The organism is uncultured Limimaricola sp., assembly GCF_964022235.1.
GTDB lineage: Bacteria > Pseudomonadota > Alphaproteobacteria > Rhodobacterales > Rhodobacteraceae > Limimaricola.
In genome coordinates, this window is the sequence record NZ_CAXHZL010000001.1 from 274,153 (window position 1) to 329,363 (window position 55,211).

At 66.5% G+C, this 55,211-nt stretch carries 58 protein-coding genes (2 of these 58 only partly in view); 21 read left to right on the forward strand and 37 right to left on the reverse strand.

Annotation, left to right across the window (positions count from 1 at the left end; all coding sequences use genetic code 11):
• The 11 genes from lpdA to AADJ02_RS01485 all read right to left on the reverse strand — a co-directional run.
• Positions 1-91 carry the beginning of a dihydrolipoyl dehydrogenase gene (gene lpdA / locus AADJ02_RS01435; protein WP_341211209.1) on the reverse strand. It extends 1,298 nt beyond the left edge of the window, so only the first 91 of its 1,389 coding nucleotides appear in the window; the start codon lies at positions 89-91; its stop codon lies beyond the left edge, outside the window.
• Between the two features lie 19 nt (positions 92-110).
• Complete coding sequence (locus AADJ02_RS01440; protein WP_341211210.1) at positions 111-521, reverse strand: MAPEG family protein; 411 nt, start codon at positions 519-521, stop codon at positions 111-113.
• 19 nt (positions 522-540) lie between these two features.
• Complete coding sequence (locus AADJ02_RS01445; RefSeq protein ID WP_341211211.1) at positions 541-927, reverse strand: MAPEG family protein; 387 nt, start codon at positions 925-927, stop codon at positions 541-543.
• Between the two features lie 81 nt (positions 928-1,008).
• Entirely contained in the window at positions 1,009-1,251 is a 243-nt protein-coding gene (locus AADJ02_RS01450; protein ID WP_341211212.1) for a hypothetical protein, read from the reverse strand.
• Positions 1,252-1,312: 61 nt separating this feature from the next.
• The gene (odhB, locus tag AADJ02_RS01455; protein WP_341211213.1) at positions 1,313-2,557 is read right to left on the reverse strand and encodes a 2-oxoglutarate dehydrogenase complex dihydrolipoyllysine-residue succinyltransferase; all 1,245 of its coding nucleotides are present in this window, start codon (positions 2,555-2,557) and stop codon (positions 1,313-1,315) included.
• A complete protein-coding gene (locus AADJ02_RS01460; protein ID WP_341211214.1) occupies positions 2,554-5,523 on the reverse strand; it encodes a 2-oxoglutarate dehydrogenase E1 component in 2,970 nt (989 codons plus the stop codon). Before AADJ02_RS01460 ends, odhB begins: the two co-directional genes overlap by 4 nt.
• A gap of 109 nt (positions 5,524-5,632) precedes the next feature.
• A complete protein-coding gene (sucD, locus tag AADJ02_RS01465; protein ID WP_341211215.1) occupies positions 5,633-6,514 on the reverse strand; it encodes a succinate--CoA ligase subunit alpha in 882 nt (293 codons plus the stop codon).
• A 5-nt stretch (positions 6,515-6,519) separates the two neighbouring features.
• Positions 6,520-7,713, reverse strand: a complete 1,194-nt coding sequence (gene sucC / locus AADJ02_RS01470) for an ADP-forming succinate--CoA ligase subunit beta (RefSeq protein ID WP_341211216.1) — start codon at positions 7,711-7,713, stop codon at positions 6,520-6,522.
• Between the two features lie 229 nt (positions 7,714-7,942).
• The gene (mdh, locus tag AADJ02_RS01475) at positions 7,943-8,905 is read right to left on the reverse strand and encodes a malate dehydrogenase (RefSeq protein ID WP_341211217.1); all 963 of its coding nucleotides are present in this window, start codon (positions 8,903-8,905) and stop codon (positions 7,943-7,945) included.
• 157 nt (positions 8,906-9,062) lie between these two features.
• Complete coding sequence (locus AADJ02_RS01480; protein WP_341211218.1) at positions 9,063-10,313, reverse strand: PRC-barrel domain-containing protein; 1,251 nt, start codon at positions 10,311-10,313, stop codon at positions 9,063-9,065.
• Between the two features lie 195 nt (positions 10,314-10,508).
• Positions 10,509-10,814, reverse strand: coding sequence for a hypothetical protein (locus AADJ02_RS01485; protein WP_341211219.1), 306 nt, complete (start codon positions 10,812-10,814; stop codon positions 10,509-10,511).
• A gap of 143 nt (positions 10,815-10,957) precedes the next feature.
• On the opposite strand from AADJ02_RS01485, the gene AADJ02_RS01490 reads away from it, so the two are divergent.
• The 10 genes from AADJ02_RS01490 (at position 10,958) to AADJ02_RS01535 (ending at position 18,391) form a co-directional block, all read left to right on the forward strand.
• Positions 10,958-11,812 carry a CoA ester lyase gene (locus tag AADJ02_RS01490; protein WP_341211220.1) on the forward strand — a complete coding sequence of 285 codons (855 nt, stop codon included), beginning with the start codon at positions 10,958-10,960 and terminating at the stop codon, positions 11,810-11,812.
• Entirely contained in the window at positions 11,809-12,363 is a 555-nt protein-coding gene (locus AADJ02_RS01495) for an NnrU family protein (RefSeq protein ID WP_341211221.1), read from the forward strand. The genes AADJ02_RS01490 and AADJ02_RS01495 overlap by 4 nt, the downstream gene beginning before the upstream one ends.
• A complete protein-coding gene (locus AADJ02_RS01500) occupies positions 12,360-12,563 on the forward strand; it encodes a DUF1737 domain-containing protein (protein ID WP_341211222.1) in 204 nt (67 codons plus the stop codon). Before AADJ02_RS01495 ends, AADJ02_RS01500 begins: the two co-directional genes overlap by 4 nt.
• A 268-nt stretch (positions 12,564-12,831) precedes the next feature.
• A complete protein-coding gene (gene sdhC / locus AADJ02_RS01505; protein WP_341211223.1) occupies positions 12,832-13,215 on the forward strand; it encodes a succinate dehydrogenase, cytochrome b556 subunit in 384 nt (127 codons plus the stop codon).
• A gap of 11 nt (positions 13,216-13,226) precedes the next feature.
• Positions 13,227-13,598 carry a succinate dehydrogenase, hydrophobic membrane anchor protein gene (gene sdhD / locus AADJ02_RS01510; protein ID WP_341211224.1) on the forward strand — a complete coding sequence of 124 codons (372 nt, stop codon included), beginning with the start codon at positions 13,227-13,229 and terminating at the stop codon, positions 13,596-13,598.
• Positions 13,599-13,612: 14 nt separating this feature from the next.
• Positions 13,613-15,418, forward strand: a complete 1,806-nt coding sequence (gene sdhA / locus AADJ02_RS01515) for a succinate dehydrogenase flavoprotein subunit (protein ID WP_341211225.1) — start codon at positions 13,613-13,615, stop codon at positions 15,416-15,418.
• Positions 15,418-15,705, forward strand: coding sequence for a hypothetical protein (locus AADJ02_RS01520; protein WP_341211226.1), 288 nt, complete (start codon positions 15,418-15,420; stop codon positions 15,703-15,705). Before sdhA ends, AADJ02_RS01520 begins: the two co-directional genes overlap by 1 nt.
• Positions 15,702-16,766, forward strand: a complete 1,065-nt coding sequence (locus AADJ02_RS01525) for a polysaccharide pyruvyl transferase family protein (RefSeq protein ID WP_341211227.1) — start codon at positions 15,702-15,704, stop codon at positions 16,764-16,766. Before AADJ02_RS01520 ends, AADJ02_RS01525 begins: the two co-directional genes overlap by 4 nt.
• A 3-nt stretch (positions 16,767-16,769) precedes the next feature.
• On the forward strand, positions 16,770-17,549 hold the full coding sequence (locus tag AADJ02_RS01530; RefSeq protein WP_341211228.1) for a succinate dehydrogenase iron-sulfur subunit: 780 nt from the start codon (positions 16,770-16,772) through the stop codon (positions 17,547-17,549).
• Positions 17,549-18,391 carry a DUF1989 domain-containing protein gene (locus tag AADJ02_RS01535; RefSeq protein ID WP_341211229.1) on the forward strand — a complete coding sequence of 281 codons (843 nt, stop codon included), beginning with the start codon at positions 17,549-17,551 and terminating at the stop codon, positions 18,389-18,391. The genes AADJ02_RS01530 and AADJ02_RS01535 overlap by 1 nt, the downstream gene beginning before the upstream one ends.
• Here AADJ02_RS01535 and deoD read toward each other — a convergent pair.
• The 3 genes from deoD to AADJ02_RS01550 form a co-directional block, all read right to left on the reverse strand.
• Entirely contained in the window at positions 18,388-19,092 is a 705-nt protein-coding gene (deoD, locus tag AADJ02_RS01540) for a purine-nucleoside phosphorylase (RefSeq protein WP_341211230.1), read from the reverse strand. The two genes, AADJ02_RS01535 and deoD, sit on opposite strands and share 4 nt — an antisense overlap.
• A 57-nt stretch (positions 19,093-19,149) precedes the next feature.
• Complete coding sequence (locus AADJ02_RS01545; RefSeq protein ID WP_341211231.1) at positions 19,150-19,470, reverse strand: H-NS histone family protein; 321 nt, start codon at positions 19,468-19,470, stop codon at positions 19,150-19,152.
• A gap of 96 nt (positions 19,471-19,566) precedes the next feature.
• Positions 19,567-21,117, reverse strand: a complete 1,551-nt coding sequence (locus AADJ02_RS01550) for a methylmalonyl-CoA mutase family protein (protein WP_341211232.1) — start codon at positions 21,115-21,117, stop codon at positions 19,567-19,569.
• Between the two features lie 294 nt (positions 21,118-21,411).
• Between AADJ02_RS01550 and AADJ02_RS01555 the strand changes: the two genes are divergently transcribed.
• The gene (locus tag AADJ02_RS01555) at positions 21,412-22,830 is read left to right on the forward strand and encodes a 1-acyl-sn-glycerol-3-phosphate acyltransferase (protein ID WP_341211233.1); all 1,419 of its coding nucleotides are present in this window, start codon (positions 21,412-21,414) and stop codon (positions 22,828-22,830) included.
• On the opposite strand, the gene AADJ02_RS01560 is transcribed toward AADJ02_RS01555, so the two are convergent.
• From AADJ02_RS01560 to AADJ02_RS01635, 16 genes are all read right to left on the reverse strand, one after another.
• Complete coding sequence (locus AADJ02_RS01560; protein WP_341211234.1) at positions 22,802-24,337, reverse strand: AAA family ATPase; 1,536 nt, start codon at positions 24,335-24,337, stop codon at positions 22,802-22,804. The two genes, AADJ02_RS01555 and AADJ02_RS01560, sit on opposite strands and share 29 nt — an antisense overlap.
• A gap of 50 nt (positions 24,338-24,387) precedes the next feature.
• A complete protein-coding gene (locus tag AADJ02_RS01565; protein ID WP_341211235.1) occupies positions 24,388-24,570 on the reverse strand; it encodes a hypothetical protein in 183 nt (60 codons plus the stop codon).
• Between the two features lie 99 nt (positions 24,571-24,669).
• Complete coding sequence (locus tag AADJ02_RS01570; protein ID WP_341211236.1) at positions 24,670-25,431, reverse strand: TIGR02186 family protein; 762 nt, start codon at positions 25,429-25,431, stop codon at positions 24,670-24,672.
• Positions 25,428-26,345 carry a sulfite exporter TauE/SafE family protein gene (locus AADJ02_RS01575; RefSeq protein WP_341211237.1) on the reverse strand — a complete coding sequence of 306 codons (918 nt, stop codon included), beginning with the start codon at positions 26,343-26,345 and terminating at the stop codon, positions 25,428-25,430. The genes AADJ02_RS01570 and AADJ02_RS01575 overlap by 4 nt, the downstream gene beginning before the upstream one ends.
• A gap of 144 nt (positions 26,346-26,489) precedes the next feature.
• A complete protein-coding gene (locus AADJ02_RS01580) occupies positions 26,490-27,293 on the reverse strand; it encodes a purine-nucleoside phosphorylase (protein WP_341211238.1) in 804 nt (267 codons plus the stop codon).
• Entirely contained in the window at positions 27,277-28,245 is a 969-nt protein-coding gene (locus AADJ02_RS01585) for an ABC transporter permease (RefSeq protein ID WP_341211239.1), read from the reverse strand. Before AADJ02_RS01585 ends, AADJ02_RS01580 begins: the two co-directional genes overlap by 17 nt.
• Before the next feature lie 4 nt (positions 28,246-28,249).
• A complete protein-coding gene (locus AADJ02_RS01590; RefSeq protein WP_341211240.1) occupies positions 28,250-29,371 on the reverse strand; it encodes an ABC transporter permease in 1,122 nt (373 codons plus the stop codon).
• 1 nt (position 29,372) lies between these two features.
• Positions 29,373-30,974, reverse strand: a complete 1,602-nt coding sequence (locus tag AADJ02_RS01595; protein WP_341211241.1) for an ABC transporter ATP-binding protein — start codon at positions 30,972-30,974, stop codon at positions 29,373-29,375.
• Positions 30,975-31,075: 101 nt separating this feature from the next.
• Positions 31,076-32,071: a BMP family ABC transporter substrate-binding protein gene (locus tag AADJ02_RS01600; RefSeq protein WP_341211242.1), complete on the reverse strand. Its 996-nt coding sequence runs from the start codon at positions 32,069-32,071 to the stop codon at positions 31,076-31,078.
• A 192-nt stretch (positions 32,072-32,263) separates the two neighbouring features.
• Entirely contained in the window at positions 32,264-32,680 is a 417-nt protein-coding gene (locus tag AADJ02_RS01605; protein ID WP_341211243.1) for a GNAT family N-acetyltransferase, read from the reverse strand.
• Positions 32,677-33,255, reverse strand: a complete 579-nt coding sequence (gene tsaB, locus AADJ02_RS01610) for a tRNA (adenosine(37)-N6)-threonylcarbamoyltransferase complex dimerization subunit type 1 TsaB (RefSeq protein ID WP_341211244.1) — start codon at positions 33,253-33,255, stop codon at positions 32,677-32,679. Before tsaB ends, AADJ02_RS01605 begins: the two co-directional genes overlap by 4 nt.
• Positions 33,255-33,827 (reverse strand): NifU family protein, encoded by a 573-nt coding sequence (locus tag AADJ02_RS01615; protein ID WP_341211245.1) that lies wholly within the window; start codon positions 33,825-33,827, stop codon positions 33,255-33,257. The genes tsaB and AADJ02_RS01615 overlap by 1 nt, the downstream gene beginning before the upstream one ends.
• Before the next feature lie 92 nt (positions 33,828-33,919).
• Positions 33,920-34,375: a universal stress protein gene (locus AADJ02_RS01620; RefSeq protein WP_341211246.1), complete on the reverse strand. Its 456-nt coding sequence runs from the start codon at positions 34,373-34,375 to the stop codon at positions 33,920-33,922.
• A 10-nt stretch (positions 34,376-34,385) separates the two neighbouring features.
• Positions 34,386-35,609, reverse strand: a complete 1,224-nt coding sequence (locus AADJ02_RS01625) for a hypothetical protein (RefSeq protein ID WP_341211247.1) — start codon at positions 35,607-35,609, stop codon at positions 34,386-34,388.
• A gap of 1 nt (position 35,610) precedes the next feature.
• Positions 35,611-36,474 carry a branched-chain amino acid aminotransferase gene (locus AADJ02_RS01630; protein WP_341211248.1) on the reverse strand — a complete coding sequence of 288 codons (864 nt, stop codon included), beginning with the start codon at positions 36,472-36,474 and terminating at the stop codon, positions 35,611-35,613.
• Positions 36,475-36,571: 97 nt separating this feature from the next.
• Positions 36,572-37,054 carry a VOC family protein gene (locus AADJ02_RS01635; RefSeq protein ID WP_341211249.1) on the reverse strand — a complete coding sequence of 161 codons (483 nt, stop codon included), beginning with the start codon at positions 37,052-37,054 and terminating at the stop codon, positions 36,572-36,574.
• 186 nt (positions 37,055-37,240) lie between these two features.
• On the opposite strand from AADJ02_RS01635, the gene AADJ02_RS01640 reads away from it, so the two are divergent.
• Positions 37,241-37,792, forward strand: coding sequence for a L,D-transpeptidase family protein (locus AADJ02_RS01640; protein ID WP_341211250.1), 552 nt, complete (start codon positions 37,241-37,243; stop codon positions 37,790-37,792).
• Positions 37,793-37,925: 133 nt separating this feature from the next.
• Here the strand turns inward: AADJ02_RS01640 and trpS are convergent, their stop codons facing one another.
• Complete coding sequence (trpS, locus tag AADJ02_RS01645) at positions 37,926-38,942, reverse strand: tryptophan--tRNA ligase (RefSeq protein ID WP_341211251.1); 1,017 nt, start codon at positions 38,940-38,942, stop codon at positions 37,926-37,928.
• 77 nt (positions 38,943-39,019) lie between these two features.
• Between trpS and AADJ02_RS01650 the strand changes: the two genes are divergently transcribed.
• Positions 39,020-39,733, forward strand: a complete 714-nt coding sequence (locus AADJ02_RS01650; RefSeq protein WP_341211252.1) for a rhomboid family intramembrane serine protease — start codon at positions 39,020-39,022, stop codon at positions 39,731-39,733.
• Here the strand turns inward: AADJ02_RS01650 and murJ are convergent.
• Genes murJ through AADJ02_RS01665 form a run of 3 tightly spaced genes read right to left on the reverse strand, consistent with a single transcriptional unit; the run spans position 39,730 to position 45,276 of the window.
• Positions 39,730-41,316: a murein biosynthesis integral membrane protein MurJ gene (murJ, locus tag AADJ02_RS01655; protein WP_341211253.1), complete on the reverse strand. Its 1,587-nt coding sequence runs from the start codon at positions 41,314-41,316 to the stop codon at positions 39,730-39,732. The genes AADJ02_RS01650 and murJ overlap by 4 nt on opposite strands.
• A complete protein-coding gene (locus AADJ02_RS01660) occupies positions 41,313-44,087 on the reverse strand; it encodes a [protein-PII] uridylyltransferase (protein WP_341211401.1) in 2,775 nt (924 codons plus the stop codon). Before AADJ02_RS01660 ends, murJ begins: the two co-directional genes overlap by 4 nt.
• Before the next feature lie 4 nt (positions 44,088-44,091).
• A complete protein-coding gene (locus AADJ02_RS01665; RefSeq protein ID WP_341211402.1) occupies positions 44,092-45,276 on the reverse strand; it encodes an ABC transporter substrate-binding protein in 1,185 nt (394 codons plus the stop codon).
• A gap of 109 nt (positions 45,277-45,385) precedes the next feature.
• Here AADJ02_RS01665 and rsmI point away from each other — a divergent pair, with 109 nt between their 5' ends.
• The 3 genes from rsmI (at position 45,386) to gshB (ending at position 47,864) form a co-directional block, all read left to right on the forward strand.
• A complete protein-coding gene (gene rsmI / locus AADJ02_RS01670) occupies positions 45,386-46,237 on the forward strand; it encodes a 16S rRNA (cytidine(1402)-2'-O)-methyltransferase (RefSeq protein ID WP_341211403.1) in 852 nt (283 codons plus the stop codon).
• Between the two features lie 184 nt (positions 46,238-46,421).
• Entirely contained in the window at positions 46,422-46,814 is a 393-nt protein-coding gene (locus tag AADJ02_RS01675; RefSeq protein ID WP_341211254.1) for a YraN family protein, read from the forward strand.
• Positions 46,815-46,919: 105 nt separating this feature from the next.
• Positions 46,920-47,864, forward strand: a complete 945-nt coding sequence (gshB, locus tag AADJ02_RS01680; protein WP_341211255.1) for a glutathione synthase — start codon at positions 46,920-46,922, stop codon at positions 47,862-47,864.
• On the opposite strand, the gene AADJ02_RS01685 is transcribed toward gshB, so the two are convergent.
• From AADJ02_RS01685 to cobU, 3 genes are all read right to left on the reverse strand, one after another.
• Positions 47,861-49,372 (reverse strand): YifB family Mg chelatase-like AAA ATPase, encoded by a 1,512-nt coding sequence (locus AADJ02_RS01685; RefSeq protein WP_341211256.1) that lies wholly within the window; start codon positions 49,370-49,372, stop codon positions 47,861-47,863. The two genes, gshB and AADJ02_RS01685, sit on opposite strands and share 4 nt — an antisense overlap.
• 64 nt (positions 49,373-49,436) lie before the next feature.
• Entirely contained in the window at positions 49,437-50,003 is a 567-nt protein-coding gene (locus AADJ02_RS01690; protein WP_341211257.1) for a histidine phosphatase family protein, read from the reverse strand.
• On the reverse strand, positions 50,000-50,524 hold the full coding sequence (gene cobU / locus AADJ02_RS01695) for a bifunctional adenosylcobinamide kinase/adenosylcobinamide-phosphate guanylyltransferase (protein ID WP_341211258.1): 525 nt from the start codon (positions 50,522-50,524) through the stop codon (positions 50,000-50,002). Before cobU ends, AADJ02_RS01690 begins: the two co-directional genes overlap by 4 nt.
• A 108-nt stretch (positions 50,525-50,632) precedes the next feature.
• Between cobU and AADJ02_RS01700 the strand changes: the two genes are divergently transcribed.
• The 5 genes from AADJ02_RS01700 to AADJ02_RS01720 form a co-directional block, all read left to right on the forward strand.
• Positions 50,633-51,511, forward strand: a complete 879-nt coding sequence (locus AADJ02_RS01700) for an RNA polymerase factor sigma-32 (protein ID WP_341211259.1) — start codon at positions 50,633-50,635, stop codon at positions 51,509-51,511.
• 64 nt (positions 51,512-51,575) lie between these two features.
• Positions 51,576-52,799: a bifunctional phosphopantothenoylcysteine decarboxylase/phosphopantothenate--cysteine ligase CoaBC gene (gene coaBC / locus AADJ02_RS01705; protein ID WP_341211260.1), complete on the forward strand. Its 1,224-nt coding sequence runs from the start codon at positions 51,576-51,578 to the stop codon at positions 52,797-52,799.
• A gap of 6 nt (positions 52,800-52,805) precedes the next feature.
• Positions 52,806-53,288, forward strand: a complete 483-nt coding sequence (dut, locus tag AADJ02_RS01710) for a dUTP diphosphatase (RefSeq protein ID WP_341211261.1) — start codon at positions 52,806-52,808, stop codon at positions 53,286-53,288.
• On the forward strand, positions 53,285-54,346 hold the full coding sequence (locus AADJ02_RS01715) for a HesA/MoeB/ThiF family protein (RefSeq protein ID WP_341211262.1): 1,062 nt from the start codon (positions 53,285-53,287) through the stop codon (positions 54,344-54,346). The genes dut and AADJ02_RS01715 overlap by 4 nt, the downstream gene beginning before the upstream one ends.
• 22 nt (positions 54,347-54,368) lie before the next feature.
• Positions 54,369-55,211 carry the 5' portion of a M3 family metallopeptidase gene (locus tag AADJ02_RS01720; RefSeq protein ID WP_341211263.1) on the forward strand. Its footprint extends 1,173 nt past the window's final position, so only the first 843 of its 2,016 coding nucleotides appear in the window; its start codon is at positions 54,369-54,371; its stop codon lies off the right edge, out of view.

A 55,211-nucleotide genomic window follows, 5' to 3' on the forward strand; every position in this document is an offset into this window, starting at 1 on the left:
CCGCGGTCTTGAGGCCGAGCTGGGCCGCCTTGATGGCGCAGACATAGCCGCCGGGGCCGGCGCCGATGACGATGAGATCGTAGGATGCCATGGAAAACTCCTGTGGGGTGTCAGACGAGGGCGAGGCCGATCATCGCGATGGTGGCGCAGAACCCCACCAGCCAGATCAGCGATCGCCAGGGCCGAAGCCCGAAATAATAGGCGGGCACGTAAAGGATGCGCGCCGCGAGATAGGTCCAGGCGAAAAAGCCCGAGAGCGCCGTGGTCTTGTCGCCGAGGATCAGCACCACGACCGCGAGAGTGAACAGGATCAGCCCCTCGAAATGGTTGTTCAGCGCGCGGTAGAGCCGCCCCGTGCGCGGGCTGGCAAGCTCCTCGAGCCGACCGCCAAGCCGCTGTGGATCGCGCGGCGACAGCGTCTTGGCAAAGCCCAGCTCAATGTTGGCGCGCACCGAGAGCCAGCCGAACTGTGCGGCCTGCAGCAGCCCCGCATAGGCCAGCGCTTGAAGCTCGGGGGCCATCAGCAAAGGCCCTCAAAGCTCAGAACGCCGCGATGTAGAGATACAGCGTGGCGAGAAAGCCCAAGGCCCAGACACCGGTGCGCGCCCAAGGCGTGCCCGCAGGGTAGAGCACCGCATAGGCCAGCCGCGCGATCAGGAAGACCTGAGCGGCCAGCAGCGTGCCACCGCCGGTCTTCTCGAGCAGCACAAGGATCAGCACGGCGGGCGCGAAGAGTGCCATCGCCACGACCGAGTTGGCCAGACAGCGCTCCAGCCGCCCGGCCACGCCGGTCAGCCGGGGCATGTCGTCGCGCGGCCGTGCCAGTGTCTTCAGTCCGACCTGCCCGAGCGCGCTCAGCACCTGCACCACGGTGATGACCATCACCAACAGCCCATAAAGCGCCAGAATTCCCAGTTCGCTGGACATGGTGAACCTCCCTGAACCGATACCCACGCACGGAGCATAGCACGGGGGGGCACGCCGCGTGGTTCAGAAGGGGCAGGAGCATCAGGCGGTCTCGAGAAAGGTGCAGGTCATGGCGCCGCCAAAACCCTGTTCCTTGGAAATCCAAGCCTCGGCCCGCTTGCGGTCATTGACCTTGAACAGCACCAGCACGGTGGAGCCATGATCGGCATCGCGCCAGATCTGCAGCTGGCTCAGCCCCGCCTGCATCCGCTCTTCGAAGTCGTCGTCAAAGGCGGTCTTCCACGAGGCGTAATCGGGGGTATCGATCTGACAGAGCATCTGCATGGCACAGGGCCTTTCGGATTATGAACGGGGGCCGGGCTCAACGCCCGGCCCCGCGCAGGGTTCAGAGATCCATCAACAGGCGACGCGGATCCTCGAGCGCTTCCTTGACGCGCACGAGGAAGGTCACGGCGCCCTTGCCGTCGACGATGCGGTGGTCGTAGCTCAGCGCCAGATACATCATCGGGCGGATCTCGACCTTGCCGTTGATCGCCATCGGCCGGTCCTGGATCTTGTGCATGCCCAAGATACCCGACTGCGGCGGGTTCAGGATCGGCGAGGACATCAGCGAGCCATAGACGCCGCCGTTGGAGATGGTGAAGGAGCCGCCCTGCATGTCGGCCATCGACAGTTTGCCGTCACGCGCCTTGAGGCCCATCTCGGAGATCGACTTCTCGATCTCGGCAAAGCCCATCTGGTCGGCGTTGCGGATCACCGGCACGACGAGGCCGGTGGGGGTGCCCACCGCGATGCCCATGTGCACGTAGTTCTTGTAGACCACGTGGTCGCCGTCGATCTCGGCGTTGACGTCAGGCACTTCGCGCAGCGCGTGCACGCAGGCCTTGGTGAAGAAGGACATGAAGCCGAGCTTCACGCTGTGCTTCTTTTCGAACAGGCCCTTGTACTCGTTGCGCAGCTCCATGACCGCAGTCATGTCCACCTCGTTGTAGGTGGTCAGCATCGCGGCGGTGTTCTGCGCCTCTTTCAGGCGGCGGGCGATGGTCTGGCGCAGGCGGGTCATCTTGACCCGCTCCTCGCGGTCGGCATCCGACGAGGAGACCGGGCCGCGCGCCGCGGGCTTGGAGGTCTCGGCGGCTTTGGGCGCGTTGAGCGCTTTCAGCACGTCTTCCTTCATGACCCGGCCATCCTTGCCCGATCCCTGCACGTCGCCGGACTTCAGGTCGTTCTCGGCCATCAGCTTCTTGGCCGAGGGGGCGTCTTCGGTGTCGCCCTTGGCCTCGCCCTTCTCGGCGGGCTCGCCTTTCGGATCGCCGGAGACGTCGGTGGCCTTCTGCTGCTCCTTGGGGCCGTCCTCGGCCGGGGCCTCGGGGGCGGATTTGGCGGGGGCGTCGCCCTCGCTCACCTGCGCCAGAAGCGCGTCGACACCGACGGTGTCGCCTTCGGCCGCCACGATCTCGGACAGGGTGCCTGCGACGGGCGAGGGGACCTCGACCGTGACCTTGTCGGTCTCGAGCTCGCACAGCATCTCGTCCACCGCGACGGCGTCGCCCGGCTTCTTGAACCAGGTGGCGACGGTCGCCTCGGTGACGCTTTCGCCAAGGGTGGGGACGCGGACTTCGGTGCTCATTCTCGGTTTCCTTCGATGCTCAGCGCTTCGTTCACCAGCGCTTGCTGTTGGGCCTTGTGCTGGCTGGCGAGGCCGGTCGCGGGCGAGGCGCTCGCGTGGCGGCCGACGTATTGGGGGCGCTTGTGCGCGGCGTCGATCCGGCTCAGCACCCATTCGATGTTGGGCTCGATGAAGCTCCAGGCACCCTGGTTCTTGGGCTCTTCCTGGCACCAGACCATCTCGGCCCCTTTGAACCGCTCCAGCTCCTTCACCAGCGACAGCGCCGGGAAGGGATAGAACTGCTCGATCCGCATCAGGTAGACATCATCCAACCCGCGCGCGTCGCGCTCCTCGAGCAGGTCGTAATAGACCTTGCCCGAACACATGACGACGCGCTTGATCTCCGAATCCGGCTTCAGCTGCGTCTCCGAATGCCCCTTCTCGGCGTCATCCCACAGAACGCGGTGGAAGGACGAGCCGGTGGTGAAGTCCTCGGCATCCGAGATCGCCATCTTGTGGCGCAGCAGCGACTTGGGCGTCATCAGCACCAGCGGCTTGCGGAACGAGCGGTGCAGTTGGCGGCGCAGGATGTGGAAGTAGTTCGCCGGGGTCGAGCAATTGGCGACGATCCAGTTGTCCTGACCGCACATCTGCAGGAATCGCTCGAGGCGCGCCGAGGAGTGCTCGGGGCCCTGACCCTCGTAGCCATGCGGCAAGAGCATCACGAGACCCGACATGCGCAGCCATTTGCTTTCGCCGGACGAGATGAACTGGTCGAACATGATCTGTGCGCCGTTGGCAAAGTCACCGAACTGCGCTTCCCACATCACCAGCGCGTTGGGCTCGGCCAGGGTATAGCCATACTCGAAGCCCAGCACCGCATACTCCGAGAGCATCGAGTCGATGGCCTCATAGCGCGCCTGCCCCTCACGGATGTTGTTGAGCGGGTAGTAGCGGTCCTCGTTCTCCTGGTTGATGAAGGCCGAGTGGCGCTGGGAGAAGGTGCCACGGGTGCTGTCCTGTCCAGACAGCCGCACCGGATAGCCTTCGGTCAGCAGCGAGCCGAATGCCAGCGCCTCGGCCGTAGCCCAATCGAAGCCCTGACCGGTTTCGAACATCTGGCCCTTGGCCTCGAGCAGGCGGCTGATGGTGCGATGCAGCGGAAAGCCTTCGGGCGCGCGGGTGAGCGAGCGGCCGATCTCGGTCATGGTCTTTTCGTCGATCGCGGTCTGACCGCGCTGGTAGCTCTCGTGGTCGCGCCGGTCGAGGTGGCTCCAGCGTCCGTCGAGCCAGTCGGCCTTGTTCGGGCGGTAAGTCTTGCCGGCCTCGAACTCCTCGCTCAGCATCGCCTGAAACTGCGCCTTCATGTCCTCGATCTCGCCCTCGGGGATCAGCCCGTCCTTGACGAGCCGTTCGGTGTAGAGCGTGAGCGTGGTCTTCTGGGTCTTGATCTTCTTGTACATGACCGGGTTGGTGAACATGGGCTCGTCGCCCTCGTTGTGACCGAACCGGCGGTAGCAGAAGATGTCGATGACGACGTCCTTGTGGAACTTCTGGCGGAACTCGATCGCCACCTTGGCGGCATGCACTACGGCCTCGGGGTCGTCACCGTTCACGTGGAAGATCGGTGCCTCGACCATCAGCGCGATGTCGGTGGGGTAGGGCGAGGAACGCGAGAAGTGCGGCGCGGTGGTGAAGCCGATCTGGTTGTTCACCACGATGTGCATGGTGCCGCCGGTGCGATGGCCCGTCAGGCCTGACAGGCCAAAGCCCTCGGCCACGACGCCCTGACCCGCGAAGGCCGCGTCGCCATGCAGCAGAATCGGCAGCACCTGGGTGCGGTCGGTGTCGCCGAGCTGGCTCTGCTTGGCACGCACCTTGCCCAGCACGACCGGGTTCACCGCTTCGAGGTGGGAGGGGTTCGCGGTCAGCGACAGGTGCACCTTGTTGCCGTCGAACTCGCGGTCCGACGAAGCGCCCAGGTGGTACTTCACGTCGCCCGATCCGTCGACTTCCTCAGGCTTGAAGCTGCCGCCCTGAAACTCGTGGAAGATCGCGCGGTAAGGCTTCTGCATCACGTTGGCGAGCACCGAGAGACGGCCGCGGTGCGGCATGCCGACCACGATGTCCTTCACGCCGAGGCTGCCGCCACGCTTGATGATCTGCTCCATCGCCGGGATCAAGGCTTCGCCACCGTCGAGGCCGAAGCGCTTGGTGCCCATGTACTTGACGTGCAGGAATTTCTCGAAGCCTTCGGCCTCGACCAGCTTGTTCAGGATCGCCTTGCGGCCTTCCTTGGTGAACTGGATCTCCTTGCCATAGCCCTCGATCCGCTCCTTGAGCCAGGCCGACTGCTCAGGGTCCGAGATGTGCATGTACTGTAGCGCGAAGGTGCCGCAGTAGGTGCGCTTCACCAGCGCGATGATCTGGTTCATCGTCGCGATCTCGAGGCCGAGCACGTTGTCGATGAAGATCGGCCGGTCCATGTCGGCCTTGGTGAAGCCGTAGTTCGCGGGGTCCAGCTCAGGGTGCGGGTTGTCCTCACGCAGGCCCAGCGGATCGAGATCGGCGGCAAGATGGCCGCGGATCCGGTAGGCGCGGATGATCATCAGCGCGCGGATGCTGTCGAGCACGGCGGCACGCAGCTGCTGCTCGGACAGGCCCACGCCCTTTTCGGCGGCCTTGGCGGCGATCTTGTCGCGCGCGCCCTTGGCCTCGGCCGGGGCGGCCCATTGGCCGTCGAGCGCCGCCGTCAGGTCGTCGTTGGGCTGCATCGGCCAGTCGCTGCGCCCCCAGGAGGGGCCCGCCGCCTCGGCGCGGGCGTCCGAGCCGGCGTCACCGAGGCTGCGAAAGAACTCCTGCCAGGTCTCGTCGACGCTCGACGGATTCTCGGCATAGCGCGCGTGAAGCTGCTCGATGTAATCGGCGTTCGCGCCCTGCAGGAAGGAAGAGGCGTGGAACACGTCGTTGGGGCTTTGCTCGGTCATGGCAGGATCCTCGATCCTCGGGGCAAAAAAACGGAGGCGCCGGGCCCAGATAGGGCGCGCGGCGCGGATGTCAGGGGGAGGGGGCGCGAACGTCCCCTCCCGAAGGGTCTCAGCCGATCGCCTTGAGCACGGCTTCGCCGAGCGAGGCAGGGCTGTCGGCGACCACGATCCCGGCGCGCTTCATCGCCTCGATCTTGCTCTCCGCGTCGCCCTGACCGCCCGAGACGATCGCGCCCGCGTGGCCCATGCGACGGCCCGGAGGGGCGGTGCGCCCGGCGATGAAGCCGGCGGTGGGCTTCCAGCGCCCGGCCTTCTTCTCGTCGGCAAGGAACTGCGCCGCTTCTTCTTCGGCGGTGCCGCCGATCTCGCCGATCATGATGATCGACTGGGTCTCGGGGTCGGCGAGGAACATCTCGAGGATATCGATGTGCTCCGAGCCCTTGACCGGGTCGCCGCCGATGCCGACGGCGGTGGACTGGCCGAGGCCCGAATCCGAAGTCTGCTTGACCGCCTCGTAGGTCAGCGTGCCCGAACGCGACACGACGCCGACCGAGCCACGCTTGTGGATGTGGCCGGGCATGATGCCGATCTTGCAGGCGTCGGGGGTGATGACACCGGGGCAGTTCGGCCCGATCAGACGGGTCTTGGAATTGATGAGGGCGCGCTTGACCTTCATCATGTCGAGCACCGGGATGCCTTCGGTGATGCAGATCACCAGCTCCATCTCGGCGTCGATCGCCTCCATGATGGAGTCCGCGGCGAAGGGCGGCGGCACGTAGATGACGCTCGCGTTGGCTCCGGTGCGGGCCTTGGCTTCGTGCACGCTATCGAACACGGGCAGGTCGAGATGCGTCTGACCGCCTTTGCCGGGGGTCACGCCGCCGACCATCTTGGTGCCGTAAGCGATGGCCTGCTCGGTGTGGAAGGTGCCTTGGCTGCCGGTGAGACCCTGGCAGATGACCTTGGTGTTTTCGTCGACGAGAATCGCCATTGCTGTTATCCCTTCACCGCTTTGACGATCTTCTCGGCGGCGTCGGACAGGTTGTCCGCCGCGATCACGTCGAGACCGGAATTGTTGATGATCTCCTTGCCCTGATCGACGTTCGTCCCTTCGAGACGCACGACCAGCGGCACCTTCAGGCCGACCTCTTTCACGGCCGCAATCACGCCTTCGGCGATGACGTCGCAGCGCATGATGCCGCCGAAGATGTTGACCAGGATGCCTTTGACGTTCTGGTCGGAGGTGATGATCTTGAAGGCCTCGGTGACCTTCTCCTTGGTCGCGCCGCCGCCCACGTCGAGGAAGTTGGCGGGCTCGGCGCCCTTCAGCTTGATGATGTCCATCGTCGCCATGGCGAGGCCAGCGCCGTTCACCATGCAGCCGATCTCACCGTCGAGCGCGATGTAGTTCAGGTCGTACTTCGAGGCGGCCAGCTCCTTGCTGTCCTCCTCGGTCTCGTCGCGCAGGGCGGCGATGTCGTCATGGCGGTAGATCGCGTTGCCGTCGAAGCCCATCTTTGCGTCGAGGCACTTCAGGTCACCCTTGTCGGTGACGATCAGCGGGTTGATCTCCAGCATCTCCATGTCCTTCTCCGTGAAGAGACGGTAGAGATTGTCCATCAGCTTGACGCATTGCTTGACCTGCTGGACCTTGAGGCCGAGCGAGAAGGCGATGCGGCGGCCGTGGAACGGCTGGTAGCCGGTGGCCGGATCGACCGAGAAGGACAGGATCTTCTCGGGCGTGGAGGCGGCGACCTCCTCGATGTCCATGCCGCCTTCGGTCGAGCAGACGAAGGAGATGCGCGAGGTGGCGCGGTCGACCAGCAGCGCGAGGTAAAGCTCGGTCTCGATCTCCGAGCCGTCCTCGATGTAGATGCGGTTGACCTGCTTGCCCGCCGGGCCGGTCTGGTGCGTGACCAGCGTGCGGCCGAGCATCTTCTTGGCCTCTTCGGCCGCCTCTTCGACGGAACGGGCCAGGCGCACGCCGCCCTTTTCGCCGGCGTCGGCTTCCTTGAAGCTGCCCTTGCCGCGGCCGCCTGCGTGGATCTGCGCCTTGACCACCCAAAGCGGGCCGTCGAGTTCGCCAGCCGCGGTCTTTGCCTCTTCCGCGCGCATCACCGGACGCCCGTCGGAAACGGGGGCGCCATAGCTGCGCAGAAGGGCCTTGGCCTGGTATTCGTGGATGTTCATGGACCGGTCCTCGGTTGCCGTGATTTGGCCCCTTCAAACACATGCCAAGGCGCGAAAGAACAGGTTTCGGAGGAAGGTCGGCGGAAATCCGACATATGTGATCACACGATTTCAAAGTGTGATCACAGGCATGTCGGCCCTGCTGCGAAATGCCGCGCTGCGGCGATTCGAGCGGCAACGAAAAAGGGCGCCCCGAGAGGCGCCCTTCAAGCCGAATTCCCGTCTGGGATCAGGAGAGGCTGGAGTCGATGCCCTTGCAGGCGTCGACGAGGCCACGGACCGCCTCGACCGACTTGTCGAACATTGCCTGCTCGTCGCGGTTCATCTTGATATCGATGACCTTCTCGACGCCGCCGGCGCCGATGACGGTGGGCACGCCCACATACATGCCGTTCAGGCCGAGCGCGCCGTCGACATAGGCGGCACAGGGCAGGACGCGCTTTTGGTCCTTGAGATAGGCCTCGGCCATCTCGATGGCAGAGGTGGCGGGGGCGTAGAAGGCCGAGCCGGTCTTCAGCAGGCCGACGATCTCGGCGCCACCGTCACGGGTGCGCTGGATGATCGCGTCGAGCTTTTCCTGCGTGGTCCAGCCCATCTGCACCAGATCGGGCAGGGGGATGCCGCCGACGGTGGAGTAACGAGCCAGCGGCACCATGGTGTCGCCGTGGCCGCCGAGCACGAAGGCGGTGACGTCCTTCATCGAAACCTCGAACTCGAGGCTGAGGAAGTGGCGGAAGCGGGCGCTGTCGAGCACGCCGGCCATGCCGCAGACCTTCTCATGTGGCAGGCCCGAGAATTCGCGCAGGGCCCAGACCATCGCGTCGAGCGGGTTGGTAATGCAGATGACGAAGGCGTTGGGCGCGTGCTTGGCGATGCCCTCGCCGACCGACTTCATGACCTTGAGGTTGATGCCCAGAAGGTCGTCGCGGCTCATGCCGGGCTTGCGCGGCACGCCGGCGGTGACGATGCACACGTCGGCGCCGGCGATGTCGGCGTAGTCGTTGGTGCCCTTGAGGGCGGCGTCGAAGCCCTCGGCCGGACCGGATTCGGCGATATCCAGCGCCTTGCCCTGGGGGGTGCCTTCGGCAATGTCGAACAGCACGACATCGCCGAGTTCCTTGATCGCGGCGAGATGGGCGAGCGTGCCGCCGATCTGACCGGCGCCGATGAGGGCGATCTTGGGTCTGGCCATGAATGGCTCCTGTCGAGAATGGTTTTGCGAGGCTTTGCCTAAGCCGTGCCAGACCCTCTTGCAAGCCTGAGGCGGGCTTCAGAGCCCTGACGCCCGATGTTTGCGCAAACGCAAACGGCCGCCCCGAAGGGCGGCCGCGTGGTCGATGAGAGGTCCGTTACTGCGCGGCGGGCGCGGTCTCGGTCTCCATTTCGACGTTGGCGTCGGTTTCCATCGCCTCGGCCGGAGCTTCGTACTTCGGCAGCGCCTTCAGCTCGTCTTCGGTCGCGCTGATGTAGACGCGGATGTCCGAGCCTTCTTCGTTGCTCAGGATCTGCAGGTCCTCGAAGTTCACGGCGACCTTCTTTTCGCCGATGCCGAGGAAACCGCCGACGCCGATCACGGCCTGAGTGATCTCGCCGCTGTCGGAGGCCACGAGGTCCTCGATCTCGCCGATGTTCTCGTCATTGGCGCCGTAAACGGTCGCACCGGTGATCTCATCGGTGCTCAGATCGGTAATGGCGGTCGTGGTGTAGCCTTCACGCTCGACCATGCCGGCGGTGGTCGCACCGGCGGCCGGAGCCGTTGCGGTGTCGGTCATCGCGGCATCGCCCTCGGCCATTTCCTCGTTGGCGTCCTGCATCTCCTCGGCGGCCTCTTCCTGGCCTTCGGCCATGGCTTCGGCGGCGTCCTCGGTGTCGCCTTCGGCCATCTCGTCGGCAGCCTCGGCTTCGCCCTCGGCCAGCTCTTCAGCGGCCTCTTCCTGCTCGTCCATGGCTTCGTCGCTCGGCTCGCCGTCGACGAGCTGCTGCGTGTCCTCGGCCAGATCGGAGGCCTCGTCCGACACTTCGGCGGTCAGGCTGCCCGGTTCGGCACCGGCTTCGGCTTCGACTTCGGCCTCACCATCGGCCATCGTCGCGGTCGCGGCGGCGGTCGCCGCGGCACCGGTCTGCTCGACCATGCCCGGCTCGGCGGCTTCGCCGTCGCTCATTGCGACACCTTCGTCGGACGCGCGTTCGAAACCAGGAGCGGCTTCGAGAGCTTCCTGAGTCGAGTTGACCACTAGGAACCGCTCACCGTTTTCGTCGTCATAGGTGCGGATCTGATCCATGGTGATGGCGACGTCTTTTTCGCCAATTCCAAGGAAGCCGCCGACGCCGACAATCACGGCCTGAACCGAGCCGTCCTCGGAGATCACGAGGTCGTTGATCTCGCCGATGTCGTCCCATTCCTGGTCGGCAAAGTTGATCATGTCACCGTTGGTGCCGAGTTCCTGCTCGGAGGCATAGATGCGCATCCCCATCAGGTTGGAGGCGTAAAAGTCGTCAGCGGTAACTTCGAATGCGCCCATGCCCATGGTGTGGGATTCGGCGTAAGCGGTCGTGCCCATGACGAGCGCGGTCGCAGCGGATGTAAGAAGAAGTTTCATCGTTCCAGAACCTTTCGTCCTTCACCGGGCCCCGCTTCCCTTTTCGGGGATCACTGGCCCGTGTCTGACGGAAGAACACGCGGTCCACGCATGGGTTGCATGGCTGGAAAGATATTTTTCGACATTGAACGGAGGTGGCTGATTTCGGCGCAGCCATTGGCTCGAATCCGGCCGGATTTGGCCGAAATCCCCGGTTCAGGCCTCCGGGTCGACCGATGGCAGGGCTTCGGCCAGCATTTCGAAAGCCTGTCCCGCTGCCAAGAGGCAGCTTTGCCCATCGGCGCGGGTCACCAGAAGGGTCCAGCTGCCGGTGGTGTCGGAGGCGAACACTTCGATCACTTGGTTCGCGCCGTCGAGTGCGATGGCCTGACGGCTTTCGCCGTAGCGCTCGGCCAGTTGTGTGACGATCATGTCATGCGCGCCGCAGCGCGGGGCCGAGGCGGCGGGCAGGGCCAGGGCACAGAGCGGCAGCGCAAGCAACATCATCCGGGTCGGGGTCATCGCGGTCTCCTTGAAAAGGGATCGGCTTGGGGCCTTGGATGCAGATTGCCGAAACGGGGCGAAGATGCCGTTAACGGGGCCACCGTTGCGCCCGCGCGTTTCGCGCGGCACTGTCGGGCGCGCCCCCTGCCAAAGGTCCGTTCATGCCGTTCCGCTCTGTCTTGTATGTCCCCGCCTCGAACCTCCGCGCCATGGAAAAGGCCCGCAGCCTGCCGTGCGATGCGGTGATCTATGATCTCGAAGATGCGGTCGCCCCCGCCGCCAAGGAGGCCGCGCGCAAAAGCCTCGGGGCCGCGCTGGCTAAGGCCGGATCACAGGGCAGGACCCGGCTGGTACGGGTCAACGGCCTTGGCTCGCCTTGGGGCGACGCGGACCTCTCGGCATCGGAGGCATGGGACTGCGATGGCGTGGTGGTACCCAAGGTCGATGGCCCGGCCGATCTCGACGCGGTGGCGGTGCGCACCGCACGTCCGCTCTGGGCGATGATCGAGACCGCGCGCGGCGTGCTGGCGGCCAACGAGATCTGCGCGCATCCCCGCCTTGCGGGGATCATCATGGGCACCAACGATCTGGCCCGCGAGATCGGTCTGCGCGCCCGTGCCGACCGGATGCCGCTCTGGACCGCGCTGCAGGGCACGCTTCTCGCGGCGCGGGCGCGTGGGGTGCTGGCGATCGACGGGGTGTGCAATGCTCTGGACGACACGGCCCGTCTCGTGGCGGAGTGCGAACAGGGGCGCGACATGGGTTTTGACGGCAAGAGCCTGATCCATCCCGCGCAGATCGGGGCCGCCAACAGGGTCTTTGCCCCGAGTGCCGAGGAAATCGACCTCGCCCGCCGCCAGATCGCGGCCCATGAAGCGGTGCTGGCGCAAGGGCAGGGGGTCGCGGTGGTCGATGGCGAGATCGTCGAGGCGTTGCATATACAGAGCGCGCAGGCGACGCTCGATCTGGCCCGGATCATCGAGGCTGGGATCACGGGGAAGAAGGTGACGTCATGATACTCTTGGTGCTGGGCCTCGGCCTATGGAGTGCTGCGCATCTCATGCCCCAGCTCGCCCCCGGCCTGCACGCCCGGTTGGGAAAGCGGTCGCGCCCGGTGATCACCGTCGCGGTGCTGCTCGGCCTGCTCCTGATGATCCTCGGCTATCTCGGCTGGGACTCGGAGTATCACCGGACACCCGCTGCGTGGACGCGGCATCTCAATAACCTGATGATGCTGATTGCGGTCTATCTTTTTGCGGCATCGGGCGCGAGGACGCGTCTTGCCGTGGCGCTGCGCCATCCGCAGCTTCTGGCGGTGTCGCTGTGGTCCGGGGCGCATCTGCTGGCCAACGGGTCATGGTCGGCCCTGGTGTTGTTCGGTGGCATCGGGGGCTGGGCGGTGCTGGAGATGGCGCTGCTCGATGCGCGCAAGCCTTCCCCGATCCCGACGGCCCCCGCGACCATGGCACGGGAGTTGCGTGCCGCGATCATTGCGGTGGTGGTTTTCATCCTGATCGGGCTGGTGCATGGCTGGATCGGACCCAACCCTTTCGGAGCCATGTCATGAAGATCTACCGTTTTCTCACCGGAGATGACACCTCGGCCTTTTGTCACAAGGTCACCGAGGCGCTGTCCAAGGGCTGGGAGCTTTATGGAGAGCCCAGCTATGCCTACGACTCCGCCAACGGCGTGATGCGCTGCGGGCAGGCCGTCACCAAGGAGGCAGATGTCACCTATTCGGCGGACCTCAAGCTCGGTCAGCTCTGAACGAGAGGCGGATCGTCGCAGGATCTGGGCAAGCACATCCGCACGCCTAGTTCCCGAACATGCCGGGCCAACAGACCGCTCAGTCACCGCCAATTCGTGTGATCACAGTTTCGAACACTGTGATCACGGCCAGCGGATTCTTGCCCTCTGCGGTGAATTTTCCACGCTTTGGGCTGTCGTCACGGGTGACAGCCCGCCCAAAATCGCTAGGGATAACCCAGCCGGGGCCGCCCATGCGCAGGCCCGCACGCCAGATAAGGACGACGCCATGGCCGACGTGAACCGGGGCAACCGCCCGCTTTCGCCCCATATGACGATCTACAGATGGCCGATCACCGCGATCACCTCGATCCTGACCCGGATCACCGGCAACGCCATGATCGTGTCGGCGGCGCTGATCGTCTGGTGGTTCGCCGCAGCCGCGGCGGGACCGGCGAGCTTTGCCACGGCTGACGGCTTTCTGCGCAGCTGGTTCGGCGATCTGGTGATGTTCTTTTCGGTCCTGGGCCTGTGGTATCACACGCTGGCGGGTATCCGGCATCTGATCTGGGACGAGGTGATGCTGCTGGAGATCGACAAGGCCGAACTGCTCAGCCAGATCATCCTGATCGTCTCGGTCCTGCTGACCATCTTCACCGTCGTCGTACTCTGAGGGGCATCCGCATGGCTTACCTGACCGACCGCAAGCGTGCCCATGGCCTCGGGGCCTCGCACTCCGGCACCCGCCAGCACTGGCGCATGAGCATCTCCTCGGTGGCGCTCGCGATCCTGATCCCGCTGTTCGTCTTCACCTTCGGCGCCATTCTGGGCGGCACCTACGAAGAGGTGGTGATCTATTACCAGCGGCCGATCCCGGCGGCGATCGCCGTGCTGACCTTCGTCGTCGGCTTCTGGCACTTCCGCGCCGGTGCCCAGATCATGATCGAGGACTATGCCCAGGGCTTCACCCGCCGGGCGCTGATCGTCGGCGTGACCTGTCTTTCCTATGCTTTGGCCGCGATCGGCGTTCTCGCCCTGATCCGCCTCGCCCTCTGATCGGAGACCCCTCAATGGCAGCCTACGAATACGAGACCCACGAATTCGACGTGGTGGTGGTCGGCGCCGGTGGTGCCGGTCTGCGCGCGACCCTCGGCATGGCCGAACAAGGCCTGCGCACCGCCTGCATTTCCAAGGTCTTTCCGACCCGCTCCCACACCGTCGCGGCGCAGGGCGGCATCGCCGCCTCGCTTGGCAACATGGGCCCCGACAGCTGGCAGTGGCACATGTACGACACCGTGAAGGGCTCCGACTGGCTCGGCGACACCGACGCCATGGAATACCTCGCCCGCGAGGCGCCCAAGGCGGTCTACGAGCTCGAGCACTACGGCGTGCCGTTCTCGCGCACCGAAGAAGGCAAGATCTACCAGCGCCCCTTTGGCGGCCACACCACCGAATATGGTGAAGGCCCGCCGGTGCAGCGCACCTGCGCCGCCGCCGACCGAACCGGCCACGCAATCCTGCACACGCTCTATGGTCAGTCGCTCAAGCAGAAGGCCGAGTTCTACATCGAGTATTTCGCCATCGACCTGCTGATGGACGATGACGGCACCTGCCGTGGCGTTCTGGCGTGGAAGCTCGATGACGGCACGATGCATGTCTTTGCCGCCAAGACCGTGGTTCTGGCCACTGGCGGTTATGGCCGCGCCTATTTCTCCGCGACCTCGGCGCACACCTGTACCGGCGATGGCGGCGGCATGGTAGCGCGCGCGGGCCTGCCGCTGCAGGACATGGAGTTCGTGCAGTTCCACCCGACCGGCATTTATGGCGCGGGCTGCCTCATCACCGAAGGCGCGCGCGGCGAGGGCGGCTACCTCACCAACTCCGAAGGCGAGCGCTTCATGGAACGCTATGCTCCGACCTACAAGGATCTCGCGTCGCGCGACGTGGTCTCGCGCTGCATGACAATGGAGATCCGCGAGGGGCGTGGCGTCGGCAAGGATGGCGACCACATCCATCTCCACCTCAACCACCTGCCGCCCGAGACCCTGGCCGAACGTCTGCCCGGCATCTCGGAATCGGCGCGGATCTTCGCAGGCGTGGATCTGACGAAAGAGCCGATTCCGGTGCTGCCGACCGTGCACTACAACATGGGCGGCATCCCCACGAACTACTGGGGCGAAGTACTCAACCCGACCGCCGAGAGCCCCGATGCCGTCACGCCGGGCCTGATGGCCGTGGGCGAGGCGGGTTGCGCGAGCGTCCACGGCGCGAACCGCCTCGGCTCCAACTCGTTGATCGACCTCGTGGTCTTCGGCCGCGCCGCGGCGATCCGTGCGCGTGAAGTCGTCGATCCCTCGACGGCGGTGAAGGCCCCGGCCAAGGCCGCCATAGAGAAGGCCTTCGAGCGCTTCGACGGTCTGCGCCACGCCAAGGGCGGCACGCCGACCGCCGAGCTGCGCCTCGAGATGCAGCGCAACATGCAGGCCGATGCGGCGGTGTTCCGCACCGACAAGACCCTCGCCGAGGGCATGCACAAGATGGAGGCCACAGCAGCGAAGATGGGCGACATCCATGTCACCGACCGCAGCCTCGTGTGGAACTCGGACCTGATGGAGACGCTGGAGCTGGCGAACCTCATGCCCAACGCCCTAGCCACCATCACCGCCGCCGAGGCGCGCAAGGAAAGCCGTGGCGCGCATGCGCATGAAGACTATCCGGACCGCAACGACGACGAATGGCGCAAGCACTCGCTCGCTTGGGTCGATGGTGCCAAGGCGCGGCTCGACTACCGGCCCGTGCATCTCGACCCGCTGACCACCGAGGCCGAGGGCGGCATCGAAATGAAGAAGATCGCGCCCAAGGCGCGGGTGTACTGATGCGTGGCGCGCTCCTGCTGGCGCTGCCGCTCTTCGCGGCGGCCTGCACGCAGACCCCGCTGTCGCCTCTCGACGCGGCGCGGGTCTGCGAACAGCGCGCGCGCGCCGCGCAGGGGCCCACGGGCAGTGTCAGCGTCGGTGCCAGCTCGCGCAGCGGGCTGTCGTCGGGCATCTCGATCGGGGTGACCGACGACTACCTGCGCGGCCGCGACCCCTATGCTGTCTACGAGGACTGCGTGGTGGCGCGAAGCGGTCAGGCGCCCGTGCGACCGCCGAGGCTCAGGTGAACGCCGCGGCTCGAACCGATGGGGTGGCGTGGCACGAGGCAGGCGCCACGGCGCGCCTGCGTCATGTCCACCTGATCGACACGGCCTGTGCCTCCGACAATCTCGGCGACGAGATCATCATGGAGCGGTGCCGCGCCGAGATCGCGCCGCTGCTGCGCGACGCCTATGTTACCACCTCGGCCGGGCATGACGGTCTCGGTCCCTCGGGCCGCCGCGCCGCCGCCGCCGCCGACATGGTGCTCATGCTCGGGACCAACGCGCTTTCGGCGCGGTTACGGCTCGGCTCGGATTACATGTGGCGGATCATGCCGCGCGATTTGTCCGCACTGCGCGGCAAGGTCGTGCTGGTAGGGGTCGGCGGCAATCGCGACTTCGATCGCGTGCACCCGCTGCAACGCCGCCTGCTGCGTCACATCCTGTCGCATGATCACGTCCATTCGGTGCGCGATCACATCGCCCTGAGGCTTCTGGAGCAGATTGGCCTCAAGGGCGTGATGACCTCCTGTCCGACGCTGTGGTCGGTGCCGCCCGAAATGACGGGGGCGGGCCCGGCGCGGCGTGTGGTGATGACGCTGACACGGCACTTGGCCCATGACAGCGACGCGGGCCTGCTCACGGCGCTGCGAGAGGTGTATGACGAGGTCTGGTTCTGGCCGCAGCAGCCGCGCGATCTCGTGCATATGCGCAGCCTGCCGGGACATGAGGGCGTGCGCGTTCTGCCGCCCAATCTCGCGGCCTATGATGCGTTTCTGGCAGCCGGGCCGGTCGATGTGGTCGGCACCCGTCTGCACGGTACGATCCGTGGTCTGCATCATGGCCAACGCGCGCTCGTGGTCGAGGTTGATCACCGGGCCCGCGAGATTGCCGGTCATTCGGGACTTGCCTCGATCCGCCGCGAGGAGATTGCGGAGGGTGCGCTGCCCGACCGTCTGCGCGGGGCCTGGCAGCAGCGCATGACCCTTCCCTTGGAGGCCATCGCGGCCTTCACGAGCCAATTCGACCCGGTGCGGAGTCCGAACCCGGAGACCGCCGTTCCGACCCCCCATTTCGACAAGAGGTGACCCATGGTCCAACTGACGCTTCCCAAGAACAGCCGGATCACCCACGGGAAGACCTGGCCCAAGCCCGAGGGTGCGAGCAACCTGCGTAAGGTCCAGATCTACCGCTGGAACCCTGATGACGGAAAGAACCCGCGCGTCGACACCTACTTCGTCGATGTCGACAACTGCGGCCCGATGATTCTCGACGCTCTGATCAAGATCAAGAGCGAGATCGACCCGACGCTGACCTTCCGCCGCTCGTGCCGCGAGGGGATCTGCGGCTCCTGCGCGATGAGCATCGACGGCATCAACACGCTGGCCTGCACCTATGGCATCGACGACGTGAAGGGCGACATCAAGATCTACCCGCTGCCGCATATGCCCGTGGTCAAGGATCTGATCCCCGATCTCACGCATTTCTATGCGCAGCACGCGAGCATCAAGCCGTGGCTGGAAACCGAGACCAACACCCCCGCCAAGGAGTGGCGTCAGTCGATCGAGGACCGCCGCAAACTCGACGGTCTGTATGAGTGCATCATGTGCGCGTCTTGTTCGACCGCCTGCCCGTCCTACTGGTGGAACGGCGATCGCTATCTCGGACCGGCAGCACTCCTGCATGCCTACCGCTGGATCGTCGACAGCCGCGACGAGGCCACGGGCGAGCGGCTCGATGATCTCGAGGACGAGTTCAAGCTCTACCGCTGCCATACCATCATGAACTGCGCCAAGACCTGCCCCAAGGGGCTCAACCCGGCCAAGGCGATCCAGTCGATCAAGCACATGATGGTCGAGCGGGCTGTCTGATGAAGTCGCCGCCTGACGCCGCTGCGCGCCGGGCGGCCACCCCGGTTCTCGTCTATCCCGAAGGGAGCCTGACGCCGCCGCCGATGGAGCTCTTCCTGCGAGCGGCACGAGACGCGGTGGAGGTGGCACAGGTCACCATACCGCCGCGCGACGCGGCCACTATCGAGGTTCCTGCGGGCCATATCCTGCGGCTTGGCTGCCCCGACGGTCCGCAGGTCGGGGATCTGAACCTATTTGCGAAGGACGACCTCTCCGAGCGGTTCTTCTCGGGCAAGACCCGCGCACTCCACGGCACCCACGTAAGCACCGGCGACCGGCTTTGGTCGTGTTTTCCGTATCTGCGCCCGATGGCCACGATCATCGCCGACAGCCTCGACTGGTACGGGATCGACGCCGATGGCGGGGCCGTGCACGACGTGATCGGCACGCGCTGCGATCCCTACACGCATCAGCTGCTTTCGGGCCGTAACTACGACCGCTGTTGCCACTCGAACCTGACGCGCGCGCTGGCGGCGCATGAAGGACTGTCTCTGAGCAAAGCAGAGACACATGTGCATGATGTGTTGAACGTCTTCATGTGCACGGGCTTCACCCGCGACTCGGGCCGCTATTTCATGAAGGCGAGCCCGGTCAGGGCAGGGGACCACCTCGACCTCTTCGCCGAGATCGATCTGCTCGCGGTGATGAGCGCGTGTCCGGGTGGCGATTGTGGGTCGGAGCATTCGAGCGACCGCGCCGCTTGTTTCCCGCTGTCGATGGCTGTGCTACGTCCTGCACGAGGGGCGCTGGAGGGCTGGGACAGTCCGCGGCGCAACGGCTATACGGGCGGACACGGGATCTAGGCGAAGGCGGCTTCAAGCGCGATCTCGACCATGTCGCCGAAGCTTCGCTCGCGGTCGATTGCGGGCAGATCCTCACCGGTGACGAGATGATCCGATACGGTCAGCACAGCCAAAGCGCGGCGCCCGTGGCGGGCCGCCAGCGTGTAAAGCTCTGCCGCCTCCATTTCCACGGCAAGAATGCCGTGGCGCACCATTTGATCGTGGAGGTCGGGGCGCTCGTCGTAAAACGTGTCAGAGGAATAGATCCCGCCGACATGCACGGCGGTACCCCGGCGAGCGGCAGCGTCATGGGCCGCGCGCAAAAGCCCATAATCGGCATGCGGCGCGTAATGAATTTCGCGCAGCATCGCACGCGAGGGGTTTCCGACACTTGACGCCGTCATGGCGAGGATTACATCGCGAACCGCGATATCCGCCCGCATCGCACCACAGGATCCAATGCGGATCAGGGTCTGTACGTCATAGTCGCGGATCAATTCATTGGCATAGATCGACAGCGACGGCATTCCCATGCCGGAGCCTTGAATGGTCACCTCATGACCACGCCATGTCCCGGTAAAACCGAACATGCCGCGCACCTCGTTGATGCAGCGCGGCGCATCGAGAAAGGTTTCGGCAGCCCATTTTGCACGCAGCGGATCGCCGGGCATGAGAACCGTCTGGGCGATTTCGCCGGGGGTCGCTCCGATATGCGTACTCATGCGCCGCTCGCCTGAAAAGAGAAAGTGGCCGGGCGAGGTCGCCCGGCCAATGGAACTTTAGATTTCGAAATCGGAGATCGGACGCCCGGCGGCCTCGGCCTCGTTGATCCAGCGCGGTTTTCTGCCACGGCCGGACCAAGTCTGGGTCGGATCTTCGGGGTTGCGGTATTTCGCAGGGTTCTTGGTCTTGGACTTTCGGGCTTTGCCCGCGGACTCCGCGAGATCAGCCAAAGAAAACCCATGCTCTGCTGCAGCCCGTTCGGCGGCGTCCAATGCGGCTTTGCGCTCGCGCTGGGAAACGGTCGACAAAGCCTCATCGATATCCTTGCGAAGCTTTTCAAGTTCCTTACGAGACATCTCGTGGAGGTTGTTGTCCATGTGAATGGTCTTCCTGTTGAATGGTCCCAAGTATTGACCATCATTCATTGCAATGATCAACAAGAAGCTGCGAGCTGTCCAAAAGGCTAAGTCGGCCTATTTCGCCGTGGATTTTCTAGAAACGATCAGTCTGGCCACATCTTCAAGCAATTCGTAGGCCGTCGTTTTCGCCAAATTTCGTAGCGTCATCACGTCCCGCAATTCTTTGGCACCGACTTCGTCGCCGTCGAAGGCGATATACCCCTGTGCCGGGATCGACCCAAGCCCGGCGTTTCGCAAAGACGCCAGAGTGGCGCTGGCCATTCGGATCGATTGCTCCGATCCAAGGCAAAAGAGCAATGCATGAGGCCGTTCTCGTAGCACCGCGTCTGTAATTTCGGCCGGAGACAGCCGCGCTCCGGGGTCGCGAAGATCGATGCCGCAATCCTTCGCGGTGCGAAAAACAGGATGCTCGATCCAAGGGCGGGCATCGAGACCGAGACGTACCAGCATCAGCGTGACGGGACGGGCCAGCCCTTGGGCGGCCTGCGCCAGCCGTTCGCGCGCCGGAGCCAGATCGGCAGGTGGCGGTGCGGGAGCGATCGAGTCGGAGCGTCGACGGGTCGAGAGCGCCGCGGTCAGCACCGCGGTCCATTCGCCCGTGGTCACCCCTGCCTTGGCGCAGGCCACCGACGGGCCCATGACGTTGATGCCGCGCTTTGCGGCCTCGCGTAGCGCCAGTAGGGATTTCTGAACGGCATTGCCGTCCCGCTCCTGACGCCAGCGCGCAAGCGCCGCGCGCCTGTCGGGCTCCGCCTCGCAGGCCGTTTCCTGCGCCGAACGCCGGGAAGGCGTACCGCAGGGCAGGGGGGCGAAGCAGGGCTCGGGCGATCCTTTGGCCTCGCGCCGTTCGAGGGCGGCGCGCAAGATGTGCGGCTCGGGGGGGTGAGTTTCGGAGAAACCCGGACCGGTCTCGGAAAGATAGAGCACCAGATCGTCGCGCGGAGCAAAGCCCGCCCCGTGCCGTTCCGCAAGCAGCGCCTGCCACAGCTGTGCGAGACATGCGCCCGCTGCGCGATCGCCGGGCGTATCGCCGGACATGACGAACTCGATGCCCCCGGCGGCCGCAAGCAGGTGCTGCGGTCTCTCACGCCGTGCCGTCGCCGCCAGCAGGGCCAGACCTGATTGCAGCGCATTGACGAGGGGAGCCACCGCATCGCCATCCACCGGGGCCGAAACCCGCAACCGGGCGCCGCGCATCTGCGGCAGGGCACGCCGGCTCCACGACAGCGTATCAGCCGCAAGGTCGAGCGCCGCCTCGGACGACCAGGCTGGCGCGGCGGGGCCATGGCGCACCCCGATCGCATCGTTGCACAGCGCGCCGCGCAGCCCGGATGCCCCCTCCGGGCGCCGTTCGGCCAACGCCGCCAGCATCGCCAGAAGCCAAGGCCCTGTCGCGTCGGATGCGATCACCACCGGCACGGCTCCCCCTTGCGGCAGCAGCGCCTCCAGATCGCCGAGATGGCTGATGGCAGGCCCGTCCCGGCCCACCAGCCCCGAAGCCAATGGATGATCGGAATCGAACCCCGCACGCGTCGGCAGGTCGGGATGCAGCACCACGGGGGCGGCATCGGCGGGCCGCCGGGAGGGGGAGGGAGGAGCGGTCATGGCATCGTCCGGTTCGCATGGGCGGGCAGGCGACCGGTCCCGCGGGTCCGGGTCGGGATCGGGGCCACCTTGCACAATAGGATTCCGCGTTCTGCGGGCCTTCATGATGAGCGCTCCGTCTCAAAGCGTCTAGCCCGGTCGCCGCCGTGGTCCCGTCGGAAGGGTCGCAATGGGCAAACTGGACCTGAAGGTGTGATCCAAACGCATCGTCTTGGCCCGTGAAAGCACAGCAGGGACGGGGGTGCGCGCGTCTCGGCGCTACCCACCGGAGCCGGTTTGCGTCAGGGTCGACGCATGTTCCGCCCCGTCGAAATCCCGCTTTGGCTGCTCGTCTTGATCGTGCTTTTCGCAGCGGTCACCTTTGCCTCGCATTTTCTGTTCCCATCGGTGCGCTGGTTCTTTCGCAAACGGATGGAGCGCGCGGTGGCGCGGCTCAACACCCGGCTGGCCCGGCCGATCGAGCCGTTCAAGCTGGCACGTCGCCATGACATGATCCAGCGGCTGATCTACGATCCCGCCGTCGCGCAGGCGATCGTCGAACATGCCCAAAGCCACGGCGTTCCCGAGAACGTGGCTTTCGAGCAGGCCCGCGACTACGCGCGTGAAATCGTGCCCTCGTTTTCGGCCACCGCCTATTTCACCTTCGGGATCCGTTTCGCCAAATGGCTCAGCCGGGCGCTCTATCGCATCCGACTGGGGGCGTTCGACCGCGCCGAGCTCGATGCGATCGATGCGAATGCGGCCGTGGTCTTCGTGATGAACCACCGCTCCAACATGGACTATGTGCTGGTCACGTGGCTCGCCGCGCGCACCTCGGCGCTGTCCTACGCGGTGGGGGAATGGGCGCGGGTCTGGCCGCTATCGTCGGTGATCCGGGCAATGGGGGCCTATTTCATCCGCAGGCGCGAAAGGGGCGTGCTCTATCGCCGGGTGCTGCAACGCTATGTGCAGATGGCGACGGCGGGGGGCGTGGCGCAGGCCATCTTTCCCGAAGGCGGACTAAGCCTTACGGGGCGCGTGGCCGCGCCCAAGACCGGGCTTTTGGGACATATCGTCGAGGATTTCGCGAACCATCCCCGCGACGTGATCTTCGTGCCGGTGGCGCTCAACTACGATCGCGTGCTCGAGGATCGGGTGCTGATCGGTGCGGCGGAGGCGGGCAGCCGGCGGTTTCGCGTGCCGGCGTCGCGACTGGTGGGCGCGGTGCTTGGGCATTTGGGCCAGCGGATCACGGGGCGGTTTCGCGGCTATGGCACCGCTTCCGTCGGGTTCGGGCAACCGCTGTCGTTGGCCGAATACATGGGGGGCAAGGTGCCCGGCCCGCAGGACACGGCACGGCTGTCGCGCGAGATGATGCGCCGTATCGAGGCAGTGATGCCGGTCTTGCCGGTGCCGCTCGTCGCGGGGATCCTGCTCGAAGTCTCGCCGCTGCCGCCTGCGCGGATCGAGATTCGCGTCGCGGCGCGTCTGGGCATGTTGCACGCGCGCGGCGTGGCGCTGCCGCGCCGTGATGCCGCGCGGATCACGGCGGATGCGCTTGGAAACCTGATACAGCGCGGGTTGGTGGTCGAAGGGGGCGAGGGGCTCGCCCCCGCACCGGGAGCGGAGCCGGTGCTGCGCTTTTACGCGGCCTCGGTCGCGCATCATTTCGAACCTGTACGCCTCGCGGCCCCGAGCGAAGGTCTCAGCCCTCTTCCGCCACCGGCGCATTAAGCTCGAACGGGGCGGCAGGCGCCATGAGGTCATCGGTGCCAAGCTGGTTCGACGGCTTGGCCAGCATCGAGCGTACCACCCAGCGCAGTTCGCGCTCGGCGCGGGTAATCGCCACATAGGCAAGACGTTTCCACAATGGCTGCCCCGCTTCGACCCGACCCATCCGGGCGGCGATCTCGATGTCGGGGGCAAAGACCTGCACCGTGTCCCACTGGCTGCCTTGGGCCTTGTGGATCGTGACGGCGGCGCCGTGCAGGAATGTGGCCCCCATGCGCGCGGCATAGGGGATGAAGGGCTCGGCGTCGCCCTCTTGCTCGATCCGCACGATCGAGGCGGCCGAAAGCTGCGGCTCGGGCGCGCCCATCACGTGCAGCCGCGAAAACCCCGGCTTGCGACCGGGGCCCATGTAGACCACCTGCGCGCCCTTGATCAGACCGCGCGCTTCGAGGTCTAGCCGCTTCTTGCGGTGCTTCAAGGGCAACTCGATGCCGTCGCAGATCAGCGGCTCACCGGGCAGCAGGTCGCCCTCAGGCGCGCCGTAAGCCGCGCGGAAAGCGTGGATCAGCCGGATGCGCGTGGCGTTGCGCCAGACCAGCACGGGGCTGCGCGCCATCAGCTCGGCTTCGACCCGCCGCGCCATGACCACACGCTCATCGCGCGCGGCGGCCTCCTGCACCAGACGTTCGAAGGCATAGAAATCGACCTGCGGATCGGCCAGAGCATGGGCGAGGTCGAGGATCGGGTTGTCGGCGTCCTGTCGGTGGATACGGTGCAGGACGTGCTTGTCGGCGTCCTTCATCGTGTCGAACACCATGCCACCCGAGGACTGCACGGGCGGAAGCTGTGCCGGGTCGCCGAACAGCACCAGCGTCGGGAAAATCTCCTTCAGATCCTCGACCTGCTTTTCGTCGAGCATCGACGACTCGTCGATGAAGCCGATGTCGAGCGGCTCCTCGCGGCGCTTCCAGCCGGTGATGAAGTCCGAGCCCCTGAGCCCGGCGGCGGCGAGCGCGGCGGGCACCGAGCCATGCGTGGCAAAGGCATTGGCCGCCCGGGTCAGCGCCTCTTCGGTGAGGCCTTCGATGTTGGGCTTTTCACCATCGCCGCCGAGCCATTCGGCGATCTTCTCGTATTCGGGATCATAGACCGGAGTGTAGAGAATGCGGTGGATCGTCGTCGCCGGCACGCCGCGGTTGCGCAGCACGCTCGCCGCCTTGTTGGTCGGCGCGAGGACGGCCAGCGTGCGCCGGTCCTTCTTCTTTCGTCCCTCCCAATCGCCCGAGACGATGTCGACGCCCGCCTTCTTGAGTGCGGCGGTCAGCTCCGCGAGCAGCAGCGTCTTTCCCGATCCGGCCTTGCCGATGACGGCAATGGTGCGCTGCGCGTCCGAGGCGGGCGCACTCAGCAAATCGTCGTCGAGATCGACGCCCGTGAGGCGCAAAAGCTGCGTCACGGCATCCCAGGCTTCGGCTTGGTCGGAGGAGTACGTCACGGCGGGAAGTGTCATGGCGCGACCCTATCCGCGCGCCGCGGCGGGGGCCAGAGGGGGCGCTGCGCCTATTCGGCGCGGCTTTGCACGGGCGGCTGCCTCTCGACGCGCTCGGTGACCGGCACGGTGGCCATCTCGTGCACGGCCTGACCCGCGGCCTCCGACAGCTTGCGCGCAAGCTGCGGCAGGCCGTTGTGGCGGGCGTAGGCTTCGAGATCGGTCAACACGTCGAACATCCATCGATGTGACATCGGTGCTCCTCTTTGGCTGTGGCAGCTTAACCCGACCTCAGGCTAGCACGCCGGACCGCCCCTTCGGGAGCCTTGGAATAGAAGGGATTTTAGCCGCTCTCAGCGCCGCCAGCCGGCAAAGGCCGCCGAAGCTGCCCAACCTGCCATGATCGCCAGCGCCAGCGACAGCAGCCCATAAAGCGCGGCCTGCTCTTTCGAGAAGTCGTAGAGCCAGCGCTCGATGCCAACCTTGCGCACGCCGATCACCGTCTCGTAGCTGTCGATCACCGCGCCGCTGCGCGTCAGGAAAATCCGCGTGGTGTAGTTGCCCGCGACAAGATCGGCGGGCAGGGCAAGGGAGGTGCGAAACAGCGTCTCGCGATCGAGATCGACGGCCCCTTCCTGCAGACGGTAGACGTCCTGAGCCTTGCGAATCCGCACCAGCGCCGCGACGTGATCGGCGGTGTCGAAGTCGCGGTTGCCCGCTGCACGGATCGCGCGCGAAATCGACACCGCGAGCCGCAGATCCTCGGTGATGCTGAGCACATCGCCCAAGGGTGCCGTGGTGGCAACGGCGTAGAACGAAGGCGCGCCTTCGATCCGTACGGCATCGGCATTGACCCAGATCCCCGCGCGGCGCTCCTTGAGGCGCACGATGGCGGTCTCGGCCGGCCCTGCCACGGTGACGATCACCTCGAGCGGATCGGCGTTTACCGGCGGCGGGGCCTCGCGGCGGACCGCGCCGAAGATCAGGATCTCGGAGCCGTCGAAGGTCGCGGTGATCGCGACCTGATCGCGGCTCAGTCCCAGCACGATTTCCTCGGCGCGCGCCGTCTGACCGGGCAGAGCCAGCGCGATGAGCAGGAGCATCAACCGGATCATGACGCGGCCACCGACTGGATCTCGTAAAGCTCGGATGGGCGCAGAATGAGGCCCAATGCCAGCTGGCCGCAGACCCCGAGCACGAGGAGCGCCAGCAGGATGCGCAGCTGTTCGGCCTTCATCCGCGCGCCGATCCGCGTGCCGAGCTGCGCACCCACCACGCCCCCGGCGATCAGCAGGAGCGCCAGCGCGATATCCACCGTCTGGTTGGTGACCGCGTGCAGCATCGTGGTGAAGGCGGTGACGAAGATGATCTGGAACAGCGAGGTGCCGATCACCACCTTGGTCGGCATGCCGAGCAGGTAGATCATCGCGGGCACCATCACGAAACCGCCGCCCACGCCCATGATCGCCGCCAGAACCCCGACCGACAGCCCCACCAGAAGCGGCGGGATCGCCGAGATGTAGAGCCCCGAGACCCGGAACTTCATCTTGAGCGGCAACGCATGGACCCAGTAGTGCTTGCGCCGCTTGGGCCGCGCACCGGGACGGCGCGCCTTGACCAGAGCGTTCAGGCTCTCGATCAGCATCATCCCACCGACGGTGCCGAGAAAGATCACGTAACTCAGCTCGACCAGCAGATCGACCTGACCGCGCGCGCGCAGCCAGTTGAACACCACCATGCCCAGAGCAGAGCCGACAAGTCCGCCCGCGAGCAGCACCGATCCCATCGTCATGTCGACGGTGCGCCGTCTCAGATGCCCCAGAAGGGCCGAGAAGGACGAGGCGACGATCTGGTTGGTCGAGGTGGCCACAGCCACGGCGGGAGGGATTCCGGCGAGGAACAGCAGCGGCGTGATCAGAAACCCGCCGCCGACGCCGAACATGCCCGACAACACCCCCACCAGCCCACCGAGGCCGAGGAGCAGGAAGATGTTGACCGAAACCTCGGCGATGGGGAGATAGAGCTGCATGCGGGCCCCCGTGCGGTGGCGCCGATTAACGCAGTCTCGGCAGGGATTTCCAAGCCCCGGCGGTACAGATCGCCGCAATGCGGCATCTTGATCACCGTACCTGCCCGGGGTCGGGGAGGGGGCGGCCTGCCGCCCCCTTCGGTCTCAGCCCATGTCGCGCAGCATCCGGCGCAGCACCTGTTCGAGCTTGGCGGCACCCACGGGGGCCATCGCCTTGGTATGCTCGTGGCCGATGTTCTCGTCGGACATGCCGGCGGCCATGTTGGTGATCGCCGAGATGGCCAGCGCCTTCATGCCCATGAAGCGCGCGAGGATCACCTCGGGCACCGTCGACATGCCGACCGCATCGGCCCCCAGCGTACGGATTGCACGGATCTCGGCCGGGGTTTCGAAGGAGGGGCCGGAATACCACGCATAGACGCCCTCGTGCATCTCGACCTCTTCGGCCCGGGCCGCGGCACGCAAGAGGTTGCGCAGATCGGCGTCATGCGCATCGCCCATCGGCACGAAGCGCCGGTCGGTCTGCTCGCCGATCAGCGGGTTCAGCCCCGAGAAGTTGATGTGGTCCGACAGCGCCATGATCGAGCCGGTGGGCATTTCCGAGCGCAGGCTGCCTGCGGCGTTGGTCAGGATCACCGCTTCGGCACCGAGCTCCTTGAGCACTTCGAGCGGCAGCCGCATCTCGTTGGGGTTGCCGCGCTCGTAGTAATGCGCGCGGCCGCCGAAGACGGCGACGCGCTGGCCTTCGAGATCGCCCACGGCGAGCACCGGGTTGTGGCCCGACACGCCCGCATGCGGAAAGCCCGAAAGCTTGTCATAGGGAATGGTGACGCCGTCGACGGCGCCTGCAATGTGGCCCAGCCCCGATCCGAGGATCAGGCCGTATTTGACAGGGGCCGCTCCGGCTTGGGCCTTGATCAGGCCCGCAAGTTCAACGCTCTTTGACATAGGGTTCGCCTCCGGCGCGGGGCGGGATCGCGCGGCCGACAAAGCCCGCAAGGATCACCACCGTGAGAATATAGGGAAGGGCATCGAGCAGCTGCACGCCCACTTCGAAGCCAAGCGTGCCTTCGATCACGTCCGGGCGCAGCGCGAGGGCCTGCAGGAAGCCGAACAAAAGGCAGGCCCCGAGGGCGTACCATGGCCGCCACTTGGCGAAGATGAGGGCCGCGAGCGCGATGTAGCCGCGCCCCGCCGTCATGTCCTTGACGAAGCCCGCCTGAAGCCCGGTCGAGAGATAGGCCCCGGCGAGGCCGGTCAGCACGCCGCAGATCGCCACGGCGGCAAAGCGCAGCCCCACGACCGAGACACCGGCGGTGTCGACGGCGGCGGGGTTCTCGCCCACCGCGCGCAGGCGCAAGCCGAAGCGGGTGCGAAACAGTACCCACCAGGTCAGCGGCACCATCAGCAGGGCGACATAGACAAGCAGCGTGTGCCCAGAGATCAGCTCGGCGTAGATCGGCCCGAGGATCGGAATATCGCGCATCTCGGCGGCGAGCGGCAGGTCGATGGTCTCGAAGCGCGCATTGCCCGAAAGCTGCGGCGTGCGGCCGCCCTGACCGAACCAGCTTTGCGCGATGACGACGGTGAGACCGGCAGCGAGAAAGTTGATCGCGACGCCGGAAATGAGCTGGTTGCCCCGGAAGGTGATCGAGGCAAGGCCATGGATACCAGACAGCATCAGCGCCGCACCGATGCCGGCCAGCGTGCCGATCATTACCGAGCCGGTCACGGCGGCAACGGCGGCGGTGAGGAAGGCCGAAGCCAGCATCTTGCCTTCGAGGCCGATGTCGAAGATGCCAGCGCGCTCGGAGAACAGCCCGGCGAGACAGGCCAGCAGCAAAGGCGTGGCGAGGCGGATGGTGGTGTCGAGCACCTGCAGAAGGGTCAGGAAATCCATGGGCTCACTCCGCCGGTTCGGTCTTGCGGGCAGGCTTCGGCGCGGGCCGCAGCCTCAGAAAGATCGCTTCGAGCGGCATGCGCACCATGTTGTCGAGCGCACCGGTGAAGAGGATCACGAGGGCCTGGATCACCACGATCAGCTCGCGCGGGATCGAGGTCCAGAGCGCCAATTCGGCGCCGCCCTGATAGAGAAAGCCGAAGAGCAGCGCGGCGAGCAGGACGCCGAAGGGATGGCTGCGCCCCATCAGCGCCACCGCGATGCCGATGAAGCCCGCACCCTCGACCGCGTTGAGCACGAGGCGCTCGGCCTCGCCCATGACGTTGTTGATCGCCATCATCCCGGCAAGCCCGCCGGAGATCAGCATGGTGACCACGATGATCCGCGTGGGCGAAATGCCCGCGTATTTCGCGGCCGACTCCGACTGGCCGAAGGCGCGGATCTCGTAGCCGAGGCGCGTACGCCAGATCAGCGCCCAGACCGCGACACAGGCGATCAGCGCCACGAAGAACGACACGTTTACCGGCGCGCCGCGAAACAGCGCCGTCTCGGCGGTCGAGAACATGTCCTGAAAGGTCGGCAGATGCGTGGCCTCGGGGAAGCGGCCCGTGGCGGGCTCCATCGAGCCCGAGGGCTTGAGCGCGCCGATCAGCAGGTAGTTCAGAAGTGCGGCAGCGATGAAGTTGAACATGATCGTGGTGATCACGATATGGCTGCCGCGCTTGGCTTGAAGCCATGCCGGGATCAGCGCCCAGGCCGCGCCGAACAGCGCTGCCCCCACGGCACCGCCCACGAGCGCGAGGCTCCAATGCGGCCACGGAATGTAGAGCGCGATCAGCGCCACGCCGAGGCCGCCCAGCATCGCCTGGCCCTCGCCGCCGATGTTGAACAGCCGCGCATGGATGGCGATCGCCACGGCGAGGCCGGTGAAGATGAAGTTGGTGGCGTAATAGAGCGTGTAGCCCCAAGCGTAGGTCGAGCCCATCGAGCCGTCGACCATCAGCTTGAGCGCCGACCACGGGTTTTCACCGATGGCGAGGATCACCAAAGCGGAGAGAAGGGCGGCGAGGAGCAGGCTGATCAGCGGGATCAGCACCACATCCGCCCATTGCGGCATCTTTTGCATCTCAGGCCTCCTTGGTGGCGCTGGCGCGCTTGCGCGCAAGGTTGGCCTCGATCTCAGCCTCGCTGTGCGGTTTGTCGGTGTCGGTGATGCCCGCCATCAGGAGGCCAAGCTCACGCTCGTTGGTCTCGGCTGGCAGACGCTCGCCCATGATCTGACCGTCGAACATCACCGCGATGCGGTCCGACAGCGACATGATCTCGTCAAGCTCGACCGAAACCAGAAGTACCGCCTTGCCCATGTCGCGCAGCGCCACGATCTGCTGGTGGATGAACTCGATCGCGCCGATGTCGACGCCGCGCGTCGGCTGGCCGATCAGCAGCAGGTCGGGATTGCGCTCGATCTCGCGTGCCACGACGATCTTTTGCTGGTTGCCGCCCGAGAAATTCTTGGCGGCGAGGTTCGGGTTCGGCGGCCGCACGTCGAAGCGCTCCATCTTCGCAGCGGCATCAGCCTTGATGGCCGCGTTGTCCATGAAGACGCCTTTGTTGAACTCGGGCTTGTCGTGATAGCCAAAGGCCACGTTCTCCCACGCCGTGAAATCGAGGATCAGCCCCTCGTGATGCCGGTCCTCTGGCACATGGGCGATGCCGCGTGCTCGCCGTGTGCGGGCGTCGGATTTCGCCCCGGTGAGGTCGATCTCCTCGCCGTTGAGGCGGACCCGGCCCTTGGCCTTGCGGTAGCCGCCCAGGACTTCGAGCAGCTCGGACTGGCCGTTGCCCGCGACGCCGGCAAGGCCGAGGATCTCGCCCGCGCGGATCTCAAGCCCGATGCCGCGCAGCCGCTCGACGCCCTTGCTGTCGATCACGGTCAGGTTCTCGACCTCGAGGATCGTCTTGCCGGGGGTGGCGGGGGCCTTTTCGACCTGCAACAGCACCTTGCGTCCGACCATCAGCTCGGCCAGCTCGGGCGGCGAGGTCTCGGCGGTCTGGACGGTGGCGGTCATCTCGCCGCGGCGCATCACGCTCACCGTGTCGGTGATTTCCATGATCTCGCGCAGCTTGTGGGTGATCAGGATGATGGTTTTGCCCTGATCGCGCAGCCCCTTGAGGATGCGGAACAAATGGTCGGCCTCGGCGGGCGTGAGCACGCCCGTGGGCTCGTCGAGGATCAGAATGTCGGCCTGACGGTAGAGCGCCTTGAGGATCTCGACGCGCTGCTGCATGCCGACGCCGATGTCCTCGATCTTGGCATCGGGGTCGATGTTGAGCTCGTATTCGGCGGCCAGCTCCTTGAGCTGACGGCGCGCCTTGGCGAGGCTCGGGCGCAGCATCGCGCCTTCCTCGGCACCGAGCACGACGTTCTCCAGCACGGAGAAGTTCTGCACCAGTTTGAAGTGCTGGAACACCATGCCGATGCCGGCGCGGATCGCGGCCTGGCTGTCGGGGATCTCGGTGCGCTTGCCATCAACGAAGATCTCGCCGGAATCAGCGCGGTAAAAGCCGTAGAGGATCGACATCAGCGTCGATTTCCCGGCGCCATTCTCGCCGATGATGCCGTGGATCGTGCCCGGCATCACCCGGATCGAGATGTCCTTGTTGGCCTGCACGGGGCCAAAGGCCTTGGAAATGCCCTTGAGCTCGATCGCGGGGGTCTGGTCGGTCATGGGGTGTCCGGTCCTCGGATGCGAAACGGGGAAGCGACGGGGGGAGCGAAACGGGGCCGCGCTTTGCGGCGCGGCCCCGGGTGTCATGCCTTGGGGGGCAATCAGAAATCGAGCGAGGGGCAGCTTTCGTCGCTCATGTAGTCGTGCACTTCGACCTCGCCGGAGGCGATCTTGGCCATGGCGTCATCGACGGCGGCGGTCATTTCCTCGGTCACGAGGGCCTCGTTGTGCTCGTCGACGGCGATGCCCACGCCCTCGTTGTTCACGCCCATGACGTTGATGCCGGCTTCGACGTTCGCGCCGGCTTCAAAGGCGTCATAGACGGCGTTGTCGACGCGCTTGACCATCGAGGTCAGCACCTTGCCCGGCTGCAGGTAGTTCTGGTTGCTGTCGACGCCGATCGACAGAATGCCCTTGTCGGCGGCGGTTTGCAGCACGCCGATGCCGGTGCCACCGGCAGCAGCATAGATCACGTCCGCGCCTTGGGAAATCTGCGCCTGCGTCAGCTCCGAGCCCTTCACGGGGTCGTTCCAGGCCGACGGCGTGGTGCCGGTCATGTTCGACAGAACGGTGATGTCGGGGTTCACCGACTGTGCGCCTTGGGCATAGCCGCAGGCGAATTTGCGGATCAGCGGGATGTCCATGCCGCCGATGAAGCCGACGGTGCCGCTCTCGGAAGCCATCGCCGCCATCTGGCCGACGAGATAGGAGCCTTCGTGCTCGTTGAAGATCACCGAGCGCACGTTGGGCTGGTCGACGACGCCGTCGATGATCACGAACTTGGTGTCCGGATAGTCGGTGGCGATTTCCTCGAGCGGCGTCATGAATGAGAAGCCGACGGTGACGATCGGGCTGTTGCCGGCCTCGGCAAAGCGGCGCAGCGCCTGTTCGCGCTGGGCGTCGGACTGCAGCTCGACCTCGGCATAGGAGTTGCCAGTTTCCTCGGCCCAGCGGGTCGCGCCATTGTGCGCGCTCTCGTTGAACGACTTGTCGAATTTGCCGCCCAGATCGTAGATCAGCGCCGGATCGGCAAGGGCTGCACCGGCGGAGATCGCCAGCACGGCGGAGGCGCCGAGGAATTTCGCGAGATGAGTCATCAATAGCTCCCTGTCAGGTGTCGGCACGGCCCCGAAGGAGCAACGCGCGCCTGCCGGTCATGCGCCGGCTCATGGCAGGATAAGGCCTTGTCCAGCCCTTGGGGGTCAACTGATTTTTCCCTGATTTGCGCCAAGTCACCGGGACTTCGGGGCGGTTTTGCCCACGCACAGGGCGACTGACGCTAGGGCATTTTAACGCAATGGGCGCATAAGGATCAGCGCCGCCGCGGGCGGTTGCCCGGCCCGAGGGTAATAGCCCCGCCTGCGGCCCGCCTGCACGTAGCCCGCCGCCGCATAGAGCGCGCAGGCCGCCGCGTTGTCCTCGGCCACCTCGAGAAACGCCGTGTCGGCCCCCGCAGCGCGCGCCGCGTCATGGAACGCCTCCAGCGCGGCGCGGGCACGGCCCTGCCTGCGGTGATCGGGGTAGGTGGCGAGCGTCAGGATTTCGGCCTCGTCGAGGGTCACCCGGCCCAGAACGAAGCTCAAAGCATCGCCCGACAGGATCGTGCCGGGTGCCGCGAGCAGATCGCTGAACTCGGTCGCACTCCAATGCCGCTCGCCCGGAAAGGCCGCCGCATAGGTCATGGCGAGCGCCTGCGCCTCGGTCATCCTATCAGCACAGGTGCCGGATCGCGCGGCGGCGCGGCGTCTGCCGGACGGACATAAAGCGGCGCGGGGCGCGGCTGCGGCGTCGCGGCGCGGCTGCTGGCAATCTCGGCGATGGCGCGGACCAGCCTGTCGGCGTCGGGCCCGTGCAGCACCTCGCCCGCCTGCGCGGCGAGAGTGAGCGCAGGGGGCTCGGCCCCGTTATCGGTCAGCCGCTGCAGCCAGAGGTGCTCGCGCGGCGCGGGCAGAGCGACGGTAACGGGGCGTGGATGGCCCATGGCTGCCGCCTCGAAGCCCGACACGCCGACCGCCGGAATGCCCAGCCCCAGAGCCAGGCCGCGTGCCGCCGAAACACCGATCCGCAGCCCGGTAAAGTTGCCCGGACCCGTGCCGACGCCGATGGCAACGAGATCGCGCCAGTCCAAGGCCTCGGAGGCAAGCAGGTCTTCGAGAAAACCCATCAATCGCTCGGCCTGACCTTTGGCCATAGGCTCGACCCGGACGACCATGCGGTCGCCCAGATGCAGCGCGGCCGCGCAATGCGCGGCCGAGGTGTCGAAGGCGAGAAGCGGCGTCATCAGGCGGCGACGGGCCGGACCTCGACCACTTCGGGGATGTAGTGGCGCAGCAGGTTCTCGATGCCCATCTTGAGCGTCAGCGTCGAGGAGGGACAACCGGCGCAGGCGCCTTGCATGTGCAGGTAGACGATGCCGCGATCAAAGCCGTGGAAGGTGATGTCACCGCCATCCTGCGCCACGGCGGGCCGCACGCGGGTGTCCAGCAGCTCCTTGATCTGCTCGACGATCGCGCCGTCTTCGCCGGTGTGCTCGGCGTGGCCGCCAGCAGTGGCGCTATTGGGCGTGCCATCGTCGATGGCGGGGGCACCGGATTGGAAGTGCTCCATCACCGCGCCGAGAACGGCGGGCTTGATGTGATCCCACTCGACGGCTTCGGTCTTGGTCACCGTAATGAAATCCGAGCCAAGGAACACGCCCGCCACGCCGCCGGTCGAGAAGATGCGACGTGCCAGCGGGCTCGCTTGCGCGGCCTCTTCGGAGGGAAAATCGGCCGTGCCCATCTCGAGCACGGTCTGCCCCGGCAGGAACTTCAACGTCGCGGGGTTCGGCGTGGATTCGGTCTGGATGAACATCGGACCACCTTTCGTTTCAGGCTCCCGATATGCGCCCTGGACCGCACGAAGTCAAGATTTGGAACGATTCTAAAGGCTGGATGGAAAACCGGTCAGGTGATCGCCTCAAGCCGCTCCTTGGAGATGTCGCCGGGCACGATGGTGATCGGCACCGGCAGGCTGCCCGCCTCGCGCGTGAGTTGGCTCACCAGCGGGCCGGGGCCCTTGCGGTCGTCGCCCGCGCCGAGCACCAGAACGCCGATTTCAGGGTCATCGCGGATTTGGGCGAGGATTTCGGGCACCGCCTCGCCTTCGCGGATCACCAGATCGGGGTGCACGTTCTGACGGTCGCGCATCCACTTGGCGAAGACTTCGAAATGCACCTCGATACGCTCGCGCGCTTCGGCGCGCATGATCTCACCGACGCCGACCCAATGGTTGAACTCATCCGGCGGGATCACCGACAGGATGGTGACGCCGCCGCCGGTCTTGCCCGCGCGCATCGCGGCAAAGCGCATCGCGTTCAGGCATTCGCGTGTGTCGTCGAGGATCACGAGGAACTTGCGCATCTGGCTCTCCCTATTCGGCCGGAGTGTGGCCCAGCATGGGGCGGTGCACAACGGGGCGGCGTAGCGGTGGGTCGGGGCGCAGGCGTGGCTGCGGGCGGGTCAGGGGCGGCTCGGGCCGAAGGGCCGCCGGGGCGTGGCGGCCGGTGTGGCGGGTCTCGGCACGGGCCCGTCTGCGCACCGGTACGCGCAAGAGCGCCAGTATCAGGCGGCCCACGCGTTCGCCCAGAAAGATCAGGATCTGCCCCGCGACCAGCCACAGGAGCGCTGCCGCCCCGAGGGCGAGGTCCGATAGCCGCACCAGCGCCCGAAAGGCACGGCCCTTGCCCAAGATGTCGAGCGTGGCGCGGGTTTCGGGGCCGGCGGCGTCCGACAGCCGCGCCAAGCGCCGCGCATCGGCGGCGTCATCGACATGCTCCAGCATCAGCACCGCATCAGTGAGCGAGGTCTTCGCTGCCACATGGCCGAGGTCGGAGGCCAGATCGCCCACCCGTGCCAGCTTGGCCGCGTCCGCCACCTCGTCGATGCCGATGCGACCCAGCGCCAGATCGTCGAGCTTGTCGGGGCGAAAGCCCACGTCCGAGAGCCGCCGCAGCTCATCGGCAAAGCGCGGGCCGATCTTGCCCATGCGCCGCGCCAGCCTGAGCGAGGTGGCCCCCACCTTGACCGTGGCGCTGGTGCCGCCCGAGGCCAGCACGAGGCCGGTGGCCCCGAGGCCCACGCCGGCGAGCGCCACCTCGATCCGGTCGATCTCCTTGCCCGCAATCCCGGCCTGTGCCGCGCGGCGCAGCGCATTTAGATCGCCCAAGGGCGTCATCTCGACCGTGACGCCGCACATCGCCAGAAGCGCCACGCGCGGGCAGGCGGTGATGTCGGCGGCGCAGACCGCGCAATCGCGCGCCGCAGCCAGTGCCCCGGTCTCGCGCGCCTCGAGCGCCTGCATCCGGCCCAAGAGCGCAGGCGAGGGGGCGATGCCATGCCGCGCGCCGGTGGCCGCGACCATGCGCATCGCATCGAGATCCTCGGCCAGAAGCGCTTGGTCCATCCTAGAGATGTACCACTCGGGCGTCACTTCGCGCGACAGCGCCGCCTGAAGCTCCAGCGCCACGGCCTCGGTGCCGCGCTCGAGGTAGGGGGTCGCAAAGGGGTTTTGCGACAGCAGCAGCGCCAGCGCGCCCGCGCTCAGCGCGACAGGCAGAAACCCCAAAAGCCGGTCGATGGCGCGCCAGCCCCGCATCTCAGCCCGCCGTCGCCGCCCAGTCCCAGTACATCTCGCGCACGCGGCGGGTAACCGGGCCGATGCCATAGGCGGTGTCGTCGAAGGCCGTCACCGGCGTGACCTTGTGCATGTTGCCCGACAGGAACACCTCGTCGGCCGCGTGGACGTCGGCGAAGGACATCGTCACCTCGTGTACCGTCACGCCATCGGCCCGCAGGTTGGCCATGTGGCGCGCGCGGGTGATCCCGGCGAGGAAGGTGCCGTTGGGGATCGGGGTGAACACCTCGCCGTCCTTGACGATGAAGACGTTGGAGCTGGCACTTTCGGCAACGTTGCCCAGCGCGTCGGCGACAAGCGCGTTGCCAAAGCCCTTTGCCTGCGCCTCTGCGATCATCCGCGCGTTGTTGGGATAGAGGCAGCCCGCCTTGGCGTTGACTACCGCGTCCTCCATCACGGGTCGGCGAAATCGTGTGGTGGTGAGCGTCGTCGCAGCCTCGGGGGCGGCCATCGGGATCGCCTCGAGCGCCACGGCAAAGCCGGTGGCCCCTTCTTTGGGCAGGATGCCCAGAGGGCCGCCATCGAGGGCCCAGTACATCGGTCGGATATAAACGGCGGCGTCGCGCGGATAGGCCGCGAGCCCTTCGCGCACGATGCCGACCATTTCCTGCATCGACACGGTGGGCGTGATCATCAGCGCCTCGGCCGAAGCATTGGCGCGGGCGCAGTGCTTGTCGAGGTCGGGTGTGAGGCCATGCGCATAGCGCGCACCGTCGAACACCGTGGTGCCGAGCCATGCGCCGTGGTCCGAGGCGCGGATCACTGCGATGTCGCCCTCGTGCCATCGCCCGTCGTAGTAGGTCCGGATATCGGTGCCCGTCGCCATGCCTGTCCTCCGCTTTGACGCGTAGGCTAGGCCAGTGGCGGGCACCGGTCCAGAAGCGGCGGTGCCGCGCTGCGACGGGAACGGCCCGGCGTTGCGCTCAGGCCTCGGACAACAGTTTGTGCAGATCCAGCGGGCCGTTGCCCATCTTCAGAGCACCCGCGCCGTCGCGTGGCCAATCAGCCTCAGCGCGGTCGCGGTAGATCTCGACGCCGTTGCCGTCGGGGTCGCGAAAATAGATGGCCTCGCTCACCCCGTGATCTGCGGCCCCGTCGATCTCGACCCCGGCCTCGATCGCACGCGCCAGCGCCTGTGCCAGCGAACGGCGGTCGGGATAGAGGATCGCGGTGTGGTACAGCCCGGTGTGCCCGGTGGGCGGCGGCGTGGCGCCGAGGCTCTCCCAGGTGTTGAGGCCGATATGGTGGTGGTAGCCGCCCGCCGAAAGGAACGCGGCCCCGGGACCGTAGCGCTGCATCAGCTCGAAACCCAGCACCTCTCCGTAAAAGGCGATGGCGCGATCGAGATCGGCGACGCGCAGGTGCACGTGTCCGATGCGGGTGGCGGCGGGGGCGATCTGGGTCACGGCAGCGCTCCTGTGGGATCTGGTTCGCGATCAAAATAGGCAAGGAATGCCCTGTGCGGCAGTCGCCAGTTTCGCACGGCATCGGTGCAACAGCGCGAACTCTTGATGCGGGACCTCGCGCCGTCGTGAGTTGATCCTCCCGCGCTGGAAGGGGGAAGGGGAGGGGAAAACAGGCTAGGAGACTCCATGACCCAGACCCGACGCGCCTTCCTCGCAACCGGTACCGCCGGCCTCGTCACGCTTGCCGCCCCCGCCATTGCGGCCACCAGCGCGGTGCAGCGCAATGTTTCGGCGCTTCAGAAGATCGACTGGCGCGACCATTTCGACGCCCTGGGTGTGGGCGTCATCGTCGCCGATACCGGCGCGCGCGCGGTGCACTACTGGGGCGGTGATGGCGAGACTTACCGCCTCTACCCCTCATCGGTCCCGGTCAGTCCTGAGCTGACGCGGCTCGGCTATACGGAGGTCGTGCGCAAGGTAGACGGCCCGACCTGGACGCCGACGCCGTCCATGCGCGAGCGCGACCCGTCGCTTCCGGCCGTGGTCCCCGCCGGTCCCGGCAACCCGCTGGGCACCCACGCGCTTTATCTGTCGTGGCAGTACTACCGCATCCACGGCACCCATGACACGCGCAAGATCGGGCGTCCGTCCTCGGATGGCTGCATCGGCCTCTACAACGAGCACATCGCCAAGCTCTTCGCATTGGCCGAGGTCGGCACGCAGGTGCGGCTGATCTGAGGTCGGTGGGGGAGGCCTTGGCGCCTCCCTGTCACATTTCTCGAAACGGACCGGCGTGCCGCTAATCACGCACAGGCCGCGTGCCCGGAGAAACGATGGATCGGAGAGGCCGTGGTGGCCTCTCCGAAAAGTCCTAGCGCAGCAGCCCCATGATCTCGGAGGTCCGGGCCACGATCGGGTCGGCGATGGCGCGGGCGCGCTCGGCGCCTTTGGCCATGATCCGGTCGATCTCGGCGGGGTCATCCATCAGCCGCGCCATCTCGGTCGAAATCGGCGCGAGCTTTTCCACCGCGAGATCCGCGAGGGCGGGCTTGAACGCGCCCCAGCCCGCGCCGGCATGCTCGGTGATCACGGCTTCGGCCGTCATCCCCGACAGGCCCGCGTAGATGTCCACGAGGTTGCGGGCTTCGGGGCGCTCCTTTAGATCGTCGAGATTGTCGGGCAGCGGCGCGGGGTCGGTGCGGGCCTTCTTGAACTTCTTGGCGATGGTGTCGGCATCATCGGTCATGTTGATCCGCTCCATGTCGCTCTCGCCCGACTTCGACATTTTCTTGGTGCCGTCACGCAGGTTCATCACCCGCATTGCGGGCCCCTCGATCACCGGGTTGGTCAGCGGGAAGAAGTCGGTCTTGTAGTCGTGGTTGAACTTGGCCGCGATGTCGCGGGTTAGCTCGACATGCTGCTTCTGGTCCTCGCCCACCGGCACGTGGGTGGCGTGATAGGCGAGGATGTCCGCGGCCATCAGTGACGGGTAAGCGTAGAGGCCCAAGCTCTGCTTCTCGGCGTTCTTGCCCGCTTTTTCTTTGAACTGGGTCATCCGGTTCATCCAGCCCATCCGCGCCACGCAGTTGAACAGCCAAGCCAGCTCGGCATGGGCCGAAACGCGGCTTTGGTTGAACAGGATGGATTTTTCGGGGTCGATCCCGGAGGCGAGATAGCCCGCCGCCACCTCGCGGGTGGCACGGCGCAGCTCCTCCGGATCCTGCCAGACGGTGATCGCGTGCAGGTCGACGACGCAGTAGATCGTCTCGAATTCGCTGCCCTGCATCTCGACGAAGCGCTTGATGGCCCCCAGATAGTTGCCGAGCGTCAGGCCGCCCGAGGGCTTGATGCCGGAAAAGACGCGGGGGGTGAACGTGGTGGCGGTCATGGCGCGTGTCCTGCTGGAAACCGGGTGGCATTCCGATTAGCCATGCCCCCTGTCGAGGTCAACCGAAGGGACCGAACATGCGACCGCAGGGATACTACCCCAGACCCGATCCGAACCACTCCCCGATGGAGGGTCCGTTCGGCACGCTGCCGCCGCTGATCGTGGTGCTGGCGCTGGTGATGGCCGGCATCGAAGCCGCGCTGTCACTCGGGGCCACGGGCCTCGTCGGCGGGCCGCAGGCGATCGGCTGGCGCATCGGCGCGATCGAGGGCTATGGGTTTTCTGCCGCCGTGCTCGACCGGCTGATGGTGCGCTGGGACTGGGATCTTGCCTCGCGCCTCTTGAGCTATCCCTTCGTGCACATGAGCCTGACCCACGCGCTCTTCGCGGTGGCGCTGCTTCTGGCGCTGGGCAAGTTCGTGGGCGAGGTGCTGCACCCGGTGACGCTGGGCCTGCTGCTCGTGGCCACGACGCTGGCGGGCGCGCTGGCCTTCGGGCTGTTCACCTCGACCAACTATCCGCTGATTGGGGCCTATCCGGCGGTCTATGGACTGATCGGCGGCTTCACCTATCTGATGTGGCTGCAACTGGGGCGTTCGGGGTCGAACCGGCTGGCCGCGTTCCGGCTGATCGGGGTGCTTCTGGCGCTGCAGCTGGTGTTCGGGCTGATGTTCGGCGCCGACCCCGCTTGGGTGGCCGACGCCGCCGGTTTCATCGCCGGGTTGGTGCTGTCGCCGCTGCTGGCCCCGGGCGGCGCGCGCGGGTTCCTCGCGCGGATGCGGACGCGTTAGCGCCGCACCGCACGGCGGAACTCGCCCAAACGGAACGCGCCCAGCATCTGGCCAAAGCCGAAGTAGCCGAGCATGCCGATCGCCACGAGGGCGGCCAGCGCGAGATAGCGCACCGTCGGCGTGGCGAGGAACGGACCCAGAAGCGCTGCGCAGCCGAGCAGCACCACCCCCATCAGCGCCGAAGCGCCGCAGATCCGCCACAGCCGGTGGCGGAAACGGTCGTCCCATTCCGAGGCCACACCCATATCGCGCGAGCCGCGCCACAGGAGCCAGACCATGGCCCAGCCCGCCAGCGTCGTGCCCAAGGCGGCGGCGATGAAGCCGATGACCGGGGCAAGGCCCACCGCCACCACGACGTTCACGACCATTGCCACAAGCGCGTAGCGGAACGGGCTGCGCGTGTCCTCGCGGGCAAAGAACAGTGGCTGCAGCGCCTTCTGCAGCACGAAGGCAGGCAGGCCGAGGCCGTAGACCGCCACGGTGAGCGCCGTTGCCATGGTGTCGTCGGTGGTGAAGGCGCCGCGCTCGAACAGCACCGACACCAGAGGCACCGGGATCACCACCAGCGCCACGGCGGCAGGGATGGTCAGCGCGAGGCTCATCTCGGCGGCGCGGTTGAAGGCGTCGCGCCCACCGGTCTCGTCGCCCGCCCGCAGGCGGCGCGACAGATCCGGCAGCAGCACCACGCCCACGGCGATGCCCACGACGCCAAGCGGCAGCTGGTAGAGCCGGTCGGCATAGTTGAGCCAGGCCACGGCACCATCAAAGAAGCTCGCCACCTGACGTCCGACCAGCAGGTTGATCTGCACTACCCCGCCCGCCAGAGCGGCGGGGGCCGCGATGGCGGCGAGCTTCCACAGGTCCGGCGACATGCGCGGCCAGCCCCAGCGCAGATGGAACCCCGCGCGCTTGGCGGCCCACCAGACGAGAAACAGCTGCACGAGGCCCGCGAAGGGCACCGAGAGCGCCAGCGTGTCGCCCACCCGCAGACCAAGCGCCCGATCGATGCCGAGCCCGAGGCTTTCGGACGGATCGCGACCCAGTGCCGCCCCTACCAGCACCGCGAGGATGAACACGATGTTCAAAAGCACCGGTGCGGCGGCGGCGGCGACGAAGCGCCCCGTCGCGTTCAGAACGCCCGAGGCCAGTGCCGCGAGCGAGATGAATAGGATATAGGGAAAGGCGAGACGGCCGTATTCGACCGCGAGGTCGAACCGTTCGTCACCCGCAAAGCCCGAGGCCATGAGCAGCACCAGCCCGGGCATCGCCACCACCCCGATTACCGTGAACATGGTGAGGATAAAGGCCATGCCGACCCAGGCCTCCTGCGCGAAGCCCGCCGCGTCCTCGTCGCCCTCGAGCTTTTTCGAGAACATCGGCACGAAGGCCATGTTGAACGCGCCTTCGGCAAAAAAGCGGCGGAACATGTTGGGGAGCGAGAAGGCGACGAGAAAGGCTTCGGCCACCGGGCCCGCGCCGAGATAGCCCGCGATCATGATGTCGCGGGCAAAGCCGAAGACGCGGGACAGCAGGGTCCAGATGCCGACGGTGAGAAAGCCCTGCACGAGGCGGATGGGCTTCAAGACACGGCCCTCCGTGCGCCCGCTTCGATGGCTGCGCGCAGCTTGCGCTCAAGCGCGCGCTGCTTCGATTCAGAATGGTATTTCAATCCGAACATGTCCTTGACGTAAAAGGTATCGACCGCCTGCTCCCCATAGGTCGCAATGACGGCGGAGGAAATATAGACGTTTGCCGCCGCCAGCGTCCGGGTCAGGTCGAACAGCAGGCCGGGGCGGTCGCGGGTGTCGACCTCGATGATGGTGAAGATCTCCGAGCCGTCGTTATCAAAAGCGATCGAGGTCGGCACGCGGAAGGCGCGCTCGCGCTTGCGGATCTTGTCGCGGTCCTTGATCGCGTCGCGGGTCACCACCTCGCCACGCAGCGTCTTGCCGATCATCTGCTCGAGCCGGGGCAGGCGGGTCTCTTCATAGGGGTGGCCCTCGGCGTCCTGAATCCAGAACACGGCGGTGCACAGCCCGTCCTTGGCGGTATAGGTGCGCGCATCGACGATGTTGGCCCCGACCAGCGCCAGCGCCCCGGTCAACCGCGAGAACAGGCCCGGATGGTCGGTAGTGGCAAAGCTCACCCGCGTCGCGTCACGATCGGCGTCGAGCATGAGGTCGGTGCGGATCTCGTCATTGCCGAGGCCCCGCAGCAGATGCGCGAACTTCACATGGCTGTCGAGCGGCAGGCCCTGCCAGTAAGGGCCGTAATGGCGATTGGTCTCGGCGCGCAGTTCCGGCTGCGGCCAGTCGGCAAGCGCGTCGCGCAGCATCTTCTTGGCCTCGGTCTCGCGCGCGCCACGGCTCAGATCCTCGAGCCCGGTGGCGAGGGCCTCCTCGGTGGCGGTGTAGAGGCTGCGTAGCAGCATCGCCTTCCAGTTGTTCCATGTGCCGGGGCCCACGCCGCGAATGTCGCAGACGGTCAGCACGCACAGAAGATCGAGCCGCTCCTTGGTCTTCACCGAACGGGCAAAGTCGCGCACCGTGCGCGGCTCGGAGATGTCGCGCTTTTGCGCCATGTCCGACATCAGCAGGTGATGGCGCACCAGCCATTCGACCGTCTCGCATTCCTTGCGGTTCAGCCCCAGCCGCGGCGCCACGCGCCGTGCGATCTGCGCGCCGAGCACCGAGTGATCCTCGTCGCGTCCCTTGCCGATGTCGTGCAGCAGCAGCGCCACGTAGAGCACCTTGCGGTTCACTCCGGACTTGAGGATCGACGAGGCGACGGGCAGCTCCTCGACCAGCTCCTCGCGCTCGATCTGCGCCAGAGTCGAGATGCATTGGATCGTGTGCTCGTCGACCGTGTAGTGGTGGTACATGTTGAACTGCATCATCGCCACGATCGGCGCGAATTCGGGCAGGAAAGCCGCCAGCACGCCGAGTTCGTTCATCCGGCGCAATGCGCGTTCGGGATTGCCGCGTCGGATCAACAGATCGAGGAAGATGCGGTTGGCTTCGCGGTCCTCGCGCAGCTTGGCGTCGATCAGTTGCAGGTTGGCCGCGATCAGCCGCATCGCGTCGGGGTGCAGCAGGTGGCCGGTGCGCAGGTTTTCGTCAAAGATCCTGAGCAGGTTCACAGGATCGGCCAGAAACGCAGCCTCGTCGGCCACGTCGAGCCGGTTGCGGACGATGCGGTAGGGCGGGCGGGCCCGCTTGCGCCGTGCCAGAAGCCGCGTCAGCATCGGCTCGGATTTCAGATGCGTGGCCTCCTGCGCGGTCAGGAAGATGCGCGTCAGCTCGCCCACGCGGGTGGCATGGCGAAAGTAATCCTGCATGAAATGCTCGACCGCGCGCCTACCGCCGCCATCGACATAGCCCATGCGCTCGGCCACCTCGACCTGCATATCGAAGGTGAGCTGGTCCATCGCGCGGTTGGTGACGAGATGCAGGTGGCAGCGCACGGCCCAGAGGAAATCTTCGGCTCGCACGAATTCGGCGTATTCCTCCTCGGTGAAGACGCCTTGCCCCACCAACTCGGCCGCGTCCTGTACGCCGTAGACGTATTTGCCGATCCAGTAGAGCGATTGCAGATCGCGCAGTCCCCCCTTGCCCTCCTTGACGTTGGGCTCGACCACATAGCGCTGGCCACCCTGCTTGATATGGCGCGCATCGCGCTCGGCCAGCTTGGCTGTGATGAACTCGGGCGCGGTGGAGCGGAACAGCTCGGTCCAGAGCCGCTCGCGCAGCGAGGCGGCCAGCGCCGCATCGCCCGCGAGGCGACGGCATTCGATCAGCGAGGTGCGGATCGTGAAATCCTCCTTCGCCAGCCGCAGGCAGTCCTTCACGGTGCGGCTTGCGTGGCCGACCTTCAACTTGAGATCCCACAACATGTAGAGCATCGATTCGATGACGCTCTCGGCCCAAGGCGTGATCTTCCACGGCGTCAGGAACAGCAGATCGACGTCGGAATGCGGGGCCATCTCGCCACGCCCGTAACCGCCGACGCTCAAGAGCGACAGCCGTTCGCCCTCGGTCGGATTGTGCAACGGGTGCAGCCCTCGTGCCACATCGAAGCAGGCGGTAACGATCCGATCCGTGAGCCAGGCATAGGCACGGGTCACCGGACGGGCGGCAAAGGGGCGCGTGGCAAAGGCCGCGGCGATCGCGTCGCGCCCGTCGCGGCGGGCTTCGGACAGAACCGTCACGGCGGCGCGGCGCGCGGCCATGGGGTCCGAAGTGTCTCCAAGCGCCTCGGCGAGCTTTCGCGTCACCGTCTCTGCGTCGAATATGTCGCGCGCCGGAAGGATCAGATCCTCCGGCGCGTCGGTCGTGTCGGGCTTCTCGTAGGGCAGGGTCTTAGAAACCGGCGCCGCGGAAGCTTGTGGGAGCAGGGTCAAGGATAACCACCTGGTTGTTGCGGATCGTGGCAACTGCCAGACCGCGTTGGTTGGTGCCGTTGGACAACAGCCGGAAGATCCCCGAGGTGCCCTTGAAGCCCTGGCTGGTGAGGAGGGCATTGCGGGTCAGCGCGTCGGCACGGCCCGTGGCGGCCAGCGCACCGATCGCGGCGATGCCGTCATAGGCAAGACCGGCGAGCGGGTGCGGCTGTGCGCCGTAGGTCGCCGAATAACGCTGCTCGAAGGTACGGGTGCGGGCGGTATCGGGCACGGCGAAAAGACCGTTCTGCAGCCCCGGCAACGCTAGAGCCTGCGGCGCGGCATCCCAACGGGTGAGGCCCAGCATCCGCGCCTGCTGCGGCGTGATGCCGGCTTCGTTGAGCGCGGTGGCGAGGATCGGCAGGTCGGCGTTCACACCGGCGGTGGTGAAGACACCGGTGGCACCGGTGCCGCGAACGGTTTCTGCGACGCGGGGGGCGGCGGACTGCACCCCGGCCTGGCTCAGCTCATAGGCTTGGGTGCCGGCGACGGCAGCGCCCGAGCTGTTGACGGCGTTGACGATGGCATCGCGGCCGATCGCGCCCTGCAGGTCGTTGCCATAGGCCACGACATAGCGGTCGATGCCATTGGCGCGACCGTATTGCACAAGCCGTGTCGCGGTGCTGGAGAAGGTCGGCCCGAGGATGAAGACGTTGCCGCCTGCGATGGTCGGGTTGTTCGAGAAGGCGAGCACGTTGACGCCTTGGTTCGCCACGGCGACGCCCGCGGCGTTGGCGGCTTCGGCATAGAGCGGGCCGAGGATGATCTGCGCGCCCTCGGAGACGGCGGTGGTGGCGGCCTGTGCGGCACGGGTCGGATCACCGGCGGTCGGATAGACCTTCATGTCGATCTCGACGTTGCCCAGATCGGCGATGGCGAGGCGGGCGGCGTTCTCGAGGTTGGAGGCGAGCAGCGCGTCGCTCTGTGAGGACGAGCCTGCGGGCACCAGAAGGGCCACCTTGACTGGCGCGCCGGGGGTAACGCGCTGGGCATCCGAGACGGGGCCGGTGGCCACGATCGGCTGACAGGCGGCAAGCCAGAGGATGGAGAACAGGGCGAGAAGTCGGGCCGCGGCCTTGCGGGGCTGCGTCAAACGGGCGAACATGGGCATCACTTTCTCCGGCACAGGCGCGGGGCGGGTTCGCAACCAATCATAAACCGGGGCGGGCAAGGGTCCAGTGACGAATTTCGAAACCAGGCCGGTCGCACCGGGTCTGCACTTCGTGGCGACCCCGATCGGGACCGCCCGAGACATCACCCTGAGGGCTCTCGACCTTCTCGCCAACGCCGACGCGCTGGCGGCCGAGGACACGCGCACGCTGCGCAAGCTCATGGAAATACACGGCGTTCCTTTGAATGGGCGGCCCTTGCTGGCCTATCATGACCATTCGGGCGCGCATGATCGAAACCGTATTCTCGCGGTGCTCGAACGCGGCGGATCGGTCGCCTATGTTTCGGAGGCCGGCACGCCGCTTATTGCCGATCCGGGCTATGCGCTGGGGCGTGCCGCGATTGCTGGCGGACACACGGTGCTGGCCGCCCCCGGTGCTTCCGCCGTGCTTGCCGCCTTGGCGGTGTCGGGGCTGCCCACGGATCGCTTCGCATTCGCAGGATTTCTGCCCCCCGCCAAGACACAACGCGAGACCGAGATCGCCTCTCTAAGGTCGATGCCTTTTACGCTTGTGCTCTATGAGAGCCCCAAGCGGGTTCACGAGTTGTTAATCTCCTTGCGCGATATTCTGGGTGGGGAACGACCTGTGGCGTTGTGCCGCGAACTGACAAAGCGGTTCGAAGAGGTGGTTCGCGGCACGGCAGCGGAGGTATGCGAAGCCATCGAGGGGCGTACGCTCAAGGGCGAGATCGTCGTGCTCGTGGGCCGGGCCGAAACCGAGGAAGTGACCGGCGCGGATCTGGAGACCGCGCTGCGCGAGGCGATGCGCACGATGCGTATGAAGGACGCGGCGACGGCGGTCGCCGGTGCGCTGGGCCTGCCACGGCGTGAGGTCTATCAGGCGGCGCTGGCGCTGGAAAAAGGGCCGGATGATGCAGATGGAGATGCGACTTGATGGTGGCGGGCCGCTGAGAGCAACACGGCGACGAAGAGTGATTCCACGATCGCCGGTCGAAGGGGAAGGCCAGTTGGGGCTTGAACTCAAAGCCGACCAACCGTTGCCGGACTGCACACCCAAGACGGGGCCTGATCGTGTCAGCAGTCTCAAGTCGTCTGGGGACGGAGCGCAGGGCGCTGAGTTGCGAGCGACCCTCGAGGGGACATCGCTCAAGGCCGAGCGGGGCCGTCGGGGCTATCACACGGGTCTCGCCGCCGAAGAGAACGTTGCGCGCCACTACGCCCGGAGCGGGCGTGCCATTGAGGCGCGGCGCTGGCGTGGTCCGGGTGGCGAGATCGACATGATCGTGCGCGAAGGCGCGCGGCTCGTCTTTGTCGAGGTCAAGGCAAGCCGCAGCTTCGACGCCGCCATCTCCCATCTCACCCGCCGACAGATGGACCGCATCTGCCGTTCGGCCGAAGCTTACTGCGGCGAGACACCGGGCGGGCTTCTGACCGAAATGCGGTTTGATCTGGCTCTGGTGGACGGGCGCGGCGCGGTGCGAGTGGTCGAGAACGCCTTCGACGGCGGCTGATCCTGCGCATTTGCCTGTGCGCCGGGGCGCAGGCCCCGCGCATTGCGGAGCGCGCGCGCATCGGGCATGCATCGGACACCGCGTCCCCAGCGAAAGATCGCCGTCATGCCCAAAGCCCTCAAGGTCGCCCTCCAGATGGACCCGATCGCCAGCGTCAACATCGACGCCGATACCACCTTCCGTATCGGCGAGGAGGCGCAGGCGCGCGGCCACGAGCTGTTCTACTACACCCCCGACCGCCTTGCCTTTCAGGAGGGCCGGGTGACGGCACGCGGCTGGCCGCTGGAGCTGCGCCGCGAAAAGGGCAACCATTACAGCTTGGGCGAAGAGCAGGAGGTCGATCTTTCGACCATGGACGTGGTCTGGCTGCGTCAGGACCCGCCCTTCGACATGGGTTACATCACCACCACGCATCTGCTGGACATGATCCACCCCGAGACGTTGGTGGTGAACGACCCGTTCTGGGTTCGCAACTATCCCGAAAAGCTGCTGGTCCTGAGCTTTCCGGACCTCACGCCGCCCACCGCCATCGCGCGCGATCTCGCGACCCTGCGGTCGTTCCGCGACCGGCACGGCGACATCATCCTCAAACCGCTCTACGGCAACGGCGGCGCGGGCGTGTTCAAGCTGCACAGCCAGGACGGCAACCTCGCTTCGCTGCATGAGATGTTCTCGGGCATCAATCGCGAGCCGTTGATCGTGCAGAAATTCCTGCCCGCCGTGACCAAGGGCGACAAGCGCGTGTTGCTGGTCGACGGTGAACCGGTGGGCGCGATTAACCGCGTGCCGGCCAAGGGCGAGACTCGCTCGAACATGCATGTCGGCGGCCGTCCTGAAAAGGTCGAGCTGACAGAGCGCGATCGTGAGATCTGTGCCAAGATCGGCCCGCTTTTGAAGGAAAAGGGCCAGATCCTCGTTGGTATCGACGTGATCGGCGACTGGCTCACCGAGATCAACGTCACTTCGCCCACCGGCATTCAGGAGTTAGAACGCTTCGACGGCATTAATGTCGCCGCGAAGATCTGGGAGGCGATCGAGGCAAAGCTCTAGGCCTCTCGGCCGAGCGCGAGGCGGTAGCCCACCGCCTCGGCCACATGACCCCGCCGGACCCTCTCCGACCCTTCGAGGTCGGCGATGGTCCGCGCCACCCGCAGCACCCGGTGATAGCCGCGCGCCGAAAGCCCGAAGCGCTCGGCCACGCGCAGCAGCAGCTCGCGCCCTTCGGTATCGGGGGCCGCCACCTCTTCGAGGAGTTGTCCCTCGGCATCGGCATTGACCCGTGCGTCGGTGTCAACAAAGCGCGCCGTCTGGATCTCGCGAGCCATCGCGACACGGATCGCAACCTCCTTCGACCCCTCGGGCGGCTCTGGCAGGTCGAGATCGGTGAAAGCCACGGGCGGCACCTCGACCCGCAGGTCGATGCGGTCCATCAGCGGGCCGGATATGCGACCCAGATACTCCTCGCCGCAGCCGGGCGCGCGGGCGCAGGCGCGGTTCGGGTCCGAAAGATAGCCACAGCGGCAGGGGTTGGCGGCGGCGATCAGCAGGAAGCGGCAGGGATAGCGCAGATGCGCGTTGGCACGCGCGACCACGACCTCGCCGGTCTCGATCGGCTGGCGCAGGGTTTCCAGCACGGTGCGTGGAAATTCGGGTAATTCGTCCATGAACAGCACGCCGTTGTGCGCGAGGCTGATCTCGCCGGGCTTGGCCCCGCGCCCGCCGCCCGCGATGGCGGCGATCGAGGCGGTGTGATGCGGCTCGCGAAAGGGGCGGGCGCGGCTGATGCCCCCATCGGTGAGCAGCCCAGAGACCGAATGGATCATCGAGGTTTCCAGCGCCTCGATGGGCGACAGCGGCGGCAGGATCCCCGGCAGACGCGCGGCCAGCATCGATTTGCCCGAGCCGGGCGTGCCGACCAGCAGCAGATGGTGCCGCCCGGCGGCAGCGATTTCCAGCGCCCGCTTGGCCCGTTCCTGTCCCTTCACGTCCCGCAGATCGCGCGGAGGCGTGCCGGGTGCTGCCAGCCCGGCCTGCGCAGGTTCGATGAGTTGCTGCCCGGTGAAGTGTCTGATCGTACGGGCAAGCGAGGGGGCGGCGATCACCTCGACCGCCTCGACCCATGCGGCTTCGGCCCCGCAGGCGGCGGGGCAAAGCAGGCGGCGGCCTTCTTCCGCAGCGGCCATGGCGGCGGGCAGCGCGCCGATGACAGGCACCAGATCGCCCGAGAGCGACAGCTCTCCCAACGCCACCGTGCCCGCGATTTCCTCCTCGGGCAGCACCTCGATCGCGGCGAGCAGGGCCAGTGCGATCGGCAGATCGAAATGCGAGCCTTCCTTCGGCAGGTCGGCGGGCGAGAGATTCACCGTCACCTTCTTGGAAGGCAGCGCGATGGAGAGCGCCGAGAGCGCCGCGCGCACCCTTTCCCTTGCCTCGCTCACCGCCTTGTCGGGCAGGCCGACGATGGTGAAGCCGGGCATTCCAGCGGTCACGGCGCATTGCACTTCGACCAGCCGCGCTTCGACCCCTTCGAAGGCCACCGTGTAGGCCCGCGCAACCATGTCCGTGCTCCCATTCCTGACGGAGAGGCTGGGGCCCAAAGGGTTTAGGAACGGTTAACCGATCTCAGGGCAAGCGGTTGATCTCGGCGGCTTGCCACCCCTGCGCCCCGATCTCGATGCGGGTGAGAGACAGTGGCTCGATCCTATGGGCGAAGACCTGGCGTGCATCGCAGCCGAGGGCGCGCTGGAGCTGTGTCAGGATCACCCCGAAATGCGCGACTACGATCAGGTCGCCCCCGGTCCAGACCCGATCGATGGCCGCGTCGCAGCGGGCGCGCAGGGCATTCCAGCTTTCACCTGCCGGAGGGGCCACGTCGCCGGGTCGGTCCCAGAAGGCGCGAACCAGTTCGGGGCTCTCGGCCTCGATCTCGTCGTGGCGTTTGAGCTCCCAGTCCCCGAAATGGATCTCTCGCAGCTGTGGCGCGTGGGGCAGGCGGGGGCGATCCCCGGCCACGGCGTCGGCGGTGCGCGCGGCGCGGTCGAGGTCCGAGGAGATCACCGGCGCGACCGGCAAGCTCGCGGCGAGACGCGCGATGGCGGCGGTATCGGACAGATCGGCGGGCAGGTCGGACCAGCCGCACATGCCTTTGGCGTGGGTCGGACCGTGCCGGATCAGCCAGAGCGCGCTCATGGCATGTCCCCTTTGAGCACGAAGGGCAACCCTGCCATCACGCCGATCACCGTGTCGGCCCGGTCCGCCAAGCGGCGGTTGAAGCCGCCCTGCGCCGCGCGAAATCGCCGCGCCAGCGCGTTGTCGGGCACGATCCCGGCCCCGACCTCGTTCGAGACGATCACCACCGGAGCGGTAGAACCCGCCAGCGCCGCGAACAGCCGTGCCTCTTCGGCCACAAGGTCGGCCTCGGCCAGCATCAGGTTCGACAGCCACAGCGTCGCGCAATCGAGCAGCGCAATTTCGCCCGCCCGAAGGCTGGAAATGGCCGATCCGGGGTCGAGCGGCGTCTCGACCGTGCGCCAGTCCGGGCCGCGCGAGATCCTGTGCCGATCGATTTTTTGCCGCATTTCGGCATCGAAGGCTTGTGCTGTAGCGATGTAGACCGCCGCGCCGCCGGCCTGCGTGACAAGGCTTTCGGCGATATCCGACTTGCCCGAGGCGGCGCCGCCTAGAACCAGCGTCAATTTCTGCAAGGCCATGCGGGAAACTTTCTGAGAGGGCACCGCGTTAAGGGTTCAGCAAGGTGACTAGCAGGCCGCCCGGCCATGGCAAGCGCACCGACCCTTATATGTCCCGGGGACGATGACATGGCTTTTGACGGATTTGCGGACCAGTCGATGACCCGCAACGCGATGCGGGCGGAACTCTTGGATGCGGAGACCGAGTTGCGGCTTGCCTATGCGTGGCGCGACCAGCGCTGCGAGAAATCGCTGCACCGGCTCATCACCGCCTATATGCGGCTCGCCATCTCCATGGCGTCGAAGTTTCGCCGTTATGGTGCGCCGATGAACGACCTCATTCAGGAAGCCTCTCTCGGCCTCATGAAGGCGGCTGACAAGTTCGATCCCGATCGGGGCGTGCGCTTCTCGACCTACGCGGTCTGGTGGATCAAGGCGTCGATTCAGGACTACGTGATGCGCAACTGGTCGATGGTGCGTACGGGCTCCACCTCTTCGCAAAAGTCGCTGTTCTTCAACATGCGCCGTGTGCAGGCCCGGATCGAACGCGAAGCCGCCTCCGAAGGGCGCGAGCTTGACGGCGCGACGCTGCGCAAGATGATCGCCAAAGAAGTGGGCGTGCCGCTCGCCGATGTGGAAATGATGGAAGGCCGGCTTTCGGGCTCGGACTTCTCGCTCAATGCCACCCAATCGGCCGAGGACGAGGGCCGTGAATGGATCGAGGCTCTGGTCGATGACGGCCAGCAGGCCGCCGAGCTTGTGCAGAACAGCCATGACACCGACATGCTGCGTCAATGGTTGCTGAGTGCGCTGTCAGCACTCAATGCGCGTGAGCAGTTTATCGTGCGCGAGCGCAAGCTGCGCGATGCGCCGCGCACCCTCGAAAGCCTTGGCGACGAGCTGGGCCTGTCAAAGGAGCGGGTGCGTCAGCTCGAAGCGGCGGCGTTCGGCAAGATGCGCCGGAGCCTCGAGACGCAGTCGCGTGAAGTGCGCGGACTTTTCGTCTGAGCCGTCGATTGCTCCCGACGCATCAAGTCTCTAGGCTCGCCCCGCACTGACTGCGGGGCGAGCCATGTCGCATATTCTCCTGATCATCGGCGGCGGTATCGCGGCCTACAAATCGCTGGAGCTGATCCGGCTGCTCGCCAAGGCGGGGCATGAGGTGACGCCGGTGATGACCGAGAGCGCCGCGCAGTTCGTGACGCCGCTGTCGGTCTCCGCGCTTGCGGGCAAAAAGGTGCACGAGGCGCTGTTCGATCTCACCTCCGAGGCCGAGATGGGCCATATCCAACTGTCGCGCGTGGCCGACCTCGTGGTCGTGGCCCCCGCCACCGCCGACATGATGGCCAAGATGGCGCAGGGCCGCGCCTCGGACCTTGCCTCGACGCTGCTTCTGGCAACGGACACGCCGGTGCTCGTCGCGCCTGCGATGAATGTCCGCATGTGGGAGCATCCCGCGACCCGCCGCAACCTAGCCACGCTCAAAGGCGACGGCATCGGGGTCGTCGGGCCGGATGAGGGCGAGATGGCCTGCGGCGAATACGGTTTCGGTCGGATGTCCGAACCCGCCGTGATCCTCGCGGCGATCGAGACCGCCCTTGCGCCTGCCGACCGGCCCCTCTCAGGGCGGCACGTGCTGGTCACCTCGGGGCCGACGCATGAGCCGATCGACCCGGTGCGCTATATCGCCAACCGCTCGTCCGGCGCGCAGGGCTCGGCCATCGCCTCCGCCTTGCTGCGCTTGGGCGCACACGTCACCTTCATCACCGGCCCGGCCAGTGCCGCACCGCCGGAGGGGGCCGAAATCGTCGCGGTCGAGACCGCCGCCGAGATGCTCGCCGCCGTCGAGGCGGCGTTGCCCGCCGACGCCGCGATCTTTGCCGCAGCCGTGGCCGATTGGCGCGTCACGGATGCGAGCGGCCGCAAGATCAAGAAGCAGGCCGGGACGCTGCCGGGGCTGTCGCTGGCGGAAAATCCCGACATTCTCGCGCGGGTGGCGGGCATGGCCGTGGGAAGACCCGATCTGGTGGTGGGCTTTGCCGCCGAAACCGATGATGTGATCGCTCACGCCACCGCCAAGCGTGTGCGCAAGGGCTGCGATTGGATCGTGGCCAACGATGTCTCTCCCGGCACAGGGATTATGGGCGGCACCGAGAATGCGGTGACGCTGATCACGCAATACGGGGCCGAAGACTGGCCGCGCATGGCCAAGCGGGCGGTGGCCGAACGGCTCGCGGAGCGGGTGGCCGAGGCGCTGGCTGCTAAAGGCGAGACCGCCTCTGATAGACGGGTTTGAAGACAGATGAGCATGGACAAGCGTATCGGCCTGAAGCTGAGCTGGACCGACGGGGCGGATCGTGCCCTGCCGCTGCCTGCCTACCAGACCGCCGGGGCCGCCGGGGCCGATCTTGTGGCCAACCTCGATCCGGGCGACCGGGCCACGGGGATCGTGCTTGCCCCCGGTACGCGCGCTTTGGTGCCCACCGGCCTGCGCGTCGCGGTTCCGGACGGATATGAACTGCAGCTTCGCCCGCGTTCGGGGCTGGCGCTGAAACACGGTATCACACTGCCCAACAGCCCCGGTACCATCGACAGCGATTATCGCGGCCCGCTCGGGGTCATCGTTCTGAACGCAGGGCAGGACAGCTTCACCGTCACTCACGGCATGCGCATCGCGCAGGCCGTGCTGGCGCCAGTGGTGAGGGCGGATTTCGAGATGGTCGACGATCTCGATGACACGGCGCGGGGCGCGGGCGGCTTCGGCTCGACCGGGGGCCTCGCGTGATCCTCGTCGGCGTGTTGATCGCCACGCTCTGGGGCATCGGCGCGCTGACCGGCGCACCGCTCCGCGCCCGGGGCTACATGATCGGTCTGCTGATGACAGGGGTGATCGCGGGGCATCTGCTGCTGCCCGATGGCCATCCACTACGCGAAGCGACAGGGGGCGAGGCGGCGCTATGGCTGCTGCTGATCGCGGGCGGCGCGCTGGCTTGGCTCTATTCGCGGGGGCTGAGGCTGCTCAAGGCCCGCGCCACACCCGCCGAGATGCCTGTGCCGCGCAAAGGGTTCTCCGAGACCGAGCTGACCCGCTATGCGCGCCACATCACCCTGCGCGAGATCGGCGGGCCGGGGCAGGGGGCGCTGCGCCGCGCCCGTGTGCTGGTCGTCGGCGCGGGGGGCTTGGGCTGCCCGGCGCTGACCTATCTCGCGGCCTCTGGCGTCGGCACCATCGGGGTCATCGACGACGATGAGGTCGATCTGAGCAACCTTGGACGGCAGGTGCTGTTCGACGAGGCGCAGATCGGCAGGCCCAAGGTCCACGCCGCCGCCGAGAAGCTGCGTGCGCAGAACCCGCATGTCGAGATCCGGCCCTATGCGCGGCGGCTGACGCCGGAGATCGCCGAAGAGCTGTTCGCCGACTACGACCTGATTCTCGATGGCACCGACAACTTCGCCACCCGCGAGACCGTCAATGCCGCCGCCGTGGCCGCCGCCAAGCCACTCGTCGCCGCTGCCCTCACGCAATGGGAGGGGCAGATCTCGCTCTATGAGCCGGCGCGCGGCACCCCCTGCTGGGCCTGCGTTTTCCCCGAGCGGCCTGACCCCTCGCTCATTCCCTCCTGCGCCGAGGCGGGTGTGCTGTCGCCGCTTCCGGGCATCATCGGGGCGATGATGGCCGCCGAGGCGGTGAAGCGGCTCACCGGGGCGGGCGAGACATTGGCCGGGCGGTTGATGATTCATGACACGCTCTATGCCGATAGCCGCACCATCGCGATAAAGCCGCGCGCAGGCTGTGCGGTCTGCGGCGGGCGGGGGCTGGAAGCGGCGGTCGCGCGCCCATAGGTTTCCTCCAAAGGAGACCCGCATGACCAACCCGCTACTGGCGCCATGGGACACGCCCTTCGGCTTGCCGCCCTTCGACCGCATCGAGGACGACCACTGGATGCCCGCGACCGAGGCCGCGCTCGGCGAGGCCCGCGCCGCTGTCGAGGCCATCGCCGCCAATCCCGAGGCTCCGAGCTTCGAGAACACCATCGCGGCACTCGAGATGTCGGACGAAGCGCTGGGCCGGGTGCTTTCGGCCTTCTACGCCGTGGCAAGCGCCGACAGTACGCCGGCACGCCAAGCGCTGCAGCGCGACTTCGCGCCGATGCTTTCGGCGCATATGTCTTGGGTGATCGGCAACCGGGCGTTGTTCGATCGGATCGATACGCTCTGGCAGACGCGCGAGGCCCTGAGCCTCGGGTCCGAGGACGCGCGGGTCTTGATGCTGACGCATCGCCGTTTCGTACGCGCGGGCGCGCAACTCGAAGGCGCGCAGGCGACCCGCATGGCCGAGATCCGCGCGCGGCTCTCGGTGCTGGGCACACAATTCTCGCAGAACCTGCTGGCGGACGAATCTGCCTGGACCATGCCGCTTTCGGCCCAAGACCTCGCGGAATTGCCTGCCGGGCTGCGCTCCGCCGCCAAGGCAGCGGGTGGCGACGGGGGGGCGGTGATCACCCTGTCGCGCTCGCTCGTGGTGCCGTTCTTGCAGTATTCGCCCAACCGCGCGCTGCGCCAAAAGGCGTTCGAGGCCTGGGCTGCACGCGGCATGACCGGGGGCGAGACCGACAACCGCGCCATCGCCGCCGAGACACTCACGCTGCGCGAGGAGCGTGCGAAGCTGCTGGGGCATGAGGACTATGCATCCTGGAAGTTGGAAACC

Bases quoted from the DNA above. Each gene is read 5' to 3' on its own strand.
- AADJ02_RS01585 (WP_341211239.1), bottom strand. From the start codon at position 28,245: ATGGATTTCCTGACCCTTCTGCAGGTGCTCGACACCACCATCCGCCTC.
- AADJ02_RS01545 (WP_341211231.1), bottom strand. From the start codon at position 19,470: ATGGACAACAACCTCCACGAGATGTCTCGTAAGGAACTTGAAAAGCTT.
- AADJ02_RS01555 (WP_341211233.1), top strand. From the start codon at position 21,412: ATGTTCCGCCCCGTCGAAATCCCGCTTTGGCTGCTCGTCTTGATCGTG.
- AADJ02_RS01685 (WP_341211256.1), bottom strand. From the start codon at position 49,372: ATGGTTGCGCGGGCCTACACGGTGGCCTTCGAAGGGGTCGAAGCGCGG.
- sdhD (WP_341211224.1), top strand. From the start codon at position 13,227: ATGGCTTACCTGACCGACCGCAAGCGTGCCCATGGCCTCGGGGCCTCG.
- AADJ02_RS01615 (WP_341211245.1), bottom strand. From the start codon at position 33,827: ATGTTCATCCAGACCGAATCCACGCCGAACCCCGCGACGTTGAAGTTC.
- AADJ02_RS01440 (WP_341211210.1), bottom strand. From the start codon at position 521: ATGGCCCCCGAGCTTCAAGCGCTGGCCTATGCGGGGCTGCTGCAGGCC.
- AADJ02_RS01530 (WP_341211228.1), top strand. From the start codon at position 16,770: ATGGTCCAACTGACGCTTCCCAAGAACAGCCGGATCACCCACGGGAAG.
- AADJ02_RS01665 (WP_341211402.1), bottom strand. From the start codon at position 45,276: ATGTTCGCCCGTTTGACGCAGCCCCGCAAGGCCGCGGCCCGACTTCTC.
- AADJ02_RS01600 (WP_341211242.1), bottom strand. From the start codon at position 32,071: ATGACTCATCTCGCGAAATTCCTCGGCGCCTCCGCCGTGCTGGCGATC.
- AADJ02_RS01500 (WP_341211222.1), top strand. From the start codon at position 12,360: ATGAAGATCTACCGTTTTCTCACCGGAGATGACACCTCGGCCTTTTGT.
- odhB (WP_341211213.1), bottom strand. From the start codon at position 2,557: ATGAGCACCGAAGTCCGCGTCCCCACCCTTGGCGAAAGCGTCACCGAG.
- AADJ02_RS01625 (WP_341211247.1), bottom strand. From the start codon at position 35,609: ATGCGGGGCTGGCGCGCCATCGACCGGCTTTTGGGGTTTCTGCCTGTC.
- AADJ02_RS01575 (WP_341211237.1), bottom strand. From the start codon at position 26,345: ATGCAGCTCTATCTCCCCATCGCCGAGGTTTCGGTCAACATCTTCCTG.
- AADJ02_RS01480 (WP_341211218.1), bottom strand. From the start codon at position 10,313: ATGAAACTTCTTCTTACATCCGCTGCGACCGCGCTCGTCATGGGCACG.
- AADJ02_RS01520 (WP_341211226.1), top strand. From the start codon at position 15,418: ATGCGTGGCGCGCTCCTGCTGGCGCTGCCGCTCTTCGCGGCGGCCTGC.
- mdh (WP_341211217.1), bottom strand. From the start codon at position 8,905: ATGGCCAGACCCAAGATCGCCCTCATCGGCGCCGGTCAGATCGGCGGC.
- AADJ02_RS01590 (WP_341211240.1), bottom strand. From the start codon at position 29,371: ATGCAAAAGATGCCGCAATGGGCGGATGTGGTGCTGATCCCGCTGATC.
- AADJ02_RS01570 (WP_341211236.1), bottom strand. From the start codon at position 25,431: ATGATCCGGTTGATGCTCCTGCTCATCGCGCTGGCTCTGCCCGGTCAG.
- trpS (WP_341211251.1), bottom strand. From the start codon at position 38,942: ATGACCGCCACCACGTTCACCCCCCGCGTCTTTTCCGGCATCAAGCCC.
- AADJ02_RS01445 (WP_341211211.1), bottom strand. From the start codon at position 927: ATGTCCAGCGAACTGGGAATTCTGGCGCTTTATGGGCTGTTGGTGATG.
- gshB (WP_341211255.1), top strand. From the start codon at position 46,920: ATGCCCAAAGCCCTCAAGGTCGCCCTCCAGATGGACCCGATCGCCAGC.
- AADJ02_RS01450 (WP_341211212.1), bottom strand. From the start codon at position 1,251: ATGCAGATGCTCTGTCAGATCGATACCCCCGATTACGCCTCGTGGAAG.
- sdhA (WP_341211225.1), top strand. From the start codon at position 13,613: ATGGCAGCCTACGAATACGAGACCCACGAATTCGACGTGGTGGTGGTC.
- AADJ02_RS01690 (WP_341211257.1), bottom strand. From the start codon at position 50,003: ATGAGCGCGCTCTGGCTGATCCGGCACGGTCCGACCCACGCCAAAGGC.
- AADJ02_RS01560 (WP_341211234.1), bottom strand. From the start codon at position 24,337: ATGACACTTCCCGCCGTGACGTACTCCTCCGACCAAGCCGAAGCCTGG.
- AADJ02_RS01580 (WP_341211238.1), bottom strand. From the start codon at position 27,293: ATGTCAAAGAGCGTTGAACTTGCGGGCCTGATCAAGGCCCAAGCCGGA.
- sucC (WP_341211216.1), bottom strand. From the start codon at position 7,713: ATGAACATCCACGAATACCAGGCCAAGGCCCTTCTGCGCAGCTATGGC.
- AADJ02_RS01460 (WP_341211214.1), bottom strand. From the start codon at position 5,523: ATGACCGAGCAAAGCCCCAACGACGTGTTCCACGCCTCTTCCTTCCTG.
- AADJ02_RS01620 (WP_341211246.1), bottom strand. From the start codon at position 34,375: ATGCGCAAGTTCCTCGTGATCCTCGACGACACACGCGAATGCCTGAAC.
- dut (WP_341211261.1), top strand. From the start codon at position 52,806: ATGAGCATGGACAAGCGTATCGGCCTGAAGCTGAGCTGGACCGACGGG.
- AADJ02_RS01595 (WP_341211241.1), bottom strand. From the start codon at position 30,974: ATGACCGACCAGACCCCCGCGATCGAGCTCAAGGGCATTTCCAAGGCC.
- sdhC (WP_341211223.1), top strand. From the start codon at position 12,832: ATGGCCGACGTGAACCGGGGCAACCGCCCGCTTTCGCCCCATATGACG.
- AADJ02_RS01565 (WP_341211235.1), bottom strand. From the start codon at position 24,570: ATGTCACATCGATGGATGTTCGACGTGTTGACCGATCTCGAAGCCTAC.
- AADJ02_RS01495 (WP_341211221.1), top strand. From the start codon at position 11,809: ATGATACTCTTGGTGCTGGGCCTCGGCCTATGGAGTGCTGCGCATCTC.
- AADJ02_RS01640 (WP_341211250.1), top strand. From the start codon at position 37,241: ATGACCCAGACCCGACGCGCCTTCCTCGCAACCGGTACCGCCGGCCTC.
- cobU (WP_341211258.1), bottom strand. From the start codon at position 50,524: ATGGCCTTGCAGAAATTGACGCTGGTTCTAGGCGGCGCCGCCTCGGGC.
- coaBC (WP_341211260.1), top strand. From the start codon at position 51,576: ATGTCGCATATTCTCCTGATCATCGGCGGCGGTATCGCGGCCTACAAA.
- AADJ02_RS01485 (WP_341211219.1), bottom strand. From the start codon at position 10,814: ATGACCCCGACCCGGATGATGTTGCTTGCGCTGCCGCTCTGTGCCCTG.
- AADJ02_RS01535 (WP_341211229.1), top strand. From the start codon at position 17,549: ATGAAGTCGCCGCCTGACGCCGCTGCGCGCCGGGCGGCCACCCCGGTT.
- AADJ02_RS01605 (WP_341211243.1), bottom strand. From the start codon at position 32,680: ATGACCGAGGCGCAGGCGCTCGCCATGACCTATGCGGCGGCCTTTCCG.
- deoD (WP_341211230.1), bottom strand. From the start codon at position 19,092: ATGAGTACGCATATCGGAGCGACCCCCGGCGAAATCGCCCAGACGGTT.
- AADJ02_RS01550 (WP_341211232.1), bottom strand. From the start codon at position 21,117: ATGACCGCTCCTCCCTCCCCCTCCCGGCGGCCCGCCGATGCCGCCCCC.
- AADJ02_RS01490 (WP_341211220.1), top strand. From the start codon at position 10,958: ATGCCGTTCCGCTCTGTCTTGTATGTCCCCGCCTCGAACCTCCGCGCC.
- sucD (WP_341211215.1), bottom strand. From the start codon at position 6,514: ATGGCGATTCTCGTCGACGAAAACACCAAGGTCATCTGCCAGGGTCTC.
- AADJ02_RS01650 (WP_341211252.1), top strand. From the start codon at position 39,020: ATGCGACCGCAGGGATACTACCCCAGACCCGATCCGAACCACTCCCCG.
- AADJ02_RS01630 (WP_341211248.1), bottom strand. From the start codon at position 36,474: ATGGCGACGGGCACCGATATCCGGACCTACTACGACGGGCGATGGCAC.
- AADJ02_RS01700 (WP_341211259.1), top strand. From the start codon at position 50,633: ATGGCTTTTGACGGATTTGCGGACCAGTCGATGACCCGCAACGCGATG.
- tsaB (WP_341211244.1), bottom strand. From the start codon at position 33,255: ATGACGCCGCTTCTCGCCTTCGACACCTCGGCCGCGCATTGCGCGGCC.